Origin of the sequence: Micromonospora sp. RTGN7 (assembly GCF_033804645.1) — a bacterium.
Classification (GTDB): Bacteria; Actinomycetota; Actinomycetes; order Mycobacteriales; family Micromonosporaceae; genus Micromonospora.
In genome coordinates this window covers 56960-114177 of record NZ_JAPZLF010000011.1, presented here as the reverse complement: position 1 = coordinate 114177, position 57218 = coordinate 56960, and the positions used below count along the sequence as shown (strand labels likewise).

Genomic DNA, 57218 nt, shown 5'->3' with positions numbered 1-57218 from the left:
CCGGAGGTGTGCGCGACCAATTGGCCGGGGCGCAGCGCGCCCGTCTCGGCCAGACCCGCCACCACCCCGGCGAGCGCGTCGTCGGGCACGGCGATCAACAGCAGGTCGGTGGCGGCGTGGGCCACGGAGGTGGCGCAGTGGTTGCGGGCCTCGGGAAGCAGCAGGGCGATCCGGGCCGTGCTGGCCCCGGAGACGCCGGAGGCGGCGACCACCCGGTGGCCGGCGTCGGCGAGCGCGGCCCCCAGCACGGCGCCAACCCGGCCGGCGCCGATGACGCCGACGGTGAGCACGCGGGGGAAGACGAGCGGGGCGCCGGCAGGGGCGCCGCCCGGTGCGGCGGCCCCGGAGGGTGCGGCCGGACGCGGGCGCGGCGGTGCGCTCATGGCAACGATCCAGTCCTCTGAAAGGGGGTACCGGTCGATGGCAAGTATGCGCCGCGGTCACGGAGCCGCACCAAGAAGGTGTGAAAACCTTCACCACCGGGGCCGACCGACGCGCGACCGGCCAGGAGCAGGGGGTACGGCCGCCAACGCCGGGATCGCGATTCGTCCCACGCCCACCCACCGTAGGGTCGGCCCGGTGACGGACCCTGAAACGCGGGATGCGCTGATGCCCCTCCGGTGGCGGGACGCGATGAGCCGGGCGCTGTACGGGCCCGGAGGCTTCTTCGTGTCCGCGCCGGGGCCGGCCGACCACTTCCGGACCAGCGTGCACGCCGCACCGGCGTTCGCATCGGCGCTGTCGCGTCTCGTCCGCCGCCTCGACTCCGCCCTCGGGTTCCCCGCCCGCTTCGACGTGGTGGATGTCGGCGCCGGGCGCGGAGAACTGCTACTCGCCCTGGCAGGGCTCGCCCACGACCCGCTCGCCCACCGGCTGCGGCTCACCGCCGTCGAACTCGCCCCCCGGCCCGCCGGCCTCCCGGCGGAGATCGGCTGGGCCGACGCGGTCCCGGCGGGGGTCACCGGGCTGCTGCTCGCCACCGAGTGGCTGGACAACGTGCCCCTCGACGTGGCCGTACGGGACGGGGACGGGTGGCGGTACCTGCTGGTCGACCCGGCGACCGGCGAGGAGACCGTCGGCGACCCGGTGGACGGAGCCGACGCCGACTGGCTCGCCGCCTGGTGGCCGACCCCCGACGTGGCCACCACGAGCCGGCCCGCGGCGACCACGGGACGGGCGGAGATCGGCCGGACCAGGGACGACGCCTGGGCCGGTGCGGTGCGCCACGTCGACCGAGGGCTGGCGCTGGCCGTCGACTACGGACACATCGCCCACGACCGGCCCGGCGACGGCACGCTGACCGGGTACCGGCGCGGGCGTCAGGTGCCACCCGTACCCGACGGGTCCTGCGACGTGACCGCGCACGTGGCCCTGGACTCGGCCGGCACGGCCGGTGCGGCGGCGGCCGGGACGGCGTACACGCTGGTGGGTCAGCGGGAGGCGCTGCGGGCGCTCGGGGCCGATGGCGGGCGACCGGCGCTGAGCCTGGCCGCCACCGACCCGGCCGGGTACGTGCGGGCGCTCGCCGCCGCATCGGCGGTGACCGAACTGACCGACCCGGCCGGGCTCGGCGGGCACCGGTGGCTGCTCCAGCCGGTCGGCGTCGACGTCGGCGTCGATCCGCTCATGGCACGATGACGGTCATGACCAACCAGACCGGTGACCTGCGCGCGCTGACCGTCGGCACCGGGGCCGGTGGGGAGCAACTCGGCACCGATATGGTGCTCAACATCGGCCCGCAGCACCCCTCCACGCACGGCGTGCTGCGGCTGAAGCTGGTCCTCGACGGCGAGCGGGTGATCTCCGCCGAACCGATCGTCGGATACATGCACCGGGGCGCCGAGAAGCTCTTCGAGGTGCGCGACTACCGGCAGATCATCGTGCTGGCCAACCGGCACGACTGGCTGTCGGCCTTCTCCAACGAGCTGGGCGTGGTGCTCGCCGTCGAACGGCTGATGGGCATGGAGGTGCCCGAGCGGGCCACCTGGCTGCGGATGGCCCTGGCCGAGCTGAACCGGGTGCTCAACCACCTGATGTTCCTCGGCTCGTACCCGCTGGAGATCGGCGCGATCACCCCGATGTTCTACGCGTTCCGCGAGCGGGAGACCATCCAGACGGTGATGGAGGAGGTCTCCGGCGGCCGGATCCACTACATGTTCAACCGGGTCGGCGGGCTGAAGGAGGAGGTGCCTGCGGGCTGGACCGGGCGGGCCCGGGCCGCGATCGGCGAGGTGCGCCGCCGGATGCCGGACCTCGACAATCTCATCCGGCGCAACGACATCTTCCTGGCCCGCACGGTCGGCGTCGGGGTGCTCACCGCGGCGGACGCCGCCGCGTTCGGCGCCTCCGGTCCGGTCGCCCGCGCCGCCGGGCTGGACCTGGACCTGCGCCGCGACGAGCCCTACCTGGCGTACGACCAGCTCGACGTGCCGGTCGTCACCAAGACCGCCGGGGACTGCCACGCGCGCTTCGAGGTGCTGCTCGACCAGGTGTACGCCTCGCTCGACCTCGCCGAGCAGTGCCTGGACCGGGTGGACCGGCTCACCGGGCCAGTGAACACCCGGCTGCCGAAGGTGGTGAAGGCTCCCGAGGGGCACACCTACGCGTGGACCGAGAACCCGCTCGGCATCAACGGCTACTACCTGGTGTCGAGGGGCGAGAAGACCCCGTGGCGGCTCAAACTGCGCACCGCCTCGTACGCGAACGTGCAGGCGCTGGCCACGCTCCTGCCCGGCTGCCTGGTACCGGACCTGATCGCCATCCTGGGCTCGATGTTCTTCGTGGTGGGCGACATCGACAAGTAGCCCGCGGGTACCGACCTTTCGGGGGTCAGCGCCAGCGGCCCGGCGCGCCGCCGGCGCGGGGCGGGTCGTCCCGGGGCGGGTGGGCGTACCGACCCTCGTCGGCGCGCTGGTGCCGGCTGGGCCGGTCCGGCTCGGGCACCGACGCGCGCCCCGGCCCGGCCGGCCGGGCCTCGCGCTGGGCCTGTGGTCGCCACTGGGACGGGACCGGCGCCCCGCCCGGGGGGAGCTCCGGCGGGTGCGGTTCGGGCCATGCCTCACCGTCCCACCCCGGGCCACCACGCACCGACGCCCAGCGGTCCTCGAAGCGGTAACCGCTGCCGGCGGCGTCCACGCGCGCCGTGGCCCGCCGCTCGCCGATCTGGACCTCGCGGCCGTGGTCGTCGTCGCGTACCTCGGCCCAGCGGTCGCCGGCCCGCAGCTCCGACCGCTGATCGGAACCGGTCGGCGCCGGCTCGGGCGGGTAGGCCCGGACAGGACCGGCGCCGGCCGGCCAACCCGCCTCGGCGGGCGCGTCCCACGAGCGCCCCTCGGAACGCCGAGGTCCGCCTTCACCGGTGCGGCCGGACCCGTCGGCCTGACTCACCCGGCCGGGCAGGCCGGCCGGGTGTGCTCGACGGTGTTCGTCGGCCGGGTCTCCCCGGCGGGGCTGGTCGGCCCAGCCCCGCCCGTCGCGGTGACCCGTCCAGCCCGCGTCGTCGTGACTGCCCGCGTCGTCGTGACTGCCCGTCCGGATCGCGCCGTCGGGTTGTTCGGGGCGGGCGGGCGGGGGTGGATCGGTGTAGCCGGGCCAGCGGCCCTCCGGTGCGGGGACCGCCGCGCTGGCCCACGGTCGCTCCTGCGGCGCTGGCGGCCAGCGGCCGGCGGGACTTCCGCCGTACGGCCCTGCCCCCGGGTCCGGTCCGTCGACCACAGTGTGCCGGGTGGTGACGTGCACCGTCTCGGTGTGCCGGACCGTGCCGACTGGGCGCGAGGCGGGATCGGGGCCGAACGGCCGGGGTGACCGGGTGTCGGACTGGTCCGGCCGGGACCGGCGGACGGACGGATCGTCGCCCTCGTGGGCGGGCCGGGATCGACGGACGGGCGGCTCGTGGCCGCCCTGCTGGGATGCACCGGGCACCCGGGCCCGGCCGGGCGGCACATCGTCGGCGTCCCGGGGTCGATCCGCGTCGTCGTGCACCTCGACGACCGGGACCCGCGCGCGGCCCGCGCTGGCCCGATCCCCGGCGGGCGGTTCGGGGTCGGCGGCGATCCCGGCCGCGGCGGCGTCGAGCCGGCGGCGCAGCGCCGAGGCCTGGTCCTGAACCCGCTGGGACGCGTCGAACGCCTGGTTGCCGCGCTGCGCGGCGATAACGACCTCGCCGCGTAGCTCCTCGACCTCGCCGCGTAGCTCCTCGACCTCGTCGCGCAGTTGCTCTATCTCGGCCTGGCTCGCGCCGCCGTCGCGCAGCGCGATCGAGAGGCCGATCAGCACCACCGCCACGATCGCGAGCACGGCGGCGAAGCGCAGCGGCCCGTTTCCGTCAGCGACCAACAGGATCAACGCCGCGACCGGGGCGAGTGCCACACCGATCCAGAAGAGCACGGGCAGTAGGCGGGAATCACGCCTGTCGGTGACAACAACCGGAGCGGGCATGGATGTGCAGCCTACCGAGAGTTCCAGCCGCTGGGAACGGGGCAGGCTCCCTGACGAACACCGGTCGCCGGCGGCGCGGGGCCGCCGGCGAGCCGGTGCTGGGTCAGCTGGTGGCGAGGGCCCCGTCGGAGGAGAGGACCAGACCGACGCTGGCGTTCCCCGTCTTCAGCGCGTTCTTGGTCTGCGGGCCGGCCGCGTCCAGCGAGCTGAACGACCCGGCCTTGAAGTCGTAGACCTTGACCAGACCGGCCTGGCACAGCGGACGCTGCGGGCACTCCGGCGGGCCGGCCAGCACCGTGGCGCTGCCGGAGCACTTGGCGGCCAACTCGGAGAGGGTGTTGACCCCGTACTTGTCGGCGAAGGCCTTGGTGACGGCGAACGCGTTCTGGTCCTGCGCGGCGGACGGCGCGCCGAAGGCGATGCCGGCCTTCTCGCCGCTGGCCTTGAGGGCGGCCACGGTCTTCTCCAACTCGGGCGAGGAGACCGGCGCGGCGCCCTTGCCGTTGGCCTTGGTGTTGAAGAACTCGGCCAGCGTCGCCGCGTACTCCGGAACGACCTGGATCTCGCCCTTCTCCAGGGCCGGCTCGTAGAGCTCCCGGTTGCCGATCTGCTGCACCTTGACCTGGTAACCAGCAGCGGTGAGCGTGATCCGGTACAGCTCGGCAACGGTCTGGCTCTCGCTGAAGTTGCCGGCGCCCACCACGATCGCGCCGCCCGGCCCCTTCTCCAGCCCCTGGGTGAGGTTGTTCGCCGCCGCGAACTCCTCCGCGGCGACCTTCGAGGTCTTGCGGTCGACGTCGACGGCCTTGTTCAGGCCGATCAGCTTCGGGGTGTCCAGCGCCGCGGAGACCTTGTCCAGCGCCGCCACCAGCTGCGGCCCGGCCACCTTCGCGTTGATCGCCGGGAGGATGTTGTCGCTGTTCTGGAGCTTCTTGTCGTCGGTCAGGACGACCAACTGGTCACCAGCCACCGGGGCGCAACCGGCCCCCGACGCGCCCTGCTCGGGCGCCTCGGTCCCGGAGGACCCGGCGTTACCGCAGCCGGTAAGGAGACCGGCCGCCGTGAGGACGCCGATCGCGCCGATCGCCAGGCGTGTATGTGCGCGCATCAAGCCCGCCTTCCGTGTCCCGGCGCGACCCGTCCGGGCCGGCCGCGTGTCCGACGGGCGAACCTTCTTGTCGCCGCCCGCGATTTCCCACCCAACATCCTGCCGCCCGACACCGACAACCCGAGGCCGACTTCGTCACCGGATCGTCACACAGACCCACGGCGGTGGGCGGGCCGCCCTCAGCTGCCGGCGACAGCGTCCGCGGCGCGGCGGTTGGCCCGCCGCCGGGCCGGCCGCAGCGGACGCGGGGTGACCACCCGCTCGACCAACGCCAGCACCAGCTCCACCAACATCGCCAGGCCGGCCACCAGCAGGCCCCCCGCGATGATCTGCCCACCCCCGGCGGCGATGTCCAGGCCGAACCCGGCCCGAATGATCTGGCCGAGGCCGCCGCCGTTGACGAACGACGCCAGCGCGGCCGTCGCCACCACCTGCACCGCCGCGGTCCGGAAGCCGGCCGCCAGGTACGGCACCGCCAGCGGCAGCTCCACCCGGCGCAACACCTGCCCGCCGGAGAGCCCCATGCCGCGCGCCGCGTCCCGGGCCTCCGGATCGACCTGCCGCACCCCGGTGTACGCGTTGGCCAGCAGCGGCGGCACCGCGAAGACGGCCAGCGCGACCACCACCGACGGTCGGCCGAAGCCGAGGAAGGTCAGCGGCAGGATGGTCAGCAGGGCCAGGGTCGGCACGGCGAGGGTGACGTTGGAGACGAGCACGACCAGCCCACCGCCCCGGCCGGTGTGCCCGAGCCAGAGCCCGACCGGCCAGGCCACCAGGCAGCCCAGCAGCACGGCCGCCATCGAGATGCTCAGGTGCTCGCCGAGCCGGTCCAGGACGCCGCCCGGGTTGGTCCAGTTCAGCGGGTCGTTGAGCCAGAGCACCGCCTGGCCGACCGGGTTGCTCACCGGGCTCCCCTCCCCTGGTCGTTCGCCGGGCCCGCCCCACGGATGCTCGCCGGGCCCGCCCCGCCACTGCTCGCCGGGCCGGTGCGGTGGCCGCTCATCGCGCCCCGCGCAGCCAGGGCGTGACCGCCCGGCCGATCCCGGCGAGGATCAGATCCAGCACCAGGGCCAGCAGGACGCAGAGCAGCGTGCCGGTCATGATCTCGGCCTTGTAGAAGTTGTTCTGGAAGCCGGCGAAGATGAGCTGCCCCAGGCCACCTCGGCCGACCACCACCCCGACGGTCACCAGCGCCACGGTCGACACGGTGGCCAGCCGCAGGCCGGTGAGGATGCCGGGCAGGGCCAGCGGCAGCTCGATCCTCAGCAGCCGGCCCCACCGGCCGTATCCCATGCCCTCGGCGGCCTCACGGACCTCGGGCGGCACCTGACCCAACCCGGCGAGGGCATTGCGGACGATGACCAGCAGCGCGTACAGCACCACCACGCTGAGCACGGTCACCGCCCCGATCCCCAGGTACGGCGCGAGGAAGGCGAACAGCGCCAGGGACGGGATCGTGTAGAGCACGCCGGTAAATGCGAGAATCGGGCCGGCGAGCGAGCGGAACCGGTGGGCCGCCAGGGCAAGCGGCAGGGCCACCAGCGCCGCGATCAGCACCGCCCGCGCGGTCAGCGAGGTGTGGTCCCGCAGCGCGGCGAGGATCGTGTCAGAGTTGTCCCGCACGTACTGCCAGGAGAACCACGGGTTACCCGGGTCGGCCCGGTAGCTCAGGCGGAAGGACATGCGTGGACGTTACCCCGGGACCCACCGGCGACGCCGGCCGCAGCGCCGCGTCGATCGCCCTTGACGGCATCCGCAAACGCTACCCGGACGGCACCGACGCGGTCCGCGAGTTGAGCCTGGAGGTGCGGGCCGGCGAACTGGTGGTGCTGATCGGCCCGTCCGGCTGTGGCAAGTCGACGGTGCTTCGGATGGTCAACCGGCTGATCGAGCCGACCGGCGGCCGGATCCTGCTCGGCGACGAGGACGTGACCCGGGTCGACCCGGTCGAGCTGCGCCGCCGGATCGGTTACGTGATCCAGAACGTCGGCCTCTTCCCACACCAGACGGTCCTCGCCAACGTCGGCACCGTCCCCCGGCTGCTCGGCTGGGCCCGGGGCCGGGTCCGCCGCCGCTCCGAGGAGCTGTTGGAGCTGGTCGGGCTGGATCCGGCGCAGTTCGGCCGGCGCTACCCGCACGAGCTGTCGGGCGGCCAGCGGCAGCGGGTCGGGGTGGCCCGAGCGCTGGCCGCCGACCCGGTGGTGCTGCTGATGGACGAGCCGTTCTCAGCCGTCGACCCGATCGTGCGGACCCGGTTGCAGGAGGAGTTCCTCCGGCTCCAGGCCGAGGTGCGCAAGACCATCGTGCTGGTCACCCACGACCTGGACGAGGCGGTCCGGCTCGGCGACCGGATCGCGGTGCTCTCCGAGGGCGGCCGGCTGGAGCAGTACGACACCCCGGCGGTACTGCTCGGCGCGCCCGCCTCCCCCTTCGTCCGGGAGTTCGTCGGCGCGGACCGGGGCATCCGGGCGCTCGCCGTAACCCCGGTCACCCGGGAGGCGCTGGACCCGGCCCCGACCGACGCCGGCGGGCTGCCCGAGGTGGCGCTGGGCTCGTCGGCGTACGACGCGCTGGCCGTGATGCTCACCGCCGGGGTGGACCGGGCGCTGGTGACCGCCGACGGGCGGCCGGCCGGGGTGCTCACTCGGGAACGCGCCCTGGGTACGGTGCGGTAACCGCGTCGGGTGGCCGGGTCAGGCTCGGCCGCCCAGGCTGGCGGTGCCGATGATCCAGCCGGAGAGGAAGCCGTAGCTGGCGCCGGTGCCGGCGGCCTGGAACACGGCGAGCAGCGACGGGTCCGGCCCGAGGAGCGTGCTGAACAGCGCAGCCAGGCCGGCGGCCAGCACGTACGCACCCCAGCCGGAGAAGAACTGGCTGACCGACCCCTGCACCCGGGCCACCTGCGAGGCGGGCAACACGTACAGCAGGGCCGCCGCGAGGATCACCAGCAGAATGGCCCGCAGGTCGGTGGCGAGCACCCCCTGCCCCGAGTCGTCGGAGCTGAACCGCCAGGCCGGCCAGGCGAGCAGCCGCAGGAACCAGCCGCCGGCCCCGTTCGGGTCGGTGTTGTCCTCCGCCCACCCGACATACAACGGGCTGCCGCAGACCCCGACGAGCACCAGCACCGCGAGGGTGCCGGTGCCGGCCGCAGTCCCGTAACCGCTGACCGGACCGGAACGGTTGGTGAGAGCCATGGCGCGACCAGTTCCCGGCGCGGCCCGGCGGGCAAACCTGCGGGCCACTGAGAAGGGCCCGACTAGCGCTTCATCAGGTAGTCGATGAACTTGGCGCGCAGCAGCGGCTCCGACTCCTCGTAGCCGTGCCCGGTGAGCTCCCGCCACAGCGCGGCCGCCTCGTCGATGGTCGGGCCGACCGAGTTCGGCGCACCGTCCAACGCGGCGGCCTCGTCGGCGTTCGGCAGGTGGCGCAGCACCGACCAGAAGAACCCGACGTCGCGGCGCTCCCGGGCCAGCGCGAACGCCCGCTCCCGCAGTTCCTCGGTGGAGAGCGCGTCCAACTCCTTGAACGTGTGCCCGTCGGTACCGGTGGAAGGTGTCTCGGTCATGTCGCCGAGCCTAACCGGCGAGATCACCGGCAGCGCGGTGGACGCGGACTCGTCCGGCGGGGTCACCTTTCGGCGCATCGACCGGGGGTGCCGTTCGGTCTCCCCCCACCGGGCCGGTGACCTGCGGCGGGGACCGGCCGTCAGCGGTCGCCGCCGTCCCAGCGCCGGGGACTCGGGGCGTCCCAGCGGGACGCGTCCCAGGGGTCGGCGGGGGTGTCCTCGGACCGGGTGGGCAGGGCGGGCGGCCAGTCCTCGACCGGCGCCGGCCGGGGCACCGACCAGCCGGAGCTGATCGTGCCGTCGCCGCTCGGACCGGTCTGCGGGTCCGCGCCCGCCTGCCGGGGCCGCCCGTACGCCTCGACGAGCCGGGTGACCACCAGGCCGACGCCGAGCGCGGCCCCACCCACCGTCCACCGGCTGATCCGCCAGCCCCGGGCCTCGGACCAGGCGAGCAGGACGGCGACCAGACTCGCCGCGAGCAGGGTTCCGAAGATCCCACCGCGCCGGCCGAACGCGCTGGTGCCGGCGAACAGCGCGGTGCCGACGGCGAGCACCGTCCAGCCCAGCCCCTCGGTCGGGACAACCGGCTCGGCTGTGTTGCCGGCGATCAGGACGCCGGCCAGCATGGCGAGGACGGTGGAGAGGACGAACGCGGCCACGACGACCGTGCCGGCCGTCGCGCCCCGGCGGCGGGCCGGGTCGGCGACCGGTCGGAACCGGCCGGTCAGTCTGCGCACCGGACGGATCGCCCCGAAGAGTCCACCGAGCACCGCGACCGCGGCGAAGCCGGCGAAGAGGTAGAACGCGGTGTCCAAGTGGTCGTACCCGCCCTGGACGAGGACCGGCTCGGCACGCCGTTGGATGTACACCACCACGCCGGCCGCGCCGGCCAGGCTCGCCGCCCAGCCCGGCACGTGCAGCACGACCACCGCCAGCCCCACGACCAGCCCACCGAGGGCGGCCACCACCGCGGCGTGGCCCACCGCGATCTCCATTCCCCGGTCGCCCTGCTCGGCGACGTGCAGCGCGGTGGCGACCGCGACCGGCCCGACCGCCAGGTTCACCGCCGCCGTCCGCAGGCTCAGGCTGGCGGCCAGGACGAACAGCCCCACCGCCACCACGTCGACCAGCAGGGCCCGCAGTCCGTCGCCGCGCAGCGCGGCCGGATCGTCACGCCACAGCAGCCCGGTCAGCACGGCCACTCCGGCGGCCAGCACCAGTTCCCAGGCGACGTGTACGGCGACCCTGTCCCGCCCCGGCTCGCCGTGCGCCGGGTCGTCGAAGACGTTCGCCAGCACCGCCGAGGGCAGAATCAGCGAAGGCTCCACCGGGGCGCCACGGCCCGGATCGTCGTACCCCATGACGAGTGCCCTTCCCAGGTCACGGCCGCAGGGTCCGACCCGGGCGGACCGGGGCGGCCGTTGCTCTCCGGTCGCCAGGCACGGTACCCGCGCGGCGGGCCGGACGTAACCCCCCGCTCAGCGCTGGCCCGGGCGGCCCTCCCATTGATCGGCGTCGCGATCGTCCTCCGGCGGCTCCGGCACCCGGCAGGACCGCTCCAGCCAGAGCGCGGCGACCACCAACGCGAGCGAGGCCAGCAGGCCCGCGCCGGCCGCCGGGAGGTCCTCGGTGGCGGCCCGGGTGGGCTCGACGAATAGCCACCCGGTCAGCCCGGCGCACCAGCCGGCGAGAATCGCGCCGGCCAGCGCGGACGCCTTGGCCAGCACCGCAAACCGGGCCACCATCAGCGGGTCCACCGGGTCCCGGCCAGGCTTGCGCTCGATCCGGCTCCGGGTGTTGACCGCCGCATACGCCTCCAGCACCGCCAGCGCGGCCAGCGTGACCACCGGCAGCCAGGGCAGCCGGGGGAAGTTGCCGTAGCGGGCGCTGATCAGCAGCCAGGCCACCGCGGCGGCGGCCAGACCGGCGACGACCAGGGTCGAGATCCGGGTGGCACCCATCCTGGACCGGTCGGGGTCCGTCCCGCGTGGCGGCGGGGACTGTGCCTGGGTCATGCCGGCCGGCTCCACTGGCTCATGTCGACGACTCTAACGCCAGATCCGGCCGGGGACTCAGTTCCTGGGCGTCGCCGGCCACCGGTTCGGCAATCAGCAGATCGGTGAGCCAACCGTGCCCAGGCAGCCGCCCGTACGGCTGGATGTCGATCCACGGCCTCAGCACGAACGCCCGCTGGTGGGCCCGGGGATGCGGCAGGGTCAGCTCGGGGTCGTCGCTGAGCACCGGCTCGCCGGCGTCGTCCCACACCGCGACCACGTCGACGTCGAGGGTGCGTGGGCCGAACCGGCGCTGCGGGTCGCGCTCCCGGCCGGCCCGCCGCTCGGCGGCCCGGGCCCGCTCCAGCCAGTCCCGTGGGGCCGCCGCCGGGTCCTCGACCAGCACCACCGCGTTGAGGTACGTCGGCTGGTCCGCGTCGCCCCAGGGCGTGGTCTCGTAGACGCCGGAGACCAGCAGCACCGCCTCGCCGAGGGAGTCCACGGCCGAGCGCAGCTGGGCCAGCCGATCGCCGAGGTTGCTGCCGAGGGAGAGCAGGGCGCGTGTCACCCGGCCCCCCCGGCCCCGGTGCTCGTCGGGGCCGGCCCCGGCTCCCCGGCGGCGGCGGTCGGCGCGGCGGGGCGGGTCATGGTCACCGCGACGTCGGTGAAGGCGTGCGGGACCGGGGCCTCGGGCTTGTGCACCGTCACCGTCGCCCGGGCCACCCGTCGGTCGGCCAGGCAGATCGCGAGGAGCCGGTCGGCGAGCGTCTCGATCAGGTTGACCGGCTCCCCCGTCAGCACCGCCACCAGCCGGTCGGCCAGTTCACCGTAGTGCACCGTGTCGGTGACCTCGTCGGAGCGCGCGGCCGGCGCGAGGTCCAGTTCGAGGACGGCGTCGACGACGAAGTCCTGCCCCCGCTCGCGCTCGAAGTCGTAGACGCCGTGCCGCCCATGCGCCCGCAGCCCGGTCAGCGTGATCCGGTCGGTCACCGGTCCCCCTCCGTGTCGTCCTCGTGGAGCCCCGCCCGGTCGGTCGCCAGGCGGGGACGGCCGCTCGCCCGCCAGACGGCCAGCGCGTCGGCGGTGCCGAGCACGTCGTGCACGCGTACCCCCCAGGCGCCCGCCGCCACCGCGAGCAGGCTGGTGGCGGCGGTGGCCGTTTCCCGGCCGGCGGTCGGCCGGGGGGCACCGTCAGGGTCGACGAGCAGCCGCCCCAGGTACGACTTGCGGCTGGCCCCGAAGAGCAGCGGGAAGCCGAGCGCCAGCAGCTCGGGCAGGCGGGCGGTGAGCTGCCAGTTGTGCTCGGCGGTCTTGGCGAAGCCGAGGCCCGGGTCGACGACGATCCGGGCGGCGGCCACCCCGATGGCCAGCGCCGCGTCGACCCGCTGGGCCAGCTCGTCGCGGACGTCGGTCACCACGTCGGTGTAGTGGGCGAACTCGCGCATCCCCCGGGAGTGCCCACGCCAGTGCATCAACACCCAGGGGCAGCCGGCGTCGCGGACCACCCGGGACATGTCCGGGTCGGCCAGTCCGCCGGAGACGTCGTTGACCACGGCGGCCCCCGCCGCGAGGGCGGCCTCCGCGACCCGCGCGCGGCTGGTGTCGATGCTGACCACGACCCCGGCGGCGACGAGCTCGCGGATCACCGGCAGCACCCGGGCCGCCTCCGTCTGCGCGTCCACCCGGTCCGCGCCGGGGCGGGTCGACTCGCCCCCGACGTCCACCAGGTGCGCGCCGTCCGACACCAGTCGCACCCCGTGTGCGACGGCGGCGTCGAGGTCGGCATAGCGGCCACCGTCGGAGAAGGAGTCGGGCGTGACGTTGAGGACGCCCATCACCACCGGGGCCTGCGCCCGCACCAGATCGGTCACGACTGCACGGTACCGGTCGTCGCGGCGGCCCCCGGCGGCCCGCCCCACCCCGTTCGACACGACCCTGACAAGGGCATTGGAACAAGTGTACGATCGGTCGTTCAGGTCGTTCCGGGTCCACTCTTCGCGGCTTGTCGCAAAGGGGGGCGGCCCGTACCCTTTGGAATTGCCCAGCAGAGAGACGGCGAAGCATGGAGGGAGGGCCGAAGCGGGAAAAATCCCCCCAAAGCTCACCACTGTCTGTGGTGGGCAACGGACGCAGGGTCGCCGACGCTGCGCCTGATGAGCACCATCCCGCCAGGCTTGCCTACTGCACCGCCGCGGCTCCGCCGGCCGCGATATGGGGAGGTTCCAGTGATCGCCATCGAGCTCATGGAGACGACGTCATCCGCCGTCACTTCCATGCTCAACACCCTGGCGTCGACTCCACTCGCCGAGCCGGCGCCCAAGGGCATCGACACCAACAACATCGTCACCTTCTTCGCCAGCAAGATCGCCCCGATCCTGCTGGCCGTGCTCGGCGTCATCTTCATTGGCCGGGCCAGCCGGGGTGAGATCTCCAAGGTTCTGACCAGCTCGGCCATCGCGATCGTCGGGCTGGCCTTCATCGCCGGAGCAGCCACACTCTTCTTCGTCGGTGACTACCTGATCGACCTGATCTTCGAATAGGCGCGGGCAGATGCGGCTGCGCACCGACGACGACATCTACCGGGCCCGCCTGGTCTACCTCGGCCCGCCCGGCTACACCCTGCCCGTCCACCTGCCGTACGCCCAGTACGGCGTGTTCATGCTGCTCGTGCCCCTCTACATGTTCATCCACTGGCTGTTCACGCTGACGGTCGAGCTCTTCCCGGCCTGGGAGATCGCCCTCGCCATCGTGAGCACCTCGTTCATCTTCCGGTACGTCGACCCCGACCGGCCCGCGCGCGTAGTGATCCGCACCGCGCTGACCGACTGGCGACGTACCCGGGAGCCGGCCGTCGAGCAGCGCGACCCGCGCATGGTGGCGAGCCGGATCAGGATCCGGGAGGAACTGGCATGACCGGGCGTACGCCGATCGGGCGGTCACACCACGCGGGCGAGGCGGGGGCATGAGTCGCTCTTCCACGCCGGGTTCTCCGGCAGGACGCCACACCGCCCCGCACGGTAACCGTGCGCGCTCATTCAACTACCCTTCGGCGGAGGAGTTGGACGAGGTCGCCCTCGACCCGGCGCTCGCCACCACGCCCGGCCACGGCCGGGTCGGTGTCTTCCAGGCGCCGCGTCCCGCCCCCGGGCACCCGGCCGCCACGGAGCAGCTGGTGCCGCCGGCCACCGAGAACGCCGACATCGACTCCCCCTTCCTCGACCTCTTCGGCGGCGCGCACCCGGGGGTGTCCCGGCCCGCGCTGCCCGCGGCACCCCGGCCGATCGGCCGGGGCCTCCCCGCGATCCCCCACCAGCAGCCGGCCGCCGCGCCACCCCCCGGCACCGAGGCCCCGACGGCCCAGATCCAGGTCCCGACGGCCCACGTCGAGGTCCCGACGGCCACCGACGTCCCGCCGGCCCGCGTCGAGCGGGCTCCCGCGCCCGTCGAGCGTGCCCCCACGCCGCAGACCCGGGCCCGGGTCCCCCAGCAGCCGATGGACCGGCTCCCGGCGGTCCGCCCCACCGCGGAACCCGACCTGCCACCGCCCCCGGTCGCCCAGGCCGTCGACCCCGACGACGAGACGTACGGCTGGCGCGACGTCGCGCCGCCCGCGCCCCGGGAACCCGAGCGGCCCCCGCGCCGGGCACCCGCGCCGCACCGGACCGGGCCGTACCCGAACCGGGAGCCGGAACGGGCGGCCCGCCACGTACCCGAGCCAGCGCCGGAGCCGACCGGTCGGGAGGCCACGGCGCCCCGCCAGCGCACCGTCGACCGGCGGGAACGGTCGAACCGGCCGGCCAAAATCGAGAAGGCCGGGAAGCCCGCGAAACCGGCCAGGCCGGTCCGAGCGCCGAAGTTCAAGTTCGGCGACCGGGACCCGTCGGTCGAGCTGGCCATCACCGAGATCGCCGGCCACCTGACGTTCACCCCGAACACCGTCACCGCCTGGTACTGGCTGCCCGAGGTGCGCTGGGCGTTCCGGCCCGACGCCGAGCGGGAGGCCCTGCTCGCGGCGATCTCCGAGCAGTACGCCGGCCTCGCCGGCTTCCGGCTGCACCTGCGCCGCACCACCCGCCCCTTCCCCGCCGACGAGTGGGCCCGCACCATCGACTCGCTCACCGCGTCCCCGCTGCCGGACGTGTCGGGCACCGCAGGCTGGGGCGACCACCTGGTGGCCGCCCAGCGGCACCTGCTCTCGGTCAACCACGCCGAGGGGCAGACGTACCTCGGCGTCACCTTCGCCCGGCGCTCACTCGGCGACTCGCTCACCGAACGGCTGCTGCGCACCTTCGGCCGGGGCGTAGCCGAGGGCGAGCGCCGCAAGCTCGGCCGCACCGTCGAACAGTTTGACGAGGTGCTGGGCGCGTTCGGCATGCGCGGCCGGCGGGTGACCGCACAGGAACTGGAATGGCTGCTGTACCGCTCGGTCGCGCTCTGCATGGCGCCGCCCGGCACCCTCTCCCCCGTCACCGAAAGCCGGTGGGAGCGCGGGGACCTGCTCGCCCTCACCGAGCAGGTGGAGCGGTACCGCACCCCGTACGGGTCGACCGTCAAACTGGTCAACCGGATGACCGGCGAGGAGCGGCACGTCGCCGTGCTCGCGGTCGGCCGGATGGAGCCCCTGGAGATCCCCGAACGGCACGAGCCCTGGCTGCACTTCCACGAGCGGCTGCCCTGGCCGATGGAGATCTCCACCCGGGTCGACATCCTCGGCTCCGGCGACTCCTTCCGTAACCTGGAGCACCGGCTGCGGATGATCCGATCCCAGCAGCTCGACTACGCCGAGCACGGCATCGATGCCCCGCCCGAGCTGGAGCGACTGGCCAAGCGGGCGCTCGTGATCGGCGACGAGATGACCACCGGCCTGCCGGTCGACTCGGCCCGGGCGCACGGCTGGCACCGGATCGCCGTCGGCGGCCGGACCCGGGAGGAGTGCCTGGAACGGGCCCGCCGGCTCATCCAGCTCTACTCCCGGGAGCTGCGCGTCTCGCTGCAGCACCCGAAGAACCAGGACTGGCTGGCCCGGGAGTTCATCCCCGGCGAGCCGATCGCCAACACCGGGTACGTCCGCCGGATGCCGGTCAACCTGCTCGCCGCCGCGCTGCCACAGGCCGCCTCGACGGTGGGCGACCGACGCGGCGACCTGATCGGGCGGACCGCCGGCACCTGCCGCCGGCCCGTCTTCCTCGACCTGCACTTCCCGATGGAGGTGCGGGAACGCTCCGGGCTCGCGGTCTTCGTCGCCGAGCCGGGTGGTGGCAAGTCGACCCTGCTCGGGGCGCTGGGCTACCTGGCCGTCCGGCGCGGGGTGCAGGTGACCCTGCTCGACCCGTCCGGCCCGCTGGCCCGGCTGTGCAACATGCCGGAGCTGCGTCCGTACTCACGGGTGCTCAACCTGACCGGCTCCGAGCAGGGGACGCTCGCACCGTACGCGCTCATCCCGACCCCGCTGCGTAGCGAGTTCACTGTCGGCGCGACCGGCGACCGGGAGTTCGAGATCGCCGTCTCCAACGCCCGGGCCGAGCGCCGCATGCTGGTACAGGACATCTGCATGATGCTGGTGCCGCCGCAGGTGGCCCGGGAGGCATCCACCGCCACCCTGTTCCGGCACGCCGTCCGGCAGGTGCCGGCAGAGGAAACGTCCACCCTCGACGACGTGGTCGCCTGCCTCGGCCAACTCGACGACGACGCCGGCAAGGAACTGGCCAACCTGCTACTGGACACGGCCGAGATGCCGCTGGCCATGCTCTTCTTCGGCCGACCACCGGAGGGGCTGCTCGGCGCCGACGCGGCACTGACCGTGATCACCATGGCCGGGCTGCGGCTGCCCGACCTCAAGATCGAGCGTGAATACTGGTCGGCCGAGGAGGCCCTCGCGCTGCCCATGCTGCACACCGCCCACCGGCTGGCGGTACGCCGCTGCTACGGCGGGTCGATGTCATCGCGGAAACTGGTCGGCCTGGACGAGGCGCACTTCATGGAAGGCTGGCGCTCCGGCCGGTCCTTCCTGGTCCGGCTCGCCCGCGACTCCCGCAAGTGGAACCTCGCCGCCCTGGTCGCCTCACAGAACCCGAAGGACATCCTCGGCCTCGACGTGCAGAACCTGGTCTCCACCGTCTTCGTCGGCCGGATCGCCGAAGACGCTGAGATCGCCTCCGAGGCCCTGCGGCTGCTCCGCGTCCCGGTCAACGACGGGTACGAGGCGACACTCGCCTCGCTGTCGACCGCGGACGCCACCTCGGCCACCCGACTCGGGTTCCGCGAATTCGTCATGCGTGACGTCGACGGGCGGGTGCAGAAGGTCCGAGTCGACGTGTCGTACGTCGACGGGCTGCTGGACCACCTGGACACCACCCCCGCCGCGGTCGCCGCGACCATGGGGCAACTGCCGACCCATCTCCCGGACCTGGAGGCATGACATGGCGAGGGTGCGGGCCCGGATAGCAGCGTTCCTACTCGCGCTCGGCGTACTCGCCGGAGCCACCGTCGCCTGGCCGGTGGTGGGCGGCGAACCGGCGTACGCGGCCCCGCCGGTGGCCCAGGCCCGGGCGGATCTGTGCACCACCCCGGAGTGGCAGGCCAACTTCCGCACCTGCGTCGGCAAGCTGGGCGAGGTCAGCAAGGAGCAGGCGGAGTGCCGTAACGCGCCGGTTCCGGGCACGCCAGACTCCGGGCTCGCCGGCTGGTTCGCCGCCCGCCCGGACTCCGCCAAGCTGCCCGGCCCGAAGGGGCTCTACAGCGACTACGGGTACGCGGGCTACAGCTACCCCACGTACGACCTGCCGGGCGGCTGCGCCTCTGCGGTCATCCACCCGGACTACAAGTTCACCACCACCGTGGCGAACGGCGAGTTCATGATCGCCACCGCCATCATCGGCGGCTCGAATGCGCTGCGGGAGCGTGCCTGGGACCCGCGTTCGATGTGGGGCTGGGCCGACCCACTGGTGGATCAGGCCACCAAGGCCGTCTATCAAAAGGTATTCAGCGTCTTCGGTATCATTACGCTCTGCGTGGTGGGCCTCTACCTACTCTGGCGCTCCCGCCAATCGGACATGAGCAACGCGATGACCACGGCCGGCTGGGCCCTGTTCGTGATGGTGGCGGTGACCGCCCTAGCCGCCTGGCCGGTCAAGTCCGCGAACATCGCCGACGGCACGCTCATCACCACCCTGGGCGTCGTCCACGACGCGGTCGGCCCGGCGACGCGAGACACCCCGCCTGATAAGTGCGACGACCCCAACCCCGCAGCGTGTAAGGACAACCGTCCCCCCGCGGTCCGGGCCAGTGATACCGCGACCGAGTCCATGCTCTACCGCAACTGGCTGCGTGGGGTGCTCGGCTCGGCCGACAGCGAGACTGCCAAGAAGTACGGCCCGGCGCTCTACGATGCGAAGTCACTCTCCTGGGAGGAAACGGAGAAGCTCCGCGCCAACTCGGCGACCCGGCCCGCGACCATCGACGCCAAGCAGCAGCAGTGGGCACGGGTCGCGCAGCAGATCAAGGGCGAGGACCGGGAAGCGTACGAGTACCTCCAGGGCGTCCGGGACATGGACCGGGTAGGTTCCGGCTTCATCGCCGTGCTCGCCGCGCTACTCTTCGCGATGTTCGACCTCACCGCCTCGCTGCTGGTTCTGCTGGGCTTCCTCATCTTCCGGTGGGCGGTGATCGCGGCCCCGATCCTGGGCACGGTGGGCCTGATGCGTCCGGCCAGCGCCGGACTTCGGCGGCTGGCCAACGCCGTCGTCGCCGCAGTGTTCAACATCGCCATCTTCGGCACCGGGGCAGCCATCTACCTCTTCGCCGTAGACCTGATCATGAGCACGGCGACCCTGCCGGGGTGGCTCCAGGTGGTGCTGGTCTGGCTCTGCGGGGTGGTCGGCTGGCTACTGCTGCGCCCGTACCGTCGAATCACCCAACTCGGCGGCAAGGACAGCAGCGAGGCGGGCAGCTCGGCCGGCTCGTGGCATCGTCGGTTCTTCCGGGACATGCGCACCGCCGCACGGCTGGACGTCGCCGAGCCGGGCGGCACCGCCGAGCCGGCCCTTGCCCGGCGGCGAGGGGTGGGGCTGGAGCAGCGCAGCCTGCGGCCGGAGGCCCGACATGAGGATCCGAGCCACGCCAAGGTCGCCACCGTCAGCAGCACCGCGAACGAGCGACAGCGGCCAGACGGTCGCGAGCGCCCGGACGAGGCCACCACGCCGGAGCAGCGGAGCGAAGCGCGTCCCGCCGCCCCGCAGCCACGACGTCGCCAGCCATCGACCTGGACCGAGCCGGACGTACCCGCGGAGAATCCGTCCTTCGTCATCTACCGCCCCGGCTCCGCCGAGCCGGCCACGCCGCGACGGCCCGCAGCACCGCGGATCCGCACCGAGGCGCGGTGAGTGCGATGCGACGGGCGGTCGAGTTCCTGTTCACGAGGGCGCTGCGGTCCCGGCTGGGCATCGCGTTGGCCGTCGGCGTCCTCGTGGTCGGCGTTCTCGGAGCGGCCCGACTCTTCTCCGGTTCGGTGGGCCCGGCGACGGGCCTGAGTAACCGACCGAGTGAGCCGATCACCACAGTCGACCCGACCACCGGTGACGACGGCGTAGTCGGGAGCACCACGCCCCCGTCACCGGTGACCCGTCCCGGCGCACCGCCGCCCGAACAGATCGCGGACAGGTTCACCGCAGCCTGGCTCGGCGGTCGCCGCGCCGGTACCGAGGAGTGGCACGCCACCCTGCGCCCGCTCTCCACGCCGGAACTGACCGAGGAACTCGCCGGCGCCGACCCGGCAGGGGTGCCTGCGGAGCGGACGACCGGAGAACCGAGCCTCCGGCCTCGGACGGAGCGCTTCGTGGAGGTGTTGATACCGCTCGACTCGGGGCGTCTAAGGCTGGAACTCGTGGCCCCGGACGGGCAGTGGCTGGTCGACGCCGTGGACTGGGAGCGGACATGAGCGATCACATCGAAGGCGGCACCCCACGTCGCCGGCAACTACGCGTCGGCGCCCTGGCCGCCGCTTTGACCGCAGCCCTCACGCTGCTCTGCTGCACCGGTGGCACGGCAGCATTTTTCCTCACCGGACTGGGTGGGGGTGGAGAGGACTCCTCCCCAGAGGCCCAGTCCGGCTGCGGACGGACGCACCAGGTCAACGTATCCGGGAAGATGCCACGGTTCGCCCAGTACGGAGACAGCCAGATCCGTAACGCCGCCGTCATCATCAAGGTCGGCTCCGACATGAAGGTCCCGCCCCGCGGCTGGGTCGTCGCCATCGCCACGGCCATGCAGGAGTCCGGCCTGCGCAACCTCCCCCACCTCGGCAACCGTAACGACCACGACTCAGTCGGTCTCTTCCAGCAACGCCCCAGCCAGGGCTGGGGCTCTCCGCAGCAGTTACAGGACCCGGCCTACACGTCCCGGAAGTTCTACGAGAAGCTGGTAAAGGTCCCCGGCTGGGAGCAGATGCCGCTGACCCGGACCGCCCAGCGGGTGCAGGTCAGTGCCTTCCCGAACGCCTATGCCAAGCACGAGGAATTGGCCAGCAAGATCGTGGACGCGCTCGCCGGGGGTGCGGCCCGCACGGTCCAGGTGGCGAAGCAGAACATCTGCAACGCGGCCACCCGGGGCCAGATCGCCGCCTCTGGGTGGACCGCGCCGATCCCCGGCGGCGTCGGATCCGGGTTCCGCACTGCGAGTCGTCCCAGCCACAACGGCGTGGACATCGGCGCGCCGAAACACACCCTGATCCGCGCCGCCGCCACGGGGCGGGTGCTGGTAGCCCGCTGCGACCCCGACCATGGCGGCGGTCGGAGCTGCGACGTGGACGGTTGGCCGGGCAAGGGCGGGTGCGGATGGTTCGTCGACATGCTGCACGCCGGTGGTTATGTCACCCGGTACTGCCACATGATCGTCAAGCCTCGGGTCGTTCCCGGTCAACTCGTGAAGGCCGGCGAGGTGATCGGGGAGGTCGGCACCAGCGGTAACTCCTCCGGGCCGCACCTGCACTTCGAGGTGCATCTCGACGGGGATCGTTCCAGCCGGGGTGCCGTCAACCCGGCGCCGTTCATGCGGGACCGGGGCGCGCCACTGAACGGCAAGGCGTGAGGCCGGAGAGCGCATGACCGGGCCACTTCCCGACCCCTTCGCGGACCATCCGGACTGGGCGCCCCTGCCACCCCGCCCCATCGAGATCGTGCCCGCGACGAACGGGGTCGAGTTGCGGGGGCGGCGGGTTCTCATCGGGCTGCCCGGCCTTGGCTGGCGCGGTGACCTACGCGCCGACGAGCGGGTGGTGCAGAACAGCCGCACCTATGTGCCGGTCATTCCCGAACAGGAGTGGTACCGCGCCGAGTCCGAACAGGTGGAGGTCTTCGCCCCGCTCGTACCGGTTGAGCGAGTCTGGGTGGAAGCCATCGGGACCCGGCCGAGCAGCGCAGCACCCCAGGAATTCGGCGCCCACCTGGTATTCCTGGATGCACCGACCCACCGTCCGCCGACCCCGGTGTTCGATGCCGGCACCGTTACCGGGCGGCGGGTCGTGCACGCCATGGACGCCGGCGAGCAACGGGACCTGCGTGCGGTGACCGAGACCTACTCGGGCACGGACGGAGACATCTGCGTGCGGGTCACTCCGGAGTTGGAGTGGTACCGCTGGGCCTGGCGGGGGCAGCCCCCGACGACCCTGGAGGTCCCGGTCCACCTACTCTGGGTCGAGTGAGTCCTAGCCTGTCTTGCGGCCGTTGCAGACTCTCCAGCCCTCCCGTTCCTCAGTTACTTCGAACGTCCAACTCTCTCGGCGGCTGCTGCGTGGTTGGCCATTCGCTGAGCTTGAAATAGTCAGTGTTGTCTGGACTAACGCTCCGCCAGCCCGCTCCGATCGCTGCAAGGCTCCCCAGCCGACTCGGACATCGACACCGTAGCCAGCTTCACGTTGTTCGATCTCATCGCGGAGGCTTTTTAGGGCCTCGACGATAATCCCCGAACATGTGAACTGTTCGGCTCTGGCGTCGTTGCGGTCCACCAGGAAGGCGCGTAGGTAGTTGTCGACCACCACGTCGGGGGCGCTACGGTCCGGGGTCGTCGCGCGCTGGTACAGGACGAACGCAGTGGCGACTCCGCCGAGCAGAAGCAGCCCGAGCACCCCGGCGACCACGGTGATGATGGTCCGCAACCGACGCGGCGGTCGGGCCGGTGCCGGCGCCCCGGACGGGGGCGCCAGTTGCTCCGGCGGGGTCCGCTGCGCCGGTACGCGGGAGACCTGGGAACCGGCGGAGGGCTGCACTGATTCCACCTCCTGAGGCTAGCGGCTGGACGCCTCGTACCCAATGCCCCAGCTGCCACCGATCGAGACGACGGACCATGGCCCCAGGCCAACTGCCCTCGGCTTGCCGAGGCTCGCCCCTCGTCGCGCACCAGGGTGTTGGCGCGGCCCCCGACAAGCGCCGTGCCGGTAATCACCCGGCACACGGACGCACCGCCGTGGCGCATCCCGGAGGAGGGCGCGGACCTGGGATACGGTCACTGCGCGGGGAGGGGCTGTCAGCCTCGGGAAGAGGGGTGGACGCGGTGGCCGGTCCGAGGACACGCACCAACCGCGCCGCCGCCCTGCATCGGCGGGCGGAGGCGACGGCCGCCGCGGCGGCCGGAATCCTGGACGAGATCCGACCCGCGCCGGCTGACCAGCGTCGACAGTATGAGCTTGCGGACCGGCTCCGCGGCGCCGCGGCCCGGCTGGCACCCGGCTGGGCGGGGACGCCGCTGGAGACGATCCCCGCAGAGACGCCCTCGGGCGAGGGGCCTCCACCGTTCGTCCGGGTCGGAACGGCCGCCCCGCTGGAGGAGGCGCGTTTCCCCGCGCTGGTGCCGCTGCTCGGCACCGGGCATCTGGCGATCGACACCGACGCCCACGATCCACGGGTGGCCGGGCTGCTCCGGGCTGTCCTGCTACGCCTGCTCGCCGCGACGCCCGCCGGCTGCCTGCTGGTCCGCGCCGTCGACGCGGCCCACCCCGACAGCAGCCGGCCCGACATCTCCCGCTCCGAACCGGACACCCACGCCGCACCGGCCTCGGCACCATCCGGCACCTTCGCGCCGTTCGCGGCGCTCGCGGATGCCGGGCTGCTGCCCCCGCCGGCGGTGGACGTCGCCGGGCTACGGGCGGTGCTCACCGAGGCGGAACAGTGGGTGGCGCCGGGCAGCGGCCGGCCACGCCGCCACGACCGCGCGCTGCTGCTGGTCGTCGCCGCGCTACCCGAGCTGACCGGGCCGACCGATCTGAGCCGGATCGAGGCACTGGCCGAGCAGGGGCGCGTCTCAGGGCTGCACCTCGTCGTCGCGGGTTGGCCCCCGGCCGGCCCGTACGCCACCCGCGCGCCGCTGCCGCAGGCCACCCCGCTGGCCATGCGCAACGCGTACGCGTTGCTGGGCGACCCGCCCGACACCTCGTTCGCCGGCCCGGGCGCGGAGCCACCCGGCGGGCTCAACTCGCCCGTCTTCGTCGACGACGATCCGCCCCCGGAGCTGGTCGACCTCGTCTGCCGGCGGCTCGCCGAGGAGGTGGAGGCCGGCTCCCGGCTCAGCCTGGCCGACCTGCTGCCCGACCCGGACGCGCCCTTGTGGGCGGCCAGTTCGGCGGAGGGGATCGCCACCACGGTCGGGGACGCCGGCGGTCGACCGGTGACCGTGGGCCTCACCGAGCTGACCCCGCACTGGCTGGTCAGCGGCCGGTCCGCCGCGGGCCGCGTGGCCTTCCTCACCAACGTTCTGCTCGGCCTCGCCGCCCGATACGGTCCCGAGGAGCTGACCCTGCACCTGGCCGACCTCGGCGACGGTGAGTCGTTCGCGGAGTTCCTGCAGACCGAGCGGGACCGGTCCTGGATTCCCCAGGTCCGCTCGGCGGGGATGGCCGCCGACCGGGAGTACGTGATGGGTCTCCTCGACGCACTGGCCACGGAGGCTCGGCGTCGGGAGGAGTGCGGTCGGCGCGCCGGCGGGCAACGGTTCGCCGCCCTGCGGGAACACCAGGCCCTGCCCCGGGTGGTGTGCGTGATCGACAATCTCCCACTGCTGCTCGCCGACGGGGACCAGTTGGCCGTCGAGGCGGCAGCCCGGTTGGACACCCTTGCCCGCGCGGGCCGGGCGTACGGCGTACACCTGATCCTGGCCGGGGAGGGTGACCTCGGGATCGCCTGCGGGCCGACGACCCGCGACTCGATGCTCGGGCAGTTCCCGGTGCGGGTGGCGCTGGCCGGCGGCGGTCCGGTGCTGGAGCCGAGCAACGACGCCGCCGCGGGCCTACCGGTAGTCAGCGCGGTGGTGAACACCGCAGGTGGGCTCGGCGGTCCCCGAGGCGCCACCCGGGGACACGAGCGGATGGTCCGCTTTCCGGACCCGCACGAGGTCCCGGAGGCCATCGCGGAGCTGCGGCACCGGCTGTGGGAGGGCCGGGCGGAGCGGGCCGCGCCCCCGGTCGTCTTCGCGGGCTGGGCGCGTCCGCTGCTGCGCAACGATCCTTGCTACCGGGCCGCCTTCGCAGGACAGGCACGTGGGCCGGCCGCCCTGCTCGGCCGGGCGGTCGATCTGCCCCGGTCGACCGTGGCCGTGCCGCTCGGGCCGGCCGCCGGCCGTAACCTGGCCGTACTGGGGTCGGGCGCGGAGGCCGCCGCACTGCTGGCGACAGCGGCCCGCAGCCTCGCCGCGCACCACCGGCCCGGCACGGGGCGGTTCGTCGTGGCCGCGCTCTGCGCCGACGTGGCACCGGTGGCGGACGCGCTCGTCGCCGATCTCGCCGGGCAGCATCGGGTGGACCGGGTCGACCTGCCGGGCCTGCTCGCCGCGATCGACACCGACGAACCGGGTTACCTGGTGGCGTTCGGGCTCGACGGCCCCACCCCGGAGGAGCTGCCGCCGGAGCGGTTGCGAAACCTGCTGCGGGACGGCCCGCCGGCCGGGCGGCATCTGCTCGGTGGGTGGCGCACCGTGCCGTCGTTCGCGGCGGTCGTCCACACCGACGACGAGGTCGACAAGCTCGCTGCCGTCGTGGCGGTGGACGTGCCGGGGGCGCAACTCGCGACAGTGTTCGGGCGCCCGGTGCAGTGGCTTCCCCGCCAGGGCCGGGCGATGCTCTGGGACGGCCCGGATGACCGGGGCACCCTCCTGGTGCCGTTCGCCGAGCACCGGACCGGCACCGACAGCGGAGCCGGCACCGACACGGCGAGCAGGGCCGATACCAACGGCAGGGCCGACAGCGGGGTCGGGGCCGACACGACGGCGGGGGCCGGGGAGGAAGCATGAGCGGGAAGCCGGCCGGCACCACCGATGCGGCGGCGACTACCACGCCGGTCCGGCAGCGGCCCGCCACCGACTCCGCACCGCCGCGGCCCGCCGACGAGGCGACCGCCTGGACGGAGTACGTCGCCGCGGCTCGACAGCTCGACGGGGTCCGTCGGAGCGCGGCGACCGCCGCGACGGAGCAGGCCCGCGCAGTTCGGGCCGCCCGGGAGGAGTTGACCACGGTACGCGAGCGGCTGGCGCCGCAGCGGTCCCGGTTGCGCGAGCGGGGGGTACCCCCGATGGTGCTGGTGCCGTCGCCGCCTGAGCTGACTGAGGCGGCCCGGAGCATGGTGGGCGGGCCGACGGCGGTGCTCACGGCGCTGCGGGCAGCCAGGGGCTGGGCTGACGCGAGCGACGGGGCGCTGGCCGCGCGCGGTCCGTTCCGCCCGACAGCCTGGCCGCCGCGACTGCGCAACCTGCTGGTGTACGGGCCGTTGGCGCTGGTCGTGCCGCTGCTGCAGGTGGCGCTCTTCGTGGCTGACGGCACCGGCCCGGCGAGCGTGGTCGCGGTGCTCCTCGGGGTGCCGATGCCGGTGGCCGCCTTCGTCGCCGGCTGGCTCGCCGTCGGCCGGCTGTTCGGCGGGACTGACGGGCCGGCCGCGCCCGGACCGGACCTTCAGACGGCGGGCCCACGAACGACCGCCCCTCGGTTGACCGGCCGGCAGACGCCCCGCCCGCGGACGACCGACGCCGGGGTGGGTGGCCCAGGCCCGGTCGACGACTCGCGCGACGGCACAATCGGCTCGACGAGTTCGGCCCCCGCCGCGGGGGCAGGGGTTCCCTTCGGCGGCACTGCGGACGGTCCGGTGGGGGCGTCGTTGACGGCGGTCCCGGCCGGGGGCGGTCCGGCGGGGGCGAGCGACGGGCTGGTGCCCGATCCTGCGACCGGTCACCCGGTGGACCGGACCCCCAGATGGGGGGCTCTGGTCTGTCTCGTCCCGGCGGTGTCGACGACGGCCGGACTCGTCCTCATGATGCTGGCGGGCTGACGGCGAGAGCGGGTGGGACACCGGTGGCATCGGAAACGACGACGCCGGGTCGGGCAAAGGCCCGACCCGGCGTCACCCGCTGGGACGATTTCCGCCGTTCAGCGGGGGATGATCAGTGACATCGCCTCGGCCCGGGACTTCGCGTCGTTCTGGAGCGTGCCGCGTACCGCCGACGTGATGGTCTTCGCCCCGGACTTCTGGATGCCGCGCATCGCCATGCACATGTGCTCGCATTCGAGCACCACCACGACGCCACGCGGGGCCAGCTTGCTCATCAACAGATCGGCGATCTGCGAGGTGAGCCGCTCCTGGACCTGGGGTCGGCGGGCGAAGACCTCGACCAACCGGGCCAGCTTGGACAGGCCGGTGATGCGGCCGTCCGGCCCGGGGATGTAGCCGACGTGCGCGCTGCCCCGGAACGGGAGCAGGTGGTGTTCGCAGAGGCTCATCACATCGATGTCCCGAACGAGCACCAACTCCTCGTGGTTGGCCTCGAAGGTGGTGCTGAGCACCTGCGCCGGGTCGACCCGCAGCCCGGCGAAGAGCTCGGCGTACGCGCGGGCGACCCGGGCCGGGGTCTTGACGAGCCCGTCGCGGTCGGGGTTCTCCCCGATCGCAATCAGGATCTCGCGTACCGCCCTCTCGATCCGGGCCAGGTCGACGGACTCCTCAACCGGGCGCCCGGTCAACTTGCCGTTGACCAGGCGCGCGGCGAGGTAGTCCAACTCGTCGGTGTCGGGCTCGGTCGACGAGGCGTCCTCCTCGCCGACCGTCGGTCCGGTGCTCAGTGCGTACCGTCCGAGTTGTTCGAGCCGGGCGTGCCGCCACCGACGGACGCACCGTCGGCTTCGGCCTGAGCCTTGAGCTTGTCCTTCTCGGTCGGGGTGAGCACCGGGGGCTCGGTGGAGGGCTGGCGCTTGCCGAAGCCGTGGTACGGAGCCATCGGCGGGCGCTTCACCACCCGACCGCAGATCCGGGCCATGTCGGCGGTGGAGAGGGTTTCCTTCTCCATCAGCTCCAGGACAATGTTGTCCAGGATGTCCCGGTATTCCACCAGGATCTCCCAGGCCTCGTCGTGGGCCAGCTCGATCAGTGCCCGCATCTCGCCGTCGATCTCGGCGGCCACGACGTCGGAGTAGTCCCGTTCGTGGCCCATGTTGCGGCCGAGGAACGGCTCGTCGCCGCTGGTGCCGTACTTGATCGCACCGAGCTTGGAGCTCATGCCGTACTGGGTGATCATCGCGCGGGCCAGCCCGGTGGCCTTCTCGATGTCGTTGCCGGCGCCGGTGGTCGGCTCGTGGAACACCAGCTCCTCGGCGGCCCGGCCGCCCAGCGCGTACGCCAGGGTGTCGACCATCTCAGCGCGGGTCTGGGTGTACTTGTCCTCGGTCGGCAGGACCAGGGTGTGGCCCAGCGAGCGACCGCGGGACAGGATCGTCACCTTGTGCACCGGTGCGGCGTGCGGCAGCGCCCAGGCGACCAGCGCGTGCCCACCCTCGTGGTACGCGGTGATCTTCTTCTCCTGGTCGCTCATCACCCGGGTCCGGCGCTGCGGACCGGCGATGACGCGGTCGATCGACTCCTCGAGGGAGTCGTTGCTGATCGCCCGCTCGTCCTTACGGGCCGTGAGCAGCGCGGACTCGTTGATCACGTTGGCCAGGTCGGCGCCGCTGAAGCCCGGGGTACGTCGGGCCACCGCGTCGAGGTCGACGTCGGGTGCGAACGGCTTGCCCTTGGCGTGCACCCGCAGGACCGCCTTGCGGCCCTCCATGTCGGGGGCGTCCACCGGGATCTGCCGGTCGAACCGGCCCGGGCGCAGCAGCGCCGGGTCGAGGATGTCCGGCCGGTTGGTGGCGGCGATCAGGATGACCCCGCCCTTGGTGTCGAAGCCGTCCATCTCGACGAGCAACTGGTTGAGGGTCTGCTCACGCTCGTCGTGACCGCCGCCCATGCCGGCACCGCGGTGGCGACCGACGGCGTCGATCTCGTCGACGAAGACGATCGCCGGGGCGTTCGTCTTGGCCTGCTCGAAGAGGTCGCGGACCCGGCTGGCGCCGACGCCGACGAACATCTCCACGAAGTCCGAGCCGGAGATCGAGTAGAACGGCACCCCGGCCTCGCCGGCGACGGCGCGGGCCAGCAGCGTCTTACCGGTGCCGGGCGGGCCGAAGAGCAGGACGCCCTTCGGGATCTTGGCGCCCAGGGCCTGGTACTTCGCCGGATTCTGCAGGAAGTCCTTGATCTCGTGCAGCTCCTCGACGGCCTCATCGGCACCCGCGACGTCCGCGAAGGTCGTCTTCGGGGTGTCCTTGGTGATCATCTTCGCTTTGGACTTGCCGAAGTTGAGCACTCGGGAGCCGCCGCCCTGCATCTGCGACATGAAGAACAGCAGCAGGAGCACGAGAAGCGCGATGGGGAGCAGATTGACCAGCAGGCTCACCCAGATGCTGTCCGACGACACCTTGGTGTCGGCCGGGCCGGTGACCCGGTTCGCCGCCTTGGCCGCGAGGACCTCGTTCCAGACCTCGCTACCGACCTCGTACGGGAACTGTGCCTCGATCCGGTCGGTGGTGGTGTCACCGAACTTGGCCTTGCTCTCCAGATCGAGTTGGAGCGTCTGCTCCTTGTCCTGGAAAACCGCCTTCTTGATCTTGGCAGTGTGAAGCTGGTCGAGCGCAACGGAAGTGTCCACGCGGTGGTAGCTAGGACCAGCGGTGAACAGCTGACTGAGCACAACGGCGCCGAGGATGACCAGGATGATCCAGACCACCGGTCGGCGGAAGAAACGCGTACGTTCCATGCTGTTGTCGAGCGCCAAGGCGCCCGCATCCTCCTGATCGACATCCTGACCGTCTGAATGGCTTGTCGCCGCCGAGGCGGCTGCCGGAGCCGCCATGCGGGCCGGCCTCGACCCCGGGGCGCGTAACTGCCGCACCGCGGTCACTCGACGGTACACCGTGCGCGCGACATGTGAGCTTGCGAGCCCTGTAGTTACGCGTAAGGCGAACCGGGTTTGCGCCGGCGGGCGGGAGTTCCACCCCCGGCCACCCGACCGCCCGGTCACGCGGGTCGAGGGGTCGGGGCGGAGAGTACGCCTCCACGCCACCGACCCCTACCGTAGTCCGATCAGCTGAGAGCGCGCTGAACGTCCGCCTGATGGGTGCCGATGCGAGTGGGCCTCGGGACCGGGTTAACTCAGGCGCGGGCGTAGACCTCGGGCTTGAGCACGCCGACGTAGGGCAGCTCGCGGTAGCGCTCGCCGAAGTCGAGGCCGTACCCGACGACGAACTCGGTCGGGATCTCGAACCCCACGTACTTCACCGGCACCTGGACCTTGACCGCGTCCGGCTTGCGGAACAGGGCGACGACCTCGACGCTGGCCGCCGACCGCGACTCCAGGTAGCGCAGCAGCCAGGAGAGGGTAAGCCCGGAGTCGACGATGTCCTCGACGACCACCACGTGCCGGCCGGCGATGTCCCGGTCCAGGTCTTTGAGTATGCGCACCACCCCGGAGGAGGTGGTGCCCTGGCCGTACGAGGAGATGGCCATGAAGTCCAGCTCGACGGGAGGGCCCTGCCGGCCGAGCGCCCGGGCGAAGTCGGCCATGAACATGACCGCGCCCTTGAGCACGCAGACAAGCAGCAGCCCGTCGACCTCGGCATAGTCCGCCGATATCTGCTTGGCCAGTTCCGCCGTCTTCTCACGGATCTGCGCCTCAGAAATGATCACGTGGTCGATGTCGGCGTCGTACCAGGAGCCGTCAGCCATGACTCCTAGCCTGCAGTACGCCGGATGCCCTCCGTCGGCGGGGCCGCCCCTTTCGGCGCAGTCCCGCCCGGATTTTCTCCGCATCGGGCGCAAATCGGGTCAGCAAATGCGAGACCGCCACCGGCGGCCGTCGTCGGTGGGCTTCCAGTCCGCCGAATCCCTGGTGTCGGCCACGTGGCCGGACGCCGAGGCGGCGACGAGGAGAAGCAGGAAGAGCAGGAGCAGCAGGATTCCCATGGCGGCGCTCGCTTTCGCGTTGTTTCGGGGGTTTTCGCCGCCGGTGCGCACCGGACTGGAATCAGTCTGCGCGCCCACCCACCCGCCGAACAGTGGCAGAAATGCCGCTGACCCTCGATTTTCTGCCACTCGTGCGGTTACCCTCGTCACATGCTCCGATCCGTCGCCGTCGTCACGCTCGACCAGGTCGCCCCGTTCGATCTCGGGGTGCTCGCCGAGGTCTTCGGCACCGACCGGAGCGCCGACGGCTTCCCCGCCTACCGGTTCACCGTCTGCACTGCCGACGGTGCCCAGGTGCGCACCTCCGCCGGGTTCCACGTCACCCCGCACGCCGACCTCGGCCCCGTCGAGGACGCCGACCTGGTCGCGGTGCCCGCACACAGCGGCGGCGCGGCCGCGCCACCCGCGGTGCTGGACGCGCTACGCCGGGCGGACGCGCGCGGTGCGTACCTGCTGAGCGTCTGCTCCGGGGCGTTCGTGCTCGGCGAGGCTGGGCTGCTCGACGACCGGGAGTGCACCACCCACTGGCGGCACGTCGACGAGTTGCAACGCCGCAACCCCCGGGCCCGGGTCCGGTGCAACTCGCTCTACGTGGCCGACAGCCACCTGCTCACCAGCGCAGGAACGGCCGCCGGCATCGACGCCTGCCTCCATCTGGTACGCCAGGAGCACGGCTCCGCCACCGCGACCCGACTGGCCCGCCGGATGGTCGTACCGCCGCACCGAGACGGCGGCCAGTCCCAGTACGTCGAGGCCCCCATCCCGAAGGCCCCCGAGGCGCCCACCCTGGAACCCGTCCTCGAATGGCTGATGGGGCACCTGGATCGGCCGGTGACGGTCGACGAGCTGGCCACCCGGGCCGAGCTGGCCCCGCGCACCTTCGCCCGGCGGTTCCGGGCCGAGACCGGCACCACCCCGCACGACTGGCTGACCAACCAGCGGGTGCTGCTGGCCCGGCGGCTGCTGGAGGAGACCGGGCTGAGCGTGGAGAGCGTGGCCGGCCGGGCTGGCTTCGGCGACGCCGCGGCCCTGCGTCACCACTTCGGCCGCCGGGTCGGCACCACCCCGCACACCTACCGGGCCACCTTCCGCGACCGCGTCACGGCAACCTGACCAAACCCGTCCCGCCGGGACGCCGGGGCGAAGATCGCGCTCGATCCAGGAGACAGTGGCGGACGGGACGTCAGGGGCTCCGTCCGGGTCGGCAACGGTGAGCCGGTCAACCGCCGGCCAGGGGCGCGACGGGAGCCGGTCAACCACCGACCGGGTCGGCGACGGTGAGCCGGCCGGCGCGGCGGACCACGCGGACGCCGCCGGGCAGGTGCGTCGGCCCCTGCCCCCGCCAGTCGGTGACCAGGGCGTCCAGCGCGGCGACGTGCCGGTGGGACAGCGCGGCGGGCGCCGCGCCCAGTTCCCGGGCCCAGGCGTGCAGCACCCGGGTCCGGACCGCCGGGGCAAGCCCGGTTAGCGCCGGCACCGCCAGCCCGCCGGCAGGGTCCCGCCCGCCCGCCGCCTGGGACAGGGCAACGGCGGCCAACTCGTCGAGGGCGGCCGTGTCGGCGGCCACCAGTCGGGCCGTCCGCGCCAAATTGTCCAGCACGGCGGGGCCGAGCGCCCGGACCAGGGCGGGGAGCACGTCGGCCCGGACGCGGGCTCGGGCGTACGAGGGGTCGACGTTGTGCGGGTCCTCCCACGGGGAGTGCCCGAGCGCGGTGCACGCCTTGCGGGTCTCCTCCCGGCTCACGTCGAGCAGGGGGCGCAGCAGCGGCACCCCGGCCAGGTCCCTCCGGGACGGCATCCCGGCCAGCCCGCGCGGGCCGGCGCCCCGGGCCAGCGCGAGCAGCACGGTCTCCGCCTGGTCGTCGCGGGTGTGCCCGGTGAGCAGCGCCGCCGCCCCGTGCCGCCGGGCCGCCTCGGCCAGCGCCTGGTAGCGGGCCTCGCGGGCGGCGGCCTCCGGGCCGCCGGGACGGCCGGCGACCTCGACGCGTACCGCCTCGGCCGGCGTGAACCCGGCGGCAGCGGCCCAGGCCGCGACGTCGGCGGCCCGCCGGTCGGAGCCGGCCTGGAGGGCGTGGTCGACGGTGACGAGGCCGGCCCGGCGGCCGAGCCGGGGCGCGACGAACGCGGTGGCGGCGGCCAGGGCGAGCGAGTCGGCCCCGCCCGAGCAGGCGACCAGCACCGGCCCGTCGTCGGCCAGCCCGGTCAGCGCGCGGCGGACGGCGAGCCGGACCGCCGCGACCGGCGGGGCGAGCGCGGCCATCGTCGTACGGTCAGCCGACGGCCGGGCTGGCGCCGGCAGGCCCGTGCACCCGGGCGACCCAGGCGTCCGGGTCGCCCAGTTCCTCCAGCCGGGGCAGGGTCAGCGGGGAGTCGAAGATCTTGTTGAAGCCGTCCATGCCGACCCGCTCGACGACGCCATGGACGAACCTGCGGCCCTCGGCGTACTGGCGCATCTTGACGTCGAGGCCGAGCAGCCGGCGGACCGCCTTCTCCAACGGGTTGCCCGTCTCCCGGCGCTGGTTGAACCCCGCGCGGATCCGCTCGACGCTGGGGATGACCTGCGGGCCGACGCCGTCCATCACGAACTCGGCGTGCCCCTCAAGCAGGGTCATCAGCGCGGTGAGCCGGTCCAGCACGGCCCGCTGGGCGGGGGTCTGCACGATGTCCAGCACGCTGGTGCGGCTCTCCGGGTCCTTCACCGCATCGGAGAGGGTGGCCACACCCCGGCGCAGGCGCTCCAGCAGGTGCTCGCTGCCCTGCGAGGCGTCCACGAACGCCTGCACCTCGCCGAGGAAGTATGCCCGCATCCACGGCACCGCCGTGAACTGCGTCCGGTGGGTCACCTCGTGCAGGCACACCCAGAGCCGGAAGTCGCGCGGGTCGGCCTGCAGCTTCCGCTCCACCTCGACGATGTTGGGCGCGACCAGCACCAACTGGCCGGGGTCGGCGGAGAAGACCTCGTACTGGCCGAGGACCCGGCCGGAGAGGTAGGCCAGCACGATGCCGGCCTGGACGCCGGTGACCCGGGAGCCGATCGCCTCGGTGATCGGGCCCGGCCGTTTGTCGCCGGAGAGCCGGTCGACCAGGGGGGTGATCACCTCGCGCAGGCCGGCGATGTTGGTCGCCGCCCAGTCCCGCCGGTCCACCACCCGCACCGGTGGATGCGCCACCCGCGAGCGGAGCCCGGTGTAGTCGGCCACGTGCCCGGCCGCCTCGTCGGTCAGTCGCCGCAGCTCGGAGACCACCTCGGTGGCCTCGGCGTACGACGCCCGGGGTCCCGCCTTACCCAGTGCCCCCGCGGTCGCGACGGCCAGATCCCAGTCCACGAACTGCGCCATGCCCCCACCGTACCCGCGCCGGAACACCCCCACCTTTCGGTGATCGAAGGACACCACGCCACAAAAGCCCCGGCGGGATCAACCGCAGCCGCATCGGGCCAGCGCGGAGGTGATCCGGTCGAGGGCACGGCGGGTGTCGTCGAGCGAGTCTGCCGGGGCCTGGTCGGCGAGCAGGGCGAAGGTGAGCAGCCGACCGTCGGCGGTGGTGACCAGCCCGGCGATGGCGTGCACCCGGGTCAGCGTGCCGGTCTTGGCCCGGACCACGCCCGCCCCGGCCGCCGTGGCCGGCACCTGGTACCGCCCGTCGAGGGTGCCCGACCAGGCGGCGACCGGGAGGCCGCCGAAGATGGCGGCCAGTTCCGGGTGCGTGCCGTCGCCGGCGAGCGTGATGAGGTCGGTCAGCAGGGAGGGGCTGATCCGGTTGCTCCGAGACAGCCCGCTGCCGTCGGCGAGGGTGATCTCGTCGGCCGCCAGACCCAGCTCGCCGATGACGATGTCCATCGCCGCCGCCCCGCCGACGAAGGAAGCCGGTTGTTCGCGGGCCAGCGCGACCTGCCGGGCCAGCGCCTCGGCTATCACATTGTCACTGCTGGTGATCATGATGTTGACGAGCCGGATCACCGGCAGCGACTCGACCTTGCCCAACTCGGTGCCGGGGGCGGGGGCCGCGCCGGTGGCGTCCGCACCGGTCGCCGGGGCGGTGCCCCGCTTCACCTCGGCGGCGCTTCCGGAGAGCCCGAGCAGTCCGGCGAAGGCGCGGCCGGCCGCCAGGTCCGGTTGGGGGGCCCGCTCCGCCCAGCCGTGGCCGGCGTCGAAGTTCCTCTTCGCGGTCCGCGGGTCCCGGCGTGCGCCGTCGGTCATCAGGGCGCTGATCGCTGCCCCGAACCCGCCGGTGGGGATGTCCGAGTCCCAGCCCGGCTCGTACACGGGGCCTCCGAAGAGCGAGGAGTCGACGGTGACCTTGGACGGCACGGTGCCACCGAGCACCTGCTTCACCTGCTTCGCGAGGTCGTCGAGGCGGGCCGCGTCTGGGTAGAAGCCGTTTCCGCCGACCGCGAGGGTCGGGTCTCCCCCGCCGACGAGGACCACCTCGCCGGGGGTCGGGCCAGCCACCGCCCGGGTCGGGATGCGGTAGTCGGGGCCCCGGGCCGCCAGCACGGTGACTCCGGTCGCCAGTTTGGTCACCGAGGCGGGGACGGTGGCGGCGTCGCCGCCCCGGGCGAACAACGACCGGCCGGTCGTCACGTCGGCCACCGACACGTTGACCCGGCTGCCCAGCTCGGAGGCCTTCAGCAGCGGTTCGAGCGCCGCGCGCACCCCGTCGGGGGTGGGCTCCAGGGCATTGGCGTCCGGGCCGGCCAGCACCGGCACCGGTTCCGGCTCGGCGACCTCGGCGGTCGCCGGCGGGGTGGATGGGTCCGCGCCGAGCCAGCCGGCGACCGGGCCGGGCCGGACCACCGCCAGGCCCCCGCCGACGAGGGCGAACAGCAGCACCGCCGCCAGCACGGCCAGCGGGAGGCGTCGGCGGCGGGCCGGTCGGTCGCCCCCCGTCGGCGGGCCCTCAGGAGGGCCGCCCGGCCCGCCAGGCCCGGCGGAAGCGACGACCGGGATGGAAGCGGTCGGCGGGGCGGAAGCGGTCGGCGGGGCGGCCGACTCGGGAGTAGCCGCCGCGGCAACCGGGAGCCGATCGGTGCCGGGCCCCCGGCCCGGTGGCGGGCGCCGTTCGCCCGCCCTGGGAAGCACGGCCGTGGCCTCCGGGTCGAAGGCGTCGCCGTCCGGCGGTGCTGGGGCACGGGGCACGTGCGCCTCAGGCACCGGAACCCGCCCGGTCGCGCTCCCGGAGCCCGGATGTCCGGCCTTCCGCCCAGCAGGCCCCTCCGGGCGGTAGTGTGAATCTTCCCTCCTCACGACCCCCCTCCTCCCCGTGTGGAAACAGCTTTGGGTGACACTACTTCGGTCCGAACACTATGCGGCGACCGGAGCAGGCGGGTCGGCTTTCCCCTGCCCGAAAGCGGCGCCGCTGGGTTCCGTTAGCCAGCGTGGGCAAACGAGGGAGCGTGGGAGATGGATTTCGACGTCACGGTTGAGATCCCCAAGGGTCACCGCAACAAGTACGAGGTGGACCACGCGACCGGCCGGATCCGGCTGGACCGCACCCTATTCACCTCCACCCAGTACCCGGCCGACTACGGGTTCATCGAGGGCACCCTGGGTGAGGACGGCGACCCGCTGGACGCCCTCGTGCTGGTCCCCGAACCGACCTTCCCGGGCTGCCTGATCCGCTGCCGCACCATCGGCATGTTCCGGATGACCGACGAGAAGGGCGGGGACGACAAGGTCCTCTGCGTGCCCTACGAGGACCCGCGCCAGGAGCACCTGCGCGACATCCACCACCTGGGCGAGTTCGACCGCCTGGAGATCCAGCACTTCTTCGAGGTCTACAAGGACCTGGAGCCGGGCAAGTCGGTCGAGGGCGCGACCTGGGTCGGCCGGGTCGAGGCCGAGGCCGAGGTCCACAACTCGTACCGGCGTGCCAAGGAGGCCGAGGAGCGCGGCGAGTCCGCGCACTGACGACCGGCAGCCGTCGACGGGCCCGCCGAGCCGCTCAACCGAGCAGCCCACGGGCCCGTTCGTACAGGTCGAGGACCGCGCAGGCCACCGGCACCACGGAAACCACCAGCGCGGTGTCGGTCAGGTCGGCGGCCCGGCCCAGGTACGGGGAGACGGGTCGCCGGGCGTACGTGGTGCCGGCGGCGACGGCGACCAGGGCCACGACCAGCCCGCCGACGGCCAGTAGCAGCCGCCCGGTCGACCCCGGGCCCGTGGCGAGCGCCCCGCCGAGCAGGGCGAACCCGGTCAAACCGGCGGCCACCGCCGGCACCCGGTGGCGCAGCGCCACGAAGAGCCGGGAACGCAGCAGCAGCACGGCGGACGTGACCGCCACCAGTAGTCGGCCGGCCACCCCGCCCGTCGCGACGAGCACCGCCACCGCCCCGGCCGCCAACGCGGCGTGCCCGAGCAGCATCCCGGTGAGCATCTCCTCGGTGCGGGCGACCGCGGCGTGCACCCGGGCCCGGTCCGGCAGGTCCCGGGCCGCCTCGCCGCCGAGAGCCCCGTCGCCGGGCAGGGTGATCGGCGGCAGGGGCATCCGGCCCAGCCGGATGGCCAGCAGCGGCAGCGCGCCCAGCGCGAAGACCAGGGCGCAGAGCAGCACCGCCGCAGCGCCCTCGGCCGGCAGCGTCAGCCCGCCGAGGGCGGCGAGCGCGCCGGCCGCCCCGAGGGTCGCGCCGGCCACGAAGACCCGCGCCCGGCTGGCCACCCCGAGCAGGCCCAGCACCGCCACCAGCAGCAATGCCACCGCGCCGGCCAGCAACTCGGGGGCGCCGAGCCAGCGCAGCGGCGCGAACGGACCGACCGGGTCGCCGGAGCTGACCGCGAGGGCGCCGGCCATGGCGGCGTACGGCAGGGCGTAGCCGCCCAGCGTCGCGCCGGTCGCGCCGTCGCCGTACGCCCGGGAGGCGACCGTCCCGGCGAGGGTGAGCAGCAGCGCCACCGCGCCGGTGACGGGCCAGCCGGCCCGGTACCCGGGCCCGGCGGCGAGCACGGCGAGCAGCCCGACGCCAAGCGGTACGGCAGCCCCGGCCAGGGCGGCGGCACGGGTGGCGGCCGGCGACCAGGCGGCACCCCGGCGGCGAGCGCCGTCGACGATCGCCTCGATCACATCGTCGTACTCCAGCTCGGGCCACTGCGCGCGGGCCGGCACCAGGTGCAGCACCTCCCCGTCCCGGACGCCCTGGGGCAGCAGCGCCTGGGCGGTCAGCAGCACCGCGCCGTCGGTGCGGCGCAGCACCCAGCCGCCGTGCCGCTCCCCATCGTCGGCCAGCCCTTCGCCGGCGTGCCGGAGCACCTCGGGCAGCAGCTCGGCCAGCGGGACCTGCTCCGGCAGGGCGACGTCGACCCGGCGCTGGGGGGCGCTGATCGTGACACGGGCCAACCCGAAAGTCATCGGCGCTTCTCCATATCGGGGGGGTGGCGGCTGCGCGGACGACAGGACTTTACCTACCATGAGCCAGGCTCGGGTTACCGTGCGCAGCGGGGAGGGTGAGTGTCCACTGTCGTCATCAAGCGACCGCCCCGGCGGCCGGCGCCGGAGATCCCGGTGGGCGAGCTGCCCGTCGAGGCGCCGCCGGAGATCCCCGCCGTCGCCGGGGGGCGCTGGCAGCAGGCGCTGATGGTGCTGCCGATGCTGGGCGGAACGGTCGCCATGGCGATGATGTTCGGCCGGGGCGGCGGGGCGTACTCGTACGTCGTCGGCGGAATGTTCGGGCTCTCCTCCCTGGCGATGCTGGTGACCTCGTGGGGCAGTGCCTCCGGCACGCCGAAGAAGTCGGAGATGATGGCCGCCCGTCGGGAGTACCTGCGGCACCTCAGCGTGCTGCGCCGCCGGGTCCGGCAGACCGCCGGGCAGCAGCGGGCCGGCCTGCACTACCGGCACCCGGACCCGGGCCGGCTCTGGTCGACCCTGGACAGCCACCGGGTCTGGGAGCGCCGGCCGGCCGACCCGGACTTCGCCGTAGTGCGGGTGGGCGTGGGCCCGCAGACCCTGGCCACCCCGTTGCTTCCCCCGGTCACCCGGCCGCTGGATGAGCTGGAGCCGATGACCGCTGGCGCGCTGCGGCGGTTCCTCGACGCGTACTCGGTGGTGCCCGACCTGCCGGTGGCGCTGTCGCTGCGCAGCTTCGCCCGGGTCTTCGTCCGGGGCGAGCCGGCCCCGCAGGGTGCCGACGGGGGAATTCGGCCCCGCACGGGCTCGCCCGACGCCCAGGCGCTGGCCCGGGCCGTGCTCACCCAGCTCGCGGTCTTCCACGCACCGGACGAGCTGCTCGTCGCGGTCTGCGCCGGCCCCGAGCGGCGGGCGGTCTGGGAGTGGGTCAAGTGGCTGCCGCACGCCCACCACCCCACCCGCACCGACGCCATCGGCCCGGTGCGCCTGGTCACCAGCTCCGTCGCCGAGCTGGAGCGGCTCCTCAACGAGCTGCTGGCCAGCCGGTCCCGGTTCAGCCCGGCCGGCCCGGCCACCGACGGGCCGCACGTGGTGGTGGTGCTCGACGGCGGGGACCTCACCGGCGCCACCGACCTGGTCGGCGACGGCGGCATCGACGCGGTCACCGTCGTCGACCTGGACACCCCGCCGCCCCGGCTGCTCGACCGGTACGCCCTCCTGCTCGACCTGCGCGGCGGCCGGCTGCACTCGCACTCCGCCGAGGGGCACGCCGAGGTCGGCGGCGCCGACGGGTTGGCCCTCGCCGACGCGGAGGCGGTCGCCCGCCGGCTGGCCCCGCTGCGCCTGGCCACCGCCGTACGCGGGCCCGACGCCCCGGTCAACGCCGAGCTGGGCCTGCCCGAGTTGCTCGGCATCGGCGACCCGGAGGGCTTCACCGTCGAGCAGGGCTGGGCCCCCCGGTCGACCCGGGACCGGCTGCGGGTGCCGATCGGGGTGGGCACCGACGGCGGGGCGATCGAGCTGGACCTCAAGGAGTCCGCCCAGGACGGGATGGGCCCGCACGGGCTGCTGATCGGGGCCACCGGCTCCGGCAAGTCGGAGCTGCTGCGCACCCTGGTCCTCGGGCTGGCCGCCACGCACAGCTCCGAGCAGCTCAACGTCGTCCTGGTCGACTTCAAGGGCGGGGCCACCTTCGCCTCGTTCGACCGGCTGCCGCACACCGCCGCGGTGATCACCAACCTGGCCGACGCGCTGCCGCTGGTCGACCGGATGGTCGACGCGATCAACGGGGAGCTGGTCCGCCGCCAGGAGCTGCTGCGCCGGGCCGGGAACTTCGCCAGCCTGCGCGACTACGAGCGGGCCCGGGCCGCCGGCACCCCGCTGGCCCCACTGCCGTCGCTGCTGCTGGTCTGCGACGAGTTCTCCGAGCTGCTGTCGGCCAAGCCGGACTTCATCGACCTGTTCGTGCAGATCGGCCGGCTGGGCCGGTCGCTGGGGGTGCACCTGCTGCTGGCCAGCCAGCGGTTGGAGGAGGGGCGGCTGCGCGGCCTGGACACCCACCTGTCGTACCGGATCGGGTTGCGGACCTTCTCGGCGCTGGAGTCCCGGACGGTGCTCGGCGTGCCGGACGCGCACGAGCTGCCCCGCTCGCCGGGGCACGGCTACCTGCGCTTCGGCACCGAGCCGCTGATCCGCTTCCGGGCCGCGTACGTCTCCGGGGCGGCCCGCCGCCGAGGTGGCGCGGCGGGGCCCGGCGGGGCCGCCACACCCCGCCTGCTCGCCTTCTCCACCCATCCGGTGCCGCTGCCGGAGCCCGCCGTCCTCGCGGGGCCGGCCGCCACCGAGGAGGTACCGGGCGCGGAGAGCCTGCTCGACGTGCTGGTGGACCGGCTGGCCGGGCAGGGGCCGCCGGCCCACCAGGTCTGGCTGCCGCCGCTGGACGCCCCACCCACCCTCGACGAGTTGCTCGGCCCGCTCGACACCGACCCGACGCGCGGGCTGACGTTCGCCAACCCGGAGCTGCACGGCGCGCTCCAGGTGCCGGTGGCCGTCGTCGACAAGCCGTTCGAGCAGCGCCGGGACCTGCTCTGGCTCACCCTCGGCGGTTCGGCCGGGCACGTCGGCGTGGTGGGCGGCCCGCAGAGCGGCAAGTCCGGCCTGCTGCGCACCCTGATCTGCGCGCTGGCGCTGACCCACACCCCGGTCGAGGCGCAGGTGTACTGCCTGGACTTCGGCGGCGGCGGGCTGGCCGCGCTGCGCGACCTGCCGCACGTCGGCGGCGTCTCCGGCCGGACCGATCCGACCGCCGTCCGACGCACCGTCGGGGAGGTGGTCACCCTGCTGGTCGACCGGGAGCGTCGCTTCGCCGAGCTGGGGGTCGAGTCGATGGCCGCGTACCGGCAGCGGCGGGCCGCCCTCGCCGCCGCCGGGCAACCGGCCACCGATCCGTTCGGCGACGTGTTCCTGGTGGTGGACGGCTGGGGCTCCCTGCGCGCCGAGTACGACGACCTGGAGCCGCTGATCACCGAACTGGCCGCGCGGGGCCTGTCGTACGGGGTACACGTGGTGGCCAGCACGATCCGCTGGACGGACTTCCGCCCGGCCGTCCGGGACCTCTTCGGCTCCCGCCTGGAGCTGCGCCTCGGCGACCCGTCCGACTCGCTGCTGGTACGCCGCGCGGTGGCGGCGGGCGTGCCGGAGAAGTCGCCCGGCCGGGGGATGACCGGGGAGAGCCTGCACTTCCTCGCCGCGCTGCCCCGGCTCTCCGGCCCGGGAGGGGAGACCACCACCCTGGTGAAGGCGGTCGCCGCGGCGTGGCCGGGGCCGACGGCGCCCCCGGTCCGGCTGCTCCCGCCGGTGCTGCCGTACGCGGAGCTGGACCTGACCGCCACGACCGGGCTGGCGCTGCCGGTCGGAATCGCCGAGGCGGACCTGCGCCCGGTGGTGCTCGACTTCGCCACCGAGCCGCACCTGCTGGTCTTCGGCGACGCCGAGTGCGGCAAGTCGTCGTTCCTGCGGGCGCTGGCCACGACCATCATCGGCCGGTTCACCCCGGACGAGGCCCGGGTGATCCTGGTGGACTACCGGCGCAGCCTGCTCGGCGCGATCGAGACGGACCACCGGATCGGCTACGGCACCGCCGCCCCCCGCACCGGCGATCTGGTCGAGGCGGCCGCCGGCTACATGCAGGACCGCCTGCCCGGCCGGGACGTCACCCCGGCGCAACTACGGGAGCGGTCGTGGTGGTCGGGGCCGGAGCTGTTCGTGCTGGTGGACGACTACGACCTGGTGGCCAGTGGGCCGGTCAACCCACTGCGGGCCCTGGAGGAGTACCTCCCCCAGGCCCGCGACATCGGCCTGCACCTGGTGCTGGCCCGCCGCGCCGGGGGCGCCACCCGCGGGTACGACCAGTTTCTTCAGCGGCTGAAGGAGCTCTCCACCCCGGGGCTGGTGATGGCCGGCAGCCCGGAGGAGGGGCCGTTGGTCGGCCAGGTCCGGCCCGGCCCGCTCCCGCCGGGGCGGGCCCGGCTGGTGACCCGGCGGGAGGGCGTCCGCCTGGTCCAGCTGGCCCACCTCCCCCCGCCGTAGTCGTCCGCGCCTGCGGTGAAAACAGCGATCTATCCCCGGATCGCGGTGTGACGAAGGGGAAAAACGGTAATCTCCGATCAGCATGTGTCCGTCGCGATGAATGGCTGGGAATGTGACTGGGGTTCGGCAGGGCCGTCCGGCGACGGCGCGACGGCTCATGAGCCACGCGCTACTCGGCGCGACGGCGCTCGCGGTGTCGCTCGTCGGTCCGGTTCCGCCGCAGGCCCTCGCCGCGCCGGCCCGCCCCACCGGGTTCGCCCCGTTCGCCGTCGCGGCGTCCGGGGCCACGCCGTGGCGGGTGACGCCGGTCGACACGCCGGCCCGGGCCGACCAGGTCCGCGACGACCAGTGGCAGCTCGACGAGCTGCGCGCCTCGACCGTCTGGCGCACGTCGACGGGGCGCGGGGTCACTGTCGCGGTGATCGACTCCGGGGTGGACGGTTCACACCCGGACCTGGCCGGTCAGGTGCTGCCCGGCATCGACATGGTCGACGACGGCGACACCGACGACGGCCCCGATCCGGTCGGGCACGGCACGACGGTGGCCGGCCTGATCGCCGGGCGCAACGACGACCGGCGAGGGGTCGTGGGGCTCGCCCCGGACGCGAAGATCCTCCCGGTGCGGGTCCTCGACGACGAGAACCGGTACGACGACGCGATGATCGTCGCCAAGGCGGTCCGCTGGGCCGTGGACAACGGCGCCCGGGTGATCAACCTGTCCCTCGGCGGCAGCGGCGACAGCCCCGCCCTGGCGGCGGCGCTGGACTACGCGTTCGCCCGGGACGTGGTGGTGGTCGCCTGCACCGGCAACGTGGCCACCTCCTCCGACACCGAGGTCTGGTATCCGGCCCGGGAGCCGGGCGTGATCGCCGTCGCCGGCCTGGAGCGCACCAGCGACAACCTCTGGTCCGGCTCGATCAGCGGCAACGCCACGACCCTCACCGCGCCGGCCACCGACCTGGTCGGGGCCCGGCCTGGCGGGTACTGGCGGGTGCAGGGCACCAGCTTCGCGGCACCGCTGGTCGCCGCCACCGCCGCCCTGATCCGCTCCCGCTGGCCGCAGATGTCCGCCGGCGACGTGGTGAACCGGCTGATCAGCACCGCCCGGGACATCGGGCCCACCGGCCGCGACGACAGCTTCGGGTACGGCGTGGTAGACCCGGTTGCCGCCCTCAGCGCCGACGTGGCACCGGTGAGCCGCAACCCGCTCGACGACCGCTCGTCCCCCGGCGTGGTCGGCTTCGGGTCGGCACCCGGCTCCGCACAGGGCGACCGGGTCGCGGGCGCCGGCGCGGATCCGCTCGGTTTCACCGCCCCCCGCCAGCAGACCCGCTGGACGGCCCGGCCGGGCGGCGGCGGGGAGCCCTCCGCACCGGAACAGCTCTGGACGGGCGTCACCGTCCTCGCCACGCTCGTCGCCGGGGCCGCGCTGGTGCTCCGTCGGTTCCGCCGGCGGATGCGCTGAACGGTCGCCGCCATCTGGTTCCGTCGGTGCCGACCGGCCTGATCCGGAGCCCGGCTGGGTAGGGATGCGACATGAGCACGCCCGGTCAGCACACCCCTGTGTCAACGCCCCCGTCGTGGCGATCCCGCCGCCTCGACCAGGACCGGTCGCTGGGGCTGCGGCTCACCCTCGCCGCCACCGCGGCCTTCCTGGTCCTGGTGCCGTTCGCCCTGCTCGCCCTGCTGGTGCTGGGCTCCTGGGCACCCCTGCACCGGCTGGACGCCACGGTGACCGACGCCCTGCACGGGTACGCCCTCGACCACCCCGGCTGGGTGTCGTTGACAACCGGCTGGACCCACGTCTTCGGCCCGGGGCCGCTGCGGGTCGCCGTGCTCGCCGTGGTGATCTGGTTGTTCCGCCGACGCGTCCCCCGGCTGGCCTGGTGGGCGGTCACCACGATGGCCGTGGGCGGTCTGGTCGGTGCGCTGCTCAAGCTGCTGGTCGGCCGGGACCGGCCGGACCTGCTCGACCCGGTGGCGCGGGCCGCCGGCTACTCGTTCCCCTCCGGGCACACGCTGAACGCGACCCTGGCCGCCGGGGTGCTGCTGCTGATCTTCCTCCCGTACGCCCGGGAGCGCCCGGCCACCCGGTGGGCGCTCTGGGCCGCCGCCGTCGCGGTCGCCGGGCTGACCGGGGTGAGCCGGGTGGCGCTGGGCGTGCACTGGGCCAGCGACGTGCTCGCCGGCTGGCTGCTGGGCGCGGCGACGGTGGCCGCGACGACGGCCGCCTTCCAGAGCTGGCGGGACCACACGGGTCGCCGCCCGTCGCACCCGGCAATGGACGGCGTCGAGCCCGAGCTGGCCGACGGGGCGGGCCGCTCAGGGCCGGGCGGCGGGCAGGCTTAGCGGCAGACCCGCTCGGGTACTGGCGGGGCCATGTCCGATGTGCTGGTCCAGAGCCTCAAGCGGGTGCTGCTCCCCGTGAGCCTGTTGCTCTCCTTCATGGTGCTGCTCGGGGTGCTCGTCACCCGGGTGTTCGAGCGCACCTGGCCGCTCACCGTCGAGGACGCGGTCAACCGCGGGCTGGCTGCCGATCGCACGGAGGGCTGGAACAGCGTCTCGCTGGTGTTCAGCACGCTGGCCAGTACCCCGGCTGTCGTGCTGGTGACCGTGGTCGTGGCGGTGGGCCTGCGGCTGGTGCTGCACCGCTGGCGGGAACCGCTCTTCCTGTGCGCGGCGGTCAGCGCACAGGCCCTGGTCTTCCTGCTGACCACGATGGCCATCGACCGCCGCCGCCCGGCGGTCGAGCACATGGACGCCTCCCCGCCCACCTCCAGCTTCCCGTCCGGGCACACCTCGGCCGCGGTGGCGCTCTACGTCGGCATCGCGGTGCTGTTGGCGATGAGGGCGCGCAGCACCCCGGCGAAGGTCACCTGGTGGACCCTGCTGGTGCTGGTGCCCGTCGGCGTCGCGCTGACCCGGATGTACCGGGGCATGCACCACCCGAGCGACGTGGTGGCGTCGTTCCTCAACGGCGGCACCTGTGTGCTGATCATGGCGCGGGCGGTGCTGGACCGCGGGGTGCGGTGGGGGCGGAGGAAACTGCCCGACACGGCCCGGGCGGCCACCGACCCGGCTGACACGACCGTGCCCGCCGGCGGCTGAGGCTCAGGCCAGGTCAGGTGCACTCGCCGGTGCCGACCGCGCGGGTGCGCTCGGCGCCGGCCAACGCCACCGGGCGGGCCTCGGCCGCCGTCACCGCGAAACCGGTGTTCGGGTCGTCCGCCGCCGCCGCGAAGATCACCCCGAGCACCAGGCCGTTCGAGGAGAGCAGCGGGCCGCCCGAGTTGCCGCTGCGGACCAGCGCCCGGATCGTGTAGATCTCCCGGGTGACGTCGCCGGAGGAGTAGATGTCCGGCCCGGTGATCCGGTCGACGTCGCGAACCCGGGCCGACTGGGCGTTGTACGGCCCGTCGAGCGGGAAACCCAACACGATCGCGTCCGCCCCGCTGCCCGCGTTGCCAGCGGCGAAGCGCAGGGACGGGCCGGGCAGCCCCGGCACCCGCAGCACGGCCAGGTCACGATCGGGGTCGTAGACGACCACCTCGCCGTCGTACCGGTCGCCGTTCAGCTCGACGGCCACCGAGCGGGTGCCGGCCACCACGTGCGCGTTGGTCATCACCCGGTCGTCGGCGTACACGAAGCCGGAACCCTCGATGCGGCGGGAGCAGCTCGGCGCTGAGCCCAGCACCTTGACCACCGACTGCCGGCCCTTGGCCACCACCTCGGAGCCGGCGAGCGCCGGGTCGGGTGGATCGACCTGCCGGGCCCGGGTGGGCGCGAGGTCGCCGAAGACGTCCGGGAAGCCGTTGGTGTCGACCGTGTCCCGCAGCGCGGTGGAGAGCTCCTGCGCCTTGTCCGGCAGCACCCGGTCGACCACGGTGAGCAGCGCGCTGTTACGCACCGAGGAGGCGAGCCAGGGCAGCGTCGACGAGCCCAGCGGCACCGCCACCAGCCAGGCCACCAGCATGACGGCGACCAGCGAGACGAACGCCCCGCCGATGTCGTCGACTTTCCTGCCCACGTTGCTGGTGATCGTCTGGCGTAGATGGGAGCCGAGCCAGCCGGCCAACGCCTGCCCCGCCACGGCCAGCCCGAAGACCACGACCAGGGAGATCAGCACCCGCATTCCGCCGTCCGCGAACTGGCGGGCCAGCAGCGGGCCGACCTGGAGGCCGACGAGCGCTCCCACGAAGAAACCGGAGAACGACAGCACCCCGATGACGAAGCCCTGACGGTATCCGCTGATCGCGAACACGAGCATGAGCAGAAGCAGGACGAGATCCACGGCGGACACGCCACAAGGGTACGGGCAGCAGGCACGGAGACGGACCGGCGCTCGCGGAACGTGACGATCAGGTCAGCGGGGGCCGGCCATCTCGTCAACATCGTCGGTGCCGGCCGACGGCGCCGGGGTGGCCCCGGTGGGCGGCAGGTCGATCACCCGGTCGCGCGGCCAGGGCCGGGCCCAGCCGCCCATCTCGAGCAGGGTGGCGAGTACCCCGGCGGTGAAGCCCCAGACCAGCATGCCGCGCGCCGAGAAGGCCGGGCCGATCCAGCCGCTCGAGTGCCGTACCCGCATCCGGTTGGCCGGGTCGACCAGCTCGGCGACGGGCAGCCGGGCGACGTGCGCGACCTCGGCCGGTTCCCGGGGGTGCACCGGGTGCGGCCGGTGCCACCAGCCGAGCACGGGGGTCACCACGAAGTCGCTGACCGGGATCCACAGCTTCGGCAGCTCGGCCAGGACGGTGACGCTGGCCGGGTCGAGGTCGACCTCCTCGTTCGCCTCGCGCAACGCGGTGGCGGCGAAGTCGGCGTCGGTCGGGTCGGCCGCCCCGCCGGGGAAGGCCGGCTGCCCGGCGTGGTTGCGCAGGGTGGCTGCGCGCTGGAGGACCAGCACGTCGGGGCCCGCCCCGGGCTCCTCGGCGAGGAGCACCAGCACGGCGCTCTCCCGCCCGCCGCTGCTCGGGGTGGCGATGCTGGTGAAGTCCTCGACCCGCGCCGTGCCGAGCCGGGCCAGCAGCGGGTCGATCCAGTCGGGGAGCTGCCGGGTCACCCGGGCACCGCCAGTCCCAGGTGTTCGCGGACCAGCTCGGCGAGGCGGGCGTCGTCCAGCGCGCCGGAGGTGTCGACGTGCCGGACCCGACCGTCGGCGTCGACGAACACGGTCAACGGGATGGCGTTGCGGTTGAGCCCCCGGCGCAGGCTCTCCCCCTGGTCGAACAGGACGGGGAAGCGGATGCCGAAGTCCTCGCCGATCGACTGGGCGGCGTCCCGGCCGTCCCGGGTGTTCACCCCGACCACCTGAAGTCGGTCGGCCGCGCGCTCGCTGAGCCGCTGGAAGACGGGCAACTCCTTGCGGCAGGGCGGGCACCAGGAAGCCCACAGGTTGACCACGGCGGGCCCACGGACGGCCCGCAGGTCGACCGGGTCACCGCCGGTGAAGCAGGGCAGCGTCAGCTCGGGCAGCGTCGCCCGGCCCGACCCGCCGGGTGCCGCGGCACCCGGGGCGGACGGGGTGGCCCCCGTCGGGGCGGCCGAGGCCGGCGACGCGGTCAGGGCCGCGCAGGCGGCGAACGGCGACGGCCGGGTGTTCTTCCGGGGCTCGGACGGCGTCGACTCCTCGGCCGTGGCCGTGCAGCCGGCGGCGAGCAGGGCCAGCGGCAGGAGCAGTGCGGCGAGGCTGCGGTTCACGGCACCTCCGCCGCGACCGCCTGCTGCGGCACCAGCTCGGGGTCGACGCCCGCAGCGACGGCCAGGTCTCGGGCCCGGGGGCCCTTGAGCAGCTTCGCCGCAGCGGCCGGCTCGGTCGGCCCGGTCCCGTACGCGGGGCAGAGCGTCGCCAGCGTGCAGGCGCCGCAGGCCGGCTTGCGGGCGTGACAGACCCGCCGACCGTGGAAGATGATCCGGTGCGACAGCATCGTCCAGTCACGCTTCGGGTACATCGCGCCGATCGCGTGCTCGATCTTGACCGGGTCGGTCTCGGCGGTCAGCCGCCAGCGCTGCACCAGCCGCTGGAAGTGGGTGTCGACGGTGATGCCCGGGACGTCGAAGGCGTTGCCGAGGATGACGTTGGCGGTCTTGCGGCCGATTCCGGGCAGCGTCACCAGGTCGGCCAGTTTCCCCGGTACCTGCCCGTCGTACCGCTCGACGAGGGCCCGGCCCAGCTTGATCAGCGAGTCGGTCTTGTTCCGGTAGAAGCCGGTGGGCCGGATCAGCTCCTCCAGCTCGGACCGGTCCGCCCCGGCGTAGTCGGCGGCCGTCACGTACCGGCCGAACAGCTTCGGGGTGACCTCGTTGACCTTCTTGTCCGTGCACTGCGCCGACAGGATCGTCGCGACGGCCAACTCCAGCGGGCCGGAGTGGTCCAGCTCGCAGTGGGCGTCGGGATGTGTCTCGGTCAGCACCCGGCCGATCTTCCGCGCGCGGCGGGTGCGGCCGAGATCGGTCTCAGTGGTGGGGGGGGAACTGGTGGTCACGACGGAAAGCCTACGTCGGTCCGATCCCGGCCCGGCGAGCCCACGCGGGCGCGCGTCACCCCTCGGTGATCCGGCCCTCGTCGTCGAACCGGGCGCCGGTGGCCGGAAAGTCGCTGCCGCTGAGCTGCCTGAGCAGGCCCAGTCCCCGGTCGTCCGGGTCCAGGGTCGGCTTGCCGATCGAGTTCATGTACGTCGAGGTGAACGACCCACCGGCGAAGCTTCCGTCCGGCTTGAGCGACACCTTCAGGACCCCGCCCCAGCCGAGCCGACCGTTGTTGCTCAGCGAGTTGCCGCCGCCAGCGAAGTTGCCGAGGCTGTAGGCGATCAGCCGGCCCTGGTAGAACTCCATGCCGCGCAGCACGTGCGGGCCGTGTCCGACGATCAGGTCCGCCCCCGCGTCGATCATGGCGTGCGAGAACTTCACCGGGTCGCCCCGGTTCTCGCCGAGGAACATCTCGGTGCCGGGCCGGACCCGGGTCTTGTCGGCGCCCTCGCCACCCATGTGCACCTGCACGACGACCAGGTCCGCCATGGTGGCGGCCTTCTTCACCACGGCGCGGGCGGCGTCGATGTCGACGAGGCTGTTGGACCAGACGTACGACGAGAAGCCGGCGACGGCGATCTTGACGCCCTCGACCTCGACCACGGTGATCTGGTCGGGCGCCCCGGTGTGCGCCAGGTCGTACTTCTCCAGCGCGCGCTGGGTGTTCTGGTAGCCCTTGGGGCCGTAGTCGTAGCCGTGATTGTTGGCCTGGTTGAGCAGCTCGAAGCCGGCGTCGCGCAGATGGGCGGCGTACTCCGGCGGGGCACGGAACTGGAAGCACCGGGTGGAGTTGGCCCCGCATTTGCCGGTGCCGGTGTCGACGGTGAGCGGCTCCTCCAGGTTGCCCATCACCAGGTCCGCGGCGAGCGCCTTCTTGACGGAGTCGAAGAAGCCCTCTCCGCCGCCGGGCGGGAGCCGGTTCGGCGCGTTGCCCATGATGATGTCGCCGGTGGCCGAGAGCGAGACGCTCTTTGCCGCGCCCGGCGGGGTGGCGCCGGTGGAGGCCGGGGCGTCGGTGGTGTCCGGGTCGCTGCTGCCGGTCGCCGATCCCGGGGCGCCGGGATGCCAGGCCGGCGCCTCTCCGGCCTGGGCGCAGCCCGCGACGAGCAGCGCGGTGAGCAGCATGCCGAGGCCGAGCGCGAGGCGGCGCGGCGAGCGGATTCCGGAGCGGGCGGCAGCATACATTGACGGCGACCCTACCGGGGCAGGTTACGCGCTGACGATGGCCGATCGGTCGGAACTCAGGCCCCGCGCCGGTCGGACCACGGGACCACGGTGCCGGCCCCGCCGGCCAGCACGGCGGCGTGCACGGCCCGGGCCAGCGGCGCGCCCCAGGCGGAGCGGGGCCCCCCGTAGGCGGCCGGCGGGCCGTCGACCGGGCAGAGCACGGTGATCGCGTCGGTGGGGGTTCCGGTGGCCGCCAGCCCCAGCTCCCGGATCGCCTGCGCCTTCGCCTCGGTCGCGGTGGCCACCGCGTTGACCAGCGCCGCGTCGCCGAGCCGAGCGGGCACCTGAACCACGATGTTGACCGTGCCGACCCGCAGCGCCGGCACCGCGGGTCCGGCCGGGGCCAACTCGGGGGCGGCGGCCTGTACCGGGGTGCCCAGCCCGACCGTGGCCCAGACCCGCACCCCCGCGTCGGCGCGGGAGATCAACTCGGCGACGTCGACCCCGGTCAGCAGGCCGATCCCGGGTCCGTCCAGGCCAAGCCGGTCGGCCAGTTCGGCCAGGTGGGCGGCCGGGTCGTCCCGGTGGTACGACATGGGCACGGTCGCGTTCACCACCCAGTTCCGTACCCCGATCCCGCCGCCGAGCGGCGCGGAGCTGACCGCGAGCAGGGGCCGGTCGGCGCGCCAGACGAGCAGCGGGACGTCCCACCCGTCCTCGTGGCGGCTGGTCAGGGTCGGCTCGGTCAACACGCCGCAGACCTTACGTTCCCGGCACGTCGAGGGTCCGAGGCCCACCGAACCGGCGATCATAGTGGTTGATCAGGGCGGGCAGGTTACATCCAACGATCAAGATTCCAGGGGTGCACCTCTGATTACGGCTCACGTGGGCCTAGACTGGCCTCGCGCGAGGGATCAGCGGACGGCGGACCCTGCCGACGGACGGCACGCGCAGGCGGAGGTGCGCGATGGATGAGGTACTGGCCCGCAGCGGGATCTTTCAGGGAGTCGACCCGGAGGCTGCCGAGGCTCTCGCCAAGGAGATGGAGACGATCGAGGTCCGCAAGGGCGAGATCGTGTTCAACGAGGGCGAGCCCGGCGACAGTCTCTACATCCTCCTGTCCGGCAAGATCAAGGTCGGTCGCCGGGCGGCGGACGGCCGGCAGAACCTGATCGCCGTGATGGGCCCGTCGGACATGGTCGGTGAGCTGTCGCTCTTCGACCCGGGGCCCCGGACGGCCACGGCGACCGCCGTGACCGACACCCGGCTGGTGCGCCTGCGCAAGCAGGCCCTGCGGCCGTGGCTCAACAACCGGCCCGAGATCGCCGAGCAACTGCTACGGGTGCTGGCCCGCCGGCTGCGCCGGACGAACGACTCGCTGGCTGACCTGATCTTCACCGACGTGCCCGGGCGGGTGGCGAAGAACCTGCTCCAGATGGCCGGCCGGTTCGGCACCCGCGACGGCGGCGTGCTGCGCGTGACCCACGACCTGACCCAGGAGGAGATCGCCCAGCTCGTCGGCGCCTCCCGGGAGACCGTGAACAAGGCACTCGCCGACTTCGCCTCGCGCGGCTGGCTGCGCCTGGACGGCAAGAGCATCATCATCCTCGACCCGGAGCGTCTGGCCCGCCGAGCCCGCGTCTGACTCGCCCGGCTCGGCTTCGCCCGGCCCATCGGACATCCCGGCCCGAACCGCGTCGACGGTTCGGGCCGGTTCCGTTCCCAGCCCCGCCCGCCGGGCGCAGACTTCCTGGGCCCGAACCGCCAGCCCCGCCCGAGCTGCCCCTAGGAGAAGGGGGCGACCACCGGCTGCGGCCAACAGGTACCCGCCGCCCTGCCCCGCGCGCTTTTCGCTCCTCGCTCCGCCTTCGCAACCGCGCGGAGGAGACACCACCTCGGGCCCTACGGAGCTGCCCCGCCCACGCGCCCGGCCGGCAGCGCGACCCGAAGCAGACGCTGACGACCCGCCCTGCTGCTGTCGGGGGTCCTCCTTGGAGTACAGAGGTAGGTACAGCTGATCTTGCAGAGGTCAATCCGGTCATCAGGAGCAGAACTCCGCCCCGACCGGCCGGTACCGCTGATGGCCGGTACCGGCCGCGATCGGGGCGGTTGTGCATCTACTGGCCACCGCCATCGAGGAGGGCCGGGGCCTGTCCTCGATGAGCGGCGTGCTGGCCGGCGCCGCCTACCGCCTGCTGCTGGCCTGGCGGCGGGGCCCCGGCCCGCGGCTAGCGCAGATGCCGGGCGAAGAACGCGGCCGCGTCCTCCCCTGCGAACTGCGGGACACCGGTGTGTCCGCCCATGTTGGCGTACAGCGTCTTCTCCTCGGAGCCGAAGGCGTCGAACAGGTCCAGGGCCGCCTGCCGGTCGTTCCCTTCGTCATCCCACTGCAGCAGGACATGCAGCGGAATGGTGACCTGTCGGGCCTCCTCGAACATGGTGCGAGGCACGAAACTCCCGGCGAAGAAGCCGGCGGCCACGATGCGCGGCTCGACCACCGCAAGACGGATGCCGACGGAGATCACTCCCCCCGAGTACCCGACCGGGCCGCCGATCTCGGGCAGCGACAGGAGGGCGTCCAAGGCGGCCTGCAATTCCGGAACCGCCTTGTCGACGAGCGGGAGGATGAGGGCATCGATGATCTCGTCGCTGACCGGCTCGCCGGCCTCCGTGGCCCGGCGCAGGTCGGCGCGGGCCTGGTCGGCAGCGGCCCAACGGGGCCGGTCACCGCTCCCGGGGAACTCGATGGTGGCCGCAGCGAAGCCATCCGCCGCGGCGTGCCGGGCCCGCGCCACCAGGCGGGGGTACATCTTGTGCAGTCCGAGCGGGGGGTGGCCGAGCAGGATCAGCGGGGCCGGTGCGGATGCGGAACTGGATGCGGGCGTCCACAGGATGCCGGGGATCTCGCCGAGGGTGAATTCGCGTTCGAGGACACCGTCGTCGAGGCGCTGTTCAGAAGTGAATCGCATGGTCGTACCTTTCGGGAGTGCTCGTGAACGGCGCTCCCGGACGACCTATCGCCCGACCGTGACCCCAGAGGGGAGCACCCATATCGAAACGTTCACGGGTACCACCTCCTCGGTCTCTCGCACGGCCTCTGGAAAGTTAGCAGCGACCGCCGTGATCCGCCAACCGTATTTCTGCGCAGGCTCCGGCCGGATGCCACGGACAGGCCGTATGTGGTTACGGTGCGATGTGAGCTCACCGATCACGTCCAACGACATGGCCCTGGTGTTCCCTTCCTGAGTCCCGCCCTGCCCCGACCGGCAGAGGCGGAACCTCAATGGTTCGGCCAGTGCTTACTCTGCAAGATCAGTCGTACGCGGCTCCGCACAACAACCAGTACGCCGACAGCTGCCCTACCGCCACCCACCACCACCCCGCCCCGGGACGCCCCGTTCATGCGGGCAGCTCCATAGGGAGCGGAGCGGGCCATGACTGAGTCACGGGCGTATGCCGATCCCGCTACGCACCGCAGCTCGGCCAGCGATCGGGCGGACCGGACGGACGCGCGCCGTCTCGGTCGGGTGCCCCGTCTGTGCGGGCAGCTTCCAAGGCGCGGCACAGGCCAGGCCACGGGCAGTCGGGCAGCGACGCGCGTCAAGGCGGCGGCGCGTCAAGGCCATGCAGCCACGAGGCCGAGACAGCGACGGAGTCGCGGAGCCGGACAGAAAAAGTCAGGCTTGACTGTTTGTTTCTTCCCCGGCACGCTGTCCTCGTGCCCACCGCATCGACCCGAGTTCCTCAGCAGGAGCGCAGCCGCGCCACCCGCGCCCGGCTGCTGGAGGCGACCGTCGACTGCCTGGTCGAGCACGGCTGGTCCGGCACGACAACGACGGTGGTGGCGGCCCGGGCGGGCGTCTCGCGGGGCGCGCAACTGCACCACTACCCCACCAGGGCCGCGCTGGTCACCGCCGCCGTCGCGCACCTGGCCGAGCGCCGGGCGCAGGAGCTGCGCACCGAGGCCGAGGCGCTGCCGGCCGGGCCGCAGCGGCTGGACGGGGTGGTCGACCTGCTCGGTGCGGCGTTCACCGGGCCGCTCTTCGTCGCCGCGCTCGAGCTGTGGGTCGCCGCCCGCACCGACGCCGAACTGCGCGACGCCCTCGTTCCGCTGGAGACACAGGTGGGCCGGGAGATGCACCGACTGACGGTCTCCCTGCTCGGCGTTGACGAGCGCCGCCCCGGCGTCCGGGAGGCCGTACAGGCCACCCTCGACCTGCTGCGTGGGCTCGGGGTGGCCAACCTGCTCACCGACGACTCGGCCCGCCGCGCCGCCCTGCTCACCACCTGGAAACGTCAGCTCGCCACCCTGCTCACCCCCTGAACTGCCCGGCCCACCCTGGAGGTTCCATGGTCGACCTCACGGACCTGCGCACGGATCTGACCGACGAGTCCGCGCAGTTGGACGACCTGGTCGGCGCCCTACCCCCGGACGACTGGGCGCGGTCCACCCCCGCGCCGGGCTGGACGGTCGGCCACCAGATCGCCCACCTGGCCTGGACCGACCACGTCGCCCTGCTCGCCGCCACCGATCCGGACGCGTTCCTCGCCTCGGTGACCTCGGCCCCGGACCCGACCCGGCTGGTCGAGGACGGCGCGGAGGCGTTCCTCGCCCCGCCGGCCGAACTGCTGGCCCGCTGGCGGGTGGGTCGCGTCGCGCTGACCGAGGCGCTCGCCGCCGTCCCGGCCGGGGAGAAACTGCCCTGGTACGGCACCCGGATGTCGGCCGCGTCGATGGCCACCGCCCGGATCATGGAGACCTGGGCGCACGGCGAGGACGTGGCCGACGCGCTCGGCGTCACCCGCGCCCCGACCGGCCGGCTCCGGCACGTCGTGCACCTCGGATTCCGTACCCTCGGGCATGGTTTCGCGGCCCACGGCCGGGCGGTGCCGACGGCGCCGGTGCGGCTGGAACTCGCCGCGCCCGACGGCGGCACCTGGGCCCACGGCCCGGCGGGCGCCGCCGACCGGGTGGTCGGCCCGGCGCTGGACTTCTGCCTGCTGGTGACCCAGCGCCGGCACCGCGCCGACCTGGCCCTGGTCGCCACCGGCCCGGTCGCCGACGAGTGGCTCGACGTGGCGCAGGCGTTCGCGGGCCCGCCGGGGGCCGGCCGGGAGCCCCTGGTCGGGCGGGGCCGGGCGGCGGGGGCGGCGGTATGACCGCGCCGCTGCGGGTCGGCAACGCGTCCGGCTTCTACGGCGACCGGTTCACCGCCTGGCGGGAGATGCTCGACGGCGGCGAGCTGGACGTGCTGACCGGCGACTACCTGGCCGAGCTGACCATGCTGATCCTCGGCCGGGATCGGCTGCGCGACCCCGACCTCGGGTACGCGAGGACGTTCCTGCGCCAGTTGGAGGGGTGTCTCGGCACGGCGCTGGAGCGCGGGGTGCGGATCGTGACCAACGCCGGCGGGTTGAACCCGGCCGGGCTGGCCGCCGCGATCGGGTCGCTCGCCGACCGGCTCGGCCTTCCCGCCCGGATCGGGTACGTCGAGGGCGACGCCCTCGCCCGGCCCGACGCGCTGACCGCGAACGCGTACCTGGGCGCGTTCGGAATCGCCGCCTGCCTCGACGCCGGGGCGGACGTGGTGGTCACCGGCCGGGTCACCGACGCGTCCCTGGCGGTCGGGCCGGCGATCGCCCGGTTCGGCTGGGGCCGCGGCGACCTCGACGCGCTGGCCGGGGCGACCGTGGCCGGGCACCTCATCGAGTGCGGGGCGCAGGTCACCGGCGGCAACTTCAGCTTCTTCACGGAACTGCCGGACGGGGGCCACCGCCCCGGCTTCCCGATCGCGGAGATCCACCCGGACGGCTCGTCGGTGCTCACCAAGCACCCCGGCACCGGCGGCGCGGTCACCGTGGAGACGGTCACGGCCCAACTCCTGTACGAGGTGGGCGGCCCCGAGTACCTGGGCCCGGACGTGGTGACCCGGCTGGACACGGTCGAGCTGGCTCCCGACGGGCGGGACCGGGTACGGGTCAGCGGGGTCCGGGGCACGCCCCCGCCGGACACCCTCAAGGTCGGGGTGAACAACCTGGGCGGGTTCCGCAATTCGATGACCTTCGTCCTCTGCGGGTTGGACATCCCCGCCAAGGCGGCCCTGGTTCGGGGTCAGATCGAGGCTGCGGTGGGGACGGAGGGGTTGGAGTTCGTCCTGGCCCGTACCGACCACGTCGACGCCGTCGACACGGAGGCGGCGAGCGCGCTGCTGCACGTACACCTGCGCGACGGCGACAAGGCGCGGGCCGGGCGGGCGTTCTCGGCCGCCGCGGTGGAGCTGGCCCTGGCCTCCTATCCGGGCTGCACGCTGACCACGCTGCCGGGCGACGCCACCCCGTACGGGGTGTTCACCGCCGACGCGGTGCCGCAGGACGCGGTCGCGCACGTGGCGGTCCTGCCGTCGGGCGAGCGGGTGCCGATCGCTCCCCCGCCGCCTCCGCCGCCCGAGACGTGTTTGGAAGGGCACCTTGCACAACCAAATGCGTTAGCAGGGTGCCCTTCCTTGCAGGCGACGCGGCGGGGTGCGCTGGGGGAGTTGGTGGGGGCGCGCTCCGGCGACAAGGGTGGCGACGCGAACCTCGGCGTCTGGGCGCGCACCGACGCGACCTGGGCGTGGCTGTGTGGGTGGTTGACCGTGCAGCGGCTGGCTGAGCTGCTGCCGGAGACCGCACCGCTGAGCGTGCAGCGGTACGAGCTGCCGAACCTGCGGGCAGTCAACTTCGTGATCCGGGGGCTGCTCGGTCAGGGAGTGGCCGCATCCACCCGGTTCGACCCGCAGGCCAAGGCACTCGGCGAGTTGCTCCGCTCCCGCATCGTCGACCTGCCGGCGGAACTGCCCGCCGGGCCTCCGGACGGGAACGCCGAGTCGGTCCGGGAGGCGACCCCGTGACGATCGTGGACACCCCCGAGCGGCGGCAGCTGCGCGAGCTGACCCGGGCTTTCGTGACGCGGGAGGTGCTGCCACACCTGGACGGCTGGGAGCGGGCCGGCGAGGTGCCCCGGGAGCTGCACGTCTCGGCCGCGAAGGTCGGCCTGCTCGGCATCGGTTTCCCCGAGCGGATCGGCGGCAGCGGTGGTGACCTGCTCGACTCGATCGTGGTGACCGAGGAGATCATCCGCTCGGGCGGCTCGTCGGGGCTGATCGCGGCGCTGTTCACGCACGGCATCGCGCTGCCGCACATGGTGGCCGCCGGCAACGAGGACCTGGTCGACCGGTACGTCCGGCCCACGCTCGACGGGGCGATGATCGGCGCACTGGCCATCACCGAGCCCGACGGCGGCTCGGATGTCGCCGCGATCCGCACCCACGCCCGCCGCGACGGCGACCACTACGTGGTGAACGGCTCGAAGACGTACATCACCAGCGGCGTCCGGGCGGACTTCGTGACGACGGCGGTCTGCACCGACTTCCCGGGCAGCGGCTCGCTCACCCTGCTGGTAATCGACAAGAGCACGCCCGGGTTCACGGTCGGGCGGCGGTTGGAGAAGCTCGGTTGGCACTGCTCGGACACCGCCGAGCTCTCCTTCGTCGACGTGCGGGTGCCGGTGGCGAACCGGATCGGCGAGGAGGACACCGGCTTCCTGGCGATCGTGCAGAACTTCGCCGCCGAGCGGCTGTCGCTGGCCACCCAGGCGTACGCGACCGCGCAGCGCTGCGTGGAACTGGCCGTGTGCTGGTGCCGGGACC

At 73.6% G+C, this 57218-nt stretch carries 49 protein-coding genes and 2 pseudogenes (2 of these 51 running past the window's edge); 23 read left to right on the top strand and 28 right to left on the bottom strand.

What is annotated here, in order from left to right; translation table 11 throughout:
- Window positions 1-383, bottom strand: the 5' end (the start) of a protein-coding gene (locus SNR22_RS18190; protein ID WP_320067792.1) for a Rossmann-like and DUF2520 domain-containing protein. The gene continues 592 nt to the left of window position 1, outside the view; 383 of the gene's 975 nt are visible here — the first part of the coding sequence; it begins with the start codon at window positions 381-383; its stop codon lies beyond the left edge, outside the window.
- Window positions 384-609: 226 nt separating this feature from the next.
- Between SNR22_RS18190 and SNR22_RS18185 the strand changes: the two genes are divergently transcribed.
- Window positions 610-1638 (top strand): SAM-dependent methyltransferase, encoded by a 1029-nt coding sequence (locus SNR22_RS18185; RefSeq protein ID WP_320067886.1) that lies wholly within the window; start codon window positions 610-612, stop codon window positions 1636-1638.
- 5 nt (window positions 1639-1643) lie between these two features.
- Complete coding sequence (locus SNR22_RS18180) at window positions 1644-2804, top strand: NADH-quinone oxidoreductase subunit D (protein WP_320067791.1); 1161 nt, start codon at window positions 1644-1646, stop codon at window positions 2802-2804.
- A 25-nt stretch (window positions 2805-2829) separates the two neighbouring features.
- On the opposite strand, the gene SNR22_RS18175 is transcribed toward SNR22_RS18180, so the two are convergent.
- The 4 genes from SNR22_RS18175 to SNR22_RS18160 form a co-directional block, all read right to left on the bottom strand.
- Window positions 2830-4437: a hypothetical protein gene (locus SNR22_RS18175; protein WP_320067790.1), complete on the bottom strand. Its 1608-nt coding sequence runs from the start codon at window positions 4435-4437 to the stop codon at window positions 2830-2832.
- 103 nt (window positions 4438-4540) lie between these two features.
- Window positions 4541-5545 (bottom strand): glycine betaine ABC transporter substrate-binding protein, encoded by a 1005-nt coding sequence (locus tag SNR22_RS18170; protein WP_320067789.1) that lies wholly within the window; start codon window positions 5543-5545, stop codon window positions 4541-4543.
- A gap of 179 nt (window positions 5546-5724) precedes the next feature.
- Window positions 5725-6450, bottom strand: a complete 726-nt coding sequence (locus SNR22_RS18165; RefSeq protein WP_320067788.1) for an ABC transporter permease — start codon at window positions 6448-6450, stop codon at window positions 5725-5727.
- A gap of 94 nt (window positions 6451-6544) precedes the next feature.
- Window positions 6545-7228 carry an ABC transporter permease gene (locus SNR22_RS18160; RefSeq protein ID WP_320067787.1) on the bottom strand — a complete coding sequence of 228 codons (684 nt, stop codon included), beginning with the start codon at window positions 7226-7228 and terminating at the stop codon, window positions 6545-6547.
- 2 nt (window positions 7229-7230) lie between these two features.
- Here SNR22_RS18160 and SNR22_RS18155 point away from each other — a divergent pair, with 2 nt between their 5' ends.
- The gene (locus tag SNR22_RS18155) at window positions 7231-8220 is read left to right on the top strand and encodes an ABC transporter ATP-binding protein (RefSeq protein WP_320067786.1); all 990 of its coding nucleotides are present in this window, start codon (window positions 7231-7233) and stop codon (window positions 8218-8220) included.
- Between the two features lie 18 nt (window positions 8221-8238).
- Here the strand turns inward: SNR22_RS18155 and SNR22_RS18150 are convergent, their stop codons facing one another.
- The 7 genes and pseudogenes from SNR22_RS18150 to folP form a co-directional block, all read right to left on the bottom strand.
- On the bottom strand, window positions 8239-8739 hold the full coding sequence (locus tag SNR22_RS18150; RefSeq protein WP_320067785.1) for a hypothetical protein: 501 nt from the start codon (window positions 8737-8739) through the stop codon (window positions 8239-8241).
- Between the two features lie 62 nt (window positions 8740-8801).
- Window positions 8802-9110 (bottom strand): hypothetical protein, encoded by a 309-nt coding sequence (locus tag SNR22_RS18145; protein ID WP_320067784.1) that lies wholly within the window; start codon window positions 9108-9110, stop codon window positions 8802-8804.
- 140 nt (window positions 9111-9250) lie between these two features.
- On the bottom strand, window positions 9251-10471 hold the full coding sequence (locus SNR22_RS18140; RefSeq protein ID WP_320067783.1) for an ABC transporter permease: 1221 nt from the start codon (window positions 10469-10471) through the stop codon (window positions 9251-9253).
- Between the two features lie 117 nt (window positions 10472-10588).
- Entirely contained in the window at window positions 10589-11125 is a 537-nt protein-coding gene (locus tag SNR22_RS18135; RefSeq protein WP_320067782.1) for a DUF3180 domain-containing protein, read from the bottom strand.
- A gap of 19 nt (window positions 11126-11144) precedes the next feature.
- On the bottom strand, window positions 11145-11672 hold the full coding sequence (gene folK, locus SNR22_RS18130; protein WP_320067781.1) for a 2-amino-4-hydroxy-6-hydroxymethyldihydropteridine diphosphokinase: 528 nt from the start codon (window positions 11670-11672) through the stop codon (window positions 11145-11147).
- 65 nt (window positions 11673-11737) lie between these two features.
- Window positions 11738-12094 (bottom strand): annotated as a pseudogene (folB, locus tag SNR22_RS18125) (dihydroneopterin aldolase); the annotation flags it as partial.
- On the bottom strand, window positions 12091-12975 hold the full coding sequence (gene folP / locus SNR22_RS18120; RefSeq protein ID WP_320067780.1) for a dihydropteroate synthase: 885 nt from the start codon (window positions 12973-12975) through the stop codon (window positions 12091-12093). The pseudogene folB and the gene folP, both read right to left, overlap by 4 nt.
- 354 nt (window positions 12976-13329) lie before the next feature.
- Here folP and SNR22_RS18115 point away from each other — a divergent pair, with 354 nt between their 5' ends.
- The 7 genes from SNR22_RS18115 to SNR22_RS18085 are packed head-to-tail and all read left to right on the top strand — an operon-like array spanning window position 13330 to window position 21800.
- The gene (locus tag SNR22_RS18115) at window positions 13330-13644 is read left to right on the top strand and encodes a hypothetical protein (RefSeq protein ID WP_320067779.1); all 315 of its coding nucleotides are present in this window, start codon (window positions 13330-13332) and stop codon (window positions 13642-13644) included.
- 10 nt (window positions 13645-13654) lie between these two features.
- Window positions 13655-14017, top strand: a complete 363-nt coding sequence (locus SNR22_RS18110; protein ID WP_320067778.1) for a hypothetical protein — start codon at window positions 13655-13657, stop codon at window positions 14015-14017.
- Between the two features lie 49 nt (window positions 14018-14066).
- Entirely contained in the window at window positions 14067-17522 is a 3456-nt protein-coding gene (locus tag SNR22_RS18105; RefSeq protein WP_320067777.1) for an ATP-binding protein, read from the top strand.
- 1 nt (window position 17523) lies between these two features.
- On the top strand, window positions 17524-19485 hold the full coding sequence (locus SNR22_RS18100) for an MFS transporter (protein ID WP_320067776.1): 1962 nt from the start codon (window positions 17524-17526) through the stop codon (window positions 19483-19485).
- A complete protein-coding gene (locus tag SNR22_RS18095; protein ID WP_320067775.1) occupies window positions 19482-20039 on the top strand; it encodes a hypothetical protein in 558 nt (185 codons plus the stop codon). Before SNR22_RS18100 ends, SNR22_RS18095 begins: the two co-directional genes overlap by 4 nt.
- Window positions 20036-21187, top strand: a complete 1152-nt coding sequence (locus SNR22_RS18090; protein WP_320067774.1) for a M23 family metallopeptidase — start codon at window positions 20036-20038, stop codon at window positions 21185-21187. The genes SNR22_RS18095 and SNR22_RS18090 overlap by 4 nt, the downstream gene beginning before the upstream one ends.
- Before the next feature lie 13 nt (window positions 21188-21200).
- The gene (locus SNR22_RS18085; protein WP_320067773.1) at window positions 21201-21800 is read left to right on the top strand and encodes a hypothetical protein; all 600 of its coding nucleotides are present in this window, start codon (window positions 21201-21203) and stop codon (window positions 21798-21800) included.
- A 3-nt stretch (window positions 21801-21803) separates the two neighbouring features.
- Here SNR22_RS18085 and SNR22_RS18080 read toward each other — a convergent pair whose 3' ends face one another.
- The gene (locus tag SNR22_RS18080) at window positions 21804-22364 is read right to left on the bottom strand and encodes a hypothetical protein (RefSeq protein WP_320067885.1); all 561 of its coding nucleotides are present in this window, start codon (window positions 22362-22364) and stop codon (window positions 21804-21806) included.
- Window positions 22365-22639: 275 nt separating this feature from the next.
- On the opposite strand from SNR22_RS18080, the gene SNR22_RS18075 reads away from it, so the two are divergent.
- Together SNR22_RS18075 and SNR22_RS29410 are read left to right on the top strand one after the other, a co-directional pair.
- A complete protein-coding gene (locus SNR22_RS18075; RefSeq protein ID WP_320067772.1) occupies window positions 22640-25375 on the top strand; it encodes an FtsK/SpoIIIE domain-containing protein in 2736 nt (911 codons plus the stop codon).
- Window positions 25372-25788: pseudogene (locus SNR22_RS29410) on the top strand (hypothetical protein); the annotation flags it as partial. The gene SNR22_RS18075 and the pseudogene SNR22_RS29410, both read left to right, overlap by 4 nt.
- A gap of 713 nt (window positions 25789-26501) precedes the next feature.
- On the opposite strand, the gene folE reads toward SNR22_RS29410, so the two are convergent.
- The 4 genes from folE to SNR22_RS18050 all read right to left on the bottom strand — a co-directional run bounded on the left by folE (window position 26502) and on the right by SNR22_RS18050 (window position 30408).
- On the bottom strand, window positions 26502-27128 hold the full coding sequence (folE, locus tag SNR22_RS18065; RefSeq protein ID WP_320067770.1) for a GTP cyclohydrolase I FolE: 627 nt from the start codon (window positions 27126-27128) through the stop codon (window positions 26502-26504).
- A gap of 59 nt (window positions 27129-27187) precedes the next feature.
- The gene (gene ftsH, locus SNR22_RS18060) at window positions 27188-29203 is read right to left on the bottom strand and encodes an ATP-dependent zinc metalloprotease FtsH (protein ID WP_320067769.1); all 2016 of its coding nucleotides are present in this window, start codon (window positions 29201-29203) and stop codon (window positions 27188-27190) included.
- Between the two features lie 395 nt (window positions 29204-29598).
- On the bottom strand, window positions 29599-30171 hold the full coding sequence (gene hpt / locus SNR22_RS18055; protein ID WP_320067768.1) for a hypoxanthine phosphoribosyltransferase: 573 nt from the start codon (window positions 30169-30171) through the stop codon (window positions 29599-29601).
- 99 nt (window positions 30172-30270) lie between these two features.
- Complete coding sequence (locus tag SNR22_RS18050; protein WP_320067767.1) at window positions 30271-30408, bottom strand: hypothetical protein; 138 nt, start codon at window positions 30406-30408, stop codon at window positions 30271-30273.
- Window positions 30409-30558: 150 nt separating this feature from the next.
- Here SNR22_RS18050 and SNR22_RS18045 point away from each other — a divergent pair, with 150 nt between their 5' ends.
- Window positions 30559-31521, top strand: a complete 963-nt coding sequence (locus SNR22_RS18045) for a GlxA family transcriptional regulator (RefSeq protein ID WP_320067766.1) — start codon at window positions 30559-30561, stop codon at window positions 31519-31521.
- A 139-nt stretch (window positions 31522-31660) separates the two neighbouring features.
- On the opposite strand, the gene tilS is transcribed toward SNR22_RS18045, so the two are convergent.
- The 3 genes from tilS to dacB all read right to left on the bottom strand — a co-directional run bounded on the left by tilS (window position 31661) and on the right by dacB (window position 35357).
- Window positions 31661-32668 carry a tRNA lysidine(34) synthetase TilS gene (gene tilS / locus SNR22_RS18040; protein ID WP_320067765.1) on the bottom strand — a complete coding sequence of 336 codons (1008 nt, stop codon included), beginning with the start codon at window positions 32666-32668 and terminating at the stop codon, window positions 31661-31663.
- A 10-nt stretch (window positions 32669-32678) separates the two neighbouring features.
- Complete coding sequence (locus SNR22_RS18035; protein ID WP_320067764.1) at window positions 32679-33746, bottom strand: zinc-dependent metalloprotease; 1068 nt, start codon at window positions 33744-33746, stop codon at window positions 32679-32681.
- 78 nt (window positions 33747-33824) lie between these two features.
- Complete coding sequence (gene dacB, locus SNR22_RS18030) at window positions 33825-35357, bottom strand: D-alanyl-D-alanine carboxypeptidase/D-alanyl-D-alanine-endopeptidase (RefSeq protein WP_413775659.1); 1533 nt, start codon at window positions 35355-35357, stop codon at window positions 33825-33827.
- Window positions 35358-35810: 453 nt separating this feature from the next.
- On the opposite strand from dacB, the gene SNR22_RS18025 reads away from it, so the two are divergent.
- Window positions 35811-36317: an inorganic diphosphatase gene (locus SNR22_RS18025; RefSeq protein ID WP_320067763.1), complete on the top strand. Its 507-nt coding sequence runs from the start codon at window positions 35811-35813 to the stop codon at window positions 36315-36317.
- Window positions 36318-36351: 34 nt separating this feature from the next.
- Here SNR22_RS18025 and eccD read toward each other — a convergent pair whose 3' ends face one another.
- Window positions 36352-37752, bottom strand: coding sequence for a type VII secretion integral membrane protein EccD (gene eccD / locus SNR22_RS18020; protein WP_320067762.1), 1401 nt, complete (start codon window positions 37750-37752; stop codon window positions 36352-36354).
- 99 nt (window positions 37753-37851) lie between these two features.
- Here eccD and eccCa point away from each other — a divergent pair, with 99 nt between their 5' ends.
- The 4 genes from eccCa to SNR22_RS18000 all read left to right on the top strand — a co-directional run bounded on the left by eccCa (window position 37852) and on the right by SNR22_RS18000 (window position 44946).
- Window positions 37852-41838 (top strand): type VII secretion protein EccCa, encoded by a 3987-nt coding sequence (eccCa, locus tag SNR22_RS18015; RefSeq protein WP_320067761.1) that lies wholly within the window; start codon window positions 37852-37854, stop codon window positions 41836-41838.
- Between the two features lie 100 nt (window positions 41839-41938).
- A complete protein-coding gene (mycP, locus tag SNR22_RS18010) occupies window positions 41939-43303 on the top strand; it encodes a type VII secretion-associated serine protease mycosin (RefSeq protein WP_320067760.1) in 1365 nt (454 codons plus the stop codon).
- Window positions 43304-43374: 71 nt separating this feature from the next.
- On the top strand, window positions 43375-44187 hold the full coding sequence (locus tag SNR22_RS18005) for a phosphatase PAP2 family protein (protein WP_320067759.1): 813 nt from the start codon (window positions 43375-43377) through the stop codon (window positions 44185-44187).
- Between the two features lie 30 nt (window positions 44188-44217).
- Window positions 44218-44946: a phosphatase PAP2 family protein gene (locus SNR22_RS18000; protein ID WP_320067758.1), complete on the top strand. Its 729-nt coding sequence runs from the start codon at window positions 44218-44220 to the stop codon at window positions 44944-44946.
- Between the two features lie 13 nt (window positions 44947-44959).
- Here SNR22_RS18000 and SNR22_RS17995 read toward each other — a convergent pair whose 3' ends face one another.
- The 6 genes from SNR22_RS17995 to SNR22_RS17970 all read right to left on the bottom strand — a co-directional run bounded on the left by SNR22_RS17995 (window position 44960) and on the right by SNR22_RS17970 (window position 50282).
- Complete coding sequence (locus SNR22_RS17995; RefSeq protein WP_320067757.1) at window positions 44960-46138, bottom strand: MarP family serine protease; 1179 nt, start codon at window positions 46136-46138, stop codon at window positions 44960-44962.
- A gap of 63 nt (window positions 46139-46201) precedes the next feature.
- Window positions 46202-46897: a CoA pyrophosphatase gene (locus SNR22_RS17990; RefSeq protein ID WP_320067756.1), complete on the bottom strand. Its 696-nt coding sequence runs from the start codon at window positions 46895-46897 to the stop codon at window positions 46202-46204.
- On the bottom strand, window positions 46894-47535 hold the full coding sequence (locus tag SNR22_RS17985) for a TlpA family protein disulfide reductase (protein WP_320067755.1): 642 nt from the start codon (window positions 47533-47535) through the stop codon (window positions 46894-46896). Before SNR22_RS17985 ends, SNR22_RS17990 begins: the two co-directional genes overlap by 4 nt.
- Complete coding sequence (nth, locus tag SNR22_RS17980; protein ID WP_320067754.1) at window positions 47532-48320, bottom strand: endonuclease III; 789 nt, start codon at window positions 48318-48320, stop codon at window positions 47532-47534. The genes SNR22_RS17985 and nth overlap by 4 nt, the downstream gene beginning before the upstream one ends.
- Window positions 48321-48375: 55 nt before the next feature.
- Complete coding sequence (locus SNR22_RS17975; protein ID WP_320067753.1) at window positions 48376-49548, bottom strand: CapA family protein; 1173 nt, start codon at window positions 49546-49548, stop codon at window positions 48376-48378.
- A 56-nt stretch (window positions 49549-49604) separates the two neighbouring features.
- Complete coding sequence (locus SNR22_RS17970; RefSeq protein WP_320067752.1) at window positions 49605-50282, bottom strand: adenosylcobinamide amidohydrolase; 678 nt, start codon at window positions 50280-50282, stop codon at window positions 49605-49607.
- A gap of 215 nt (window positions 50283-50497) precedes the next feature.
- Between SNR22_RS17970 and SNR22_RS17965 the strand changes: the two genes are divergently transcribed.
- Window positions 50498-51175, top strand: coding sequence for a Crp/Fnr family transcriptional regulator (locus tag SNR22_RS17965; protein ID WP_007466162.1), 678 nt, complete (start codon window positions 50498-50500; stop codon window positions 51173-51175).
- 583 nt (window positions 51176-51758) lie between these two features.
- On the opposite strand, the gene SNR22_RS17960 is transcribed toward SNR22_RS17965, so the two are convergent.
- Entirely contained in the window at window positions 51759-52499 is a 741-nt protein-coding gene (locus SNR22_RS17960) for an alpha/beta hydrolase (RefSeq protein ID WP_320067751.1), read from the bottom strand.
- 749 nt (window positions 52500-53248) lie between these two features.
- Here SNR22_RS17960 and SNR22_RS17955 point away from each other — a divergent pair.
- The 4 genes in view from SNR22_RS17955 to SNR22_RS17940 are tightly spaced (at most 26 nt apart) and all read left to right on the top strand, a layout consistent with a single transcriptional unit that may run on beyond the window.
- Window positions 53249-53854: a TetR/AcrR family transcriptional regulator gene (locus SNR22_RS17955; RefSeq protein ID WP_320067750.1), complete on the top strand. Its 606-nt coding sequence runs from the start codon at window positions 53249-53251 to the stop codon at window positions 53852-53854.
- A 26-nt stretch (window positions 53855-53880) separates the two neighbouring features.
- Window positions 53881-54690, top strand: coding sequence for a TIGR03084 family metal-binding protein (locus SNR22_RS17950; protein WP_320067749.1), 810 nt, complete (start codon window positions 53881-53883; stop codon window positions 54688-54690).
- The gene (locus SNR22_RS17945; RefSeq protein ID WP_320067748.1) at window positions 54687-56420 is read left to right on the top strand and encodes an acyclic terpene utilization AtuA family protein; all 1734 of its coding nucleotides are present in this window, start codon (window positions 54687-54689) and stop codon (window positions 56418-56420) included. Before SNR22_RS17950 ends, SNR22_RS17945 begins: the two co-directional genes overlap by 4 nt.
- Window positions 56417-57218, top strand: the 5' portion of a protein-coding gene (locus SNR22_RS17940; protein WP_320067747.1) for an acyl-CoA dehydrogenase family protein. The gene runs 338 nt beyond the window's last position; only the first 802 of its 1140 coding nucleotides appear in the window; its start codon is at window positions 56417-56419; the stop codon falls past the right edge of the window. The genes SNR22_RS17945 and SNR22_RS17940 overlap by 4 nt, the downstream gene beginning before the upstream one ends.

Excerpts from the sequence above, each read along its gene's own strand:
- SNR22_RS18050 (WP_320067767.1), bottom strand. The coding sequence starts at position 30,408 with ATGGGAATCCTGCTGCTCCTGCTCTTCCTGCTTCTCCTCGTCGCCGCC.
- SNR22_RS18175 (WP_320067790.1), bottom strand. The coding sequence starts at position 4,437 with ATGCCCGCTCCGGTTGTTGTCACCGACAGGCGTGATTCCCGCCTACTG.
- SNR22_RS17960 (WP_320067751.1), bottom strand. The coding sequence starts at position 52,499 with ATGCGATTCACTTCTGAACAGCGCCTCGACGACGGTGTCCTCGAACGC.
- hpt (WP_320067768.1), bottom strand. The coding sequence starts at position 30,171 with ATGGCTGACGGCTCCTGGTACGACGCCGACATCGACCACGTGATCATT.
- SNR22_RS17950 (WP_320067749.1), top strand. The coding sequence starts at position 53,881 with ATGGTCGACCTCACGGACCTGCGCACGGATCTGACCGACGAGTCCGCG.
- ftsH (WP_320067769.1), bottom strand. The coding sequence starts at position 29,203 with ATGGAACGTACGCGTTTCTTCCGCCGACCGGTGGTCTGGATCATCCTG.
- SNR22_RS18185 (WP_320067886.1), top strand. The coding sequence starts at position 610 with ATGCCCCTCCGGTGGCGGGACGCGATGAGCCGGGCGCTGTACGGGCCC.
- SNR22_RS18025 (WP_320067763.1), top strand. The coding sequence starts at position 35,811 with ATGGATTTCGACGTCACGGTTGAGATCCCCAAGGGTCACCGCAACAAG.
- SNR22_RS17945 (WP_320067748.1), top strand. The coding sequence starts at position 54,687 with ATGACCGCGCCGCTGCGGGTCGGCAACGCGTCCGGCTTCTACGGCGAC.
- SNR22_RS18150 (WP_320067785.1), bottom strand. The coding sequence starts at position 8,739 with ATGGCTCTCACCAACCGTTCCGGTCCGGTCAGCGGTTACGGGACTGCG.
- SNR22_RS18180 (WP_320067791.1), top strand. The coding sequence starts at position 1,644 with ATGACCAACCAGACCGGTGACCTGCGCGCGCTGACCGTCGGCACCGGG.
- SNR22_RS18085 (WP_320067773.1), top strand. The coding sequence starts at position 21,201 with ATGACCGGGCCACTTCCCGACCCCTTCGCGGACCATCCGGACTGGGCG.
- SNR22_RS18100 (WP_320067776.1), top strand. The coding sequence starts at position 17,524 with ATGGCGAGGGTGCGGGCCCGGATAGCAGCGTTCCTACTCGCGCTCGGC.
- SNR22_RS18170 (WP_320067789.1), bottom strand. The coding sequence starts at position 5,545 with ATGCGCGCACATACACGCCTGGCGATCGGCGCGATCGGCGTCCTCACG.
- eccD (WP_320067762.1), bottom strand. The coding sequence starts at position 37,752 with ATGACTTTCGGGTTGGCCCGTGTCACGATCAGCGCCCCCCAGCGCCGG.
- SNR22_RS18005 (WP_320067759.1), top strand. The coding sequence starts at position 43,375 with ATGAGCACGCCCGGTCAGCACACCCCTGTGTCAACGCCCCCGTCGTGG.
- SNR22_RS18045 (WP_320067766.1), top strand. The coding sequence starts at position 30,559 with ATGCTCCGATCCGTCGCCGTCGTCACGCTCGACCAGGTCGCCCCGTTC.
- SNR22_RS18035 (WP_320067764.1), bottom strand. The coding sequence starts at position 33,746 with ATGGCGCAGTTCGTGGACTGGGATCTGGCCGTCGCGACCGCGGGGGCA.
- SNR22_RS18110 (WP_320067778.1), top strand. The coding sequence starts at position 13,655 with ATGCGGCTGCGCACCGACGACGACATCTACCGGGCCCGCCTGGTCTAC.
- SNR22_RS18140 (WP_320067783.1), bottom strand. The coding sequence starts at position 10,471 with ATGGGGTACGACGATCCGGGCCGTGGCGCCCCGGTGGAGCCTTCGCTG.
- SNR22_RS18135 (WP_320067782.1), bottom strand. The coding sequence starts at position 11,125 with ATGACCCAGGCACAGTCCCCGCCGCCACGCGGGACGGACCCCGACCGG.
- tilS (WP_320067765.1), bottom strand. The coding sequence starts at position 32,668 with ATGGCCGCGCTCGCCCCGCCGGTCGCGGCGGTCCGGCTCGCCGTCCGC.
- SNR22_RS18145 (WP_320067784.1), bottom strand. The coding sequence starts at position 9,110 with ATGACCGAGACACCTTCCACCGGTACCGACGGGCACACGTTCAAGGAG.
- SNR22_RS18000 (WP_320067758.1), top strand. The coding sequence starts at position 44,218 with ATGTCCGATGTGCTGGTCCAGAGCCTCAAGCGGGTGCTGCTCCCCGTG.
- SNR22_RS18105 (WP_320067777.1), top strand. The coding sequence starts at position 14,067 with ATGAGTCGCTCTTCCACGCCGGGTTCTCCGGCAGGACGCCACACCGCC.
- SNR22_RS17965 (WP_007466162.1), top strand. The coding sequence starts at position 50,498 with ATGGATGAGGTACTGGCCCGCAGCGGGATCTTTCAGGGAGTCGACCCG.
- mycP (WP_320067760.1), top strand. The coding sequence starts at position 41,939 with ATGGCTGGGAATGTGACTGGGGTTCGGCAGGGCCGTCCGGCGACGGCG.
- SNR22_RS18090 (WP_320067774.1), top strand. The coding sequence starts at position 20,036 with ATGAGCGATCACATCGAAGGCGGCACCCCACGTCGCCGGCAACTACGC.
- SNR22_RS17975 (WP_320067753.1), bottom strand. The coding sequence starts at position 49,548 with ATGTATGCTGCCGCCCGCTCCGGAATCCGCTCGCCGCGCCGCCTCGCG.
- SNR22_RS18160 (WP_320067787.1), bottom strand. The coding sequence starts at position 7,228 with ATGTCCTTCCGCCTGAGCTACCGGGCCGACCCGGGTAACCCGTGGTTC.